Source organism: Actinomadura sp. 9N407 (assembly GCF_044326315.1).
Taxonomy (GTDB): domain Bacteria; phylum Actinomycetota; class Actinomycetes; order Streptosporangiales; family Streptosporangiaceae; genus Spirillospora.
The window spans coordinates 1-54,322 of record NZ_JBIRAW010000047.1; the positions used below are offsets into that span (position 1 = coordinate 1).

Consider the following 54,322-nt stretch of genomic DNA (forward strand, 5'->3'; position numbering starts at 1 on the left):
CTGGACCGGTGACAGCAGACCGACGTCACCGGTCCGGCCATTCCGGTTCCTCCATCATCCCCGAGCTCATCGCCGCCGGGCACGAGGTCACCGGCCTGGCCCGGTCGGACACGGCCGCGGCAGCGGTATCAGCGCTCGGCGCGAAGGTGCGCCGCAGCGACCTGAAGGATCTCGACGGGCTCATGGAGGCGGCCGCGGACTCCGACGGCGTCATCCACGTCGCGCACAGGCAGGACCTGCTTCCGTTTGGCGGGATGAACGCCGTGTCCGCTGCGGAGTTCCCGGTCATGCTCGCGTACGGCGAGGCACTCGCGGGAACCGGAAAGCCGCTGGTCGCGGCGGGGAGCATCGGCTCGTCCGGGAAGCTGGGCCGCCCGGCCACCGAGAAGGACCCGGCCCTTCCCGTCGGCGATGAGCACAAGGGCACCCTCCGGGTCCGCAACGTGGTGGAAACCGCCGTCATCGACCTCGCCGAGCGGGGAGTGCGGTCCTCGGTCATCGCCACGCAAAGCTACCCGGCGTCCAACCTCATCACCCGCCGGACCCTCGGCTGGGAATCCGCCCAGCCCAGCCTGCTCGCCGATTTGGACAACGGCCACTACTTCCCCGCCGGCTGACGGCAGGGACCCCAATCGCAACGAACCGGCACCTGACCATCACGCGGATCTTCTGAAAGGGACGCTGAGAATATGACCACGGTGGGATTCATCGGAAGCGGAAACATCGGCAGTGCCATCGCACGGCTCGCCATCGAGGCCGGGTACCAGGTCGTGCTCAGTAACTCGCGCGGTCCCGAGACGCTCGCGGACACGGTCGCGGAACTGGGGCCGCGGGCGTCCGCGGCGACGAGCGGGGAGGCCGCGGCGGCCGGTGACATCGTCGTGGTCACCGTGCCGGTCAAGGCCTTCCCTGACATGCCTGCCGCGCCACTGGCCGGGAAGACGGTCATCGACACCTGCAACTACGGCCCCGAACGCGACGGGCCCATCCCCGAACTCGACAGCAAGTCGCTGACCTCAAGCGAACTGCTGCTGCGGTACATCCCGGACGCCATGGTCGTCAAAGCGTTCAACAACATCTTCTTCAAGCACCTGCTGGCACTCACCTGCCCGGAAGGAGCCGCCGACCGCTCGTACCTGCCGATCGCCGGCGACTCCGCGCCGGCCAAGGCAGCGGTGACCGCATTTATCGAATCCATCGGATACAGCGTCGTGGACACGGGACCGCTGGCCGACAGCTGGCGGCAGGCAACGGACACACCGGTCTGGGGCACCCCATACGGGCCACCCTCGAACGAGAAGGGCCGGCCGGCCGGCGGGGACGCCATCCGCGCGGCACTGGCCACCGCAACGCGGTAACCGCAAGCTGGCGCGGGCGCGGTACGGGCCCGCCGCAGGTGCGAAGAGCCCGTTTGCTCAGGTGGGAAGTTCGGTGATGCTGAGGGCGAAGTCCAGGTTCCCCACCCCATGGTTGGCGAAGCCTACTGTGACCACGCCCGCTCCTCAGCGTCGGATACAGCGCTCCCGATGGGACTTCTGACCGGCGCCTTCGCCGGATGACCGGCTGTCCGACGCTGGGTGTTTCAACGTCACATGCCGGTAGAGCGATTGTGGATGGGATCGCCGACCCGGGAACCCGGACGCGGGGAGGGGATCATTCGGTCCGAAGTAGTCCCAGGTGGTGTGGTGCGGGGGTCAGACGGCGACCGCGTCCATGGCCGGGGTGCGCAGGGTGCGGCGGGCGGCTGTGAGGGTGGTGGGTCGCTCGCATTCCAGGACTGGCTCCAGGCGCTGGAGACGGTGCTGCCCGCCGAGGTCCACGACCCGTTCGATGCAGACCCGCGGATCCTGTGCCACACCGTTCTCGATCTACTCACCAAAATGAACCAGTACCGCGCGGGCGGGTGCTGCGATGGGACGCGGAGGTGATGCACGGCCGCCAGGACTGGGACTGGCGTTCGGCGATCCTGGCCGAACGCGTCCGGGAGCACCCGGTCGACCAGGTCATCAGCGTCCTGCGGGACTTCGGTGCGCTGGGACCACACCTGGCGCTCACCGGCTTGGGCCAGGCGGCGCGGGCGGCGCTCGCCCAGCGCGTCCCTCCACCGATCACCCTGGGCCTGCCAGCCGCCGAATTCCTGAACATCCTGGCCGGACTCCCGGACGAGGAAGCGATCCCGAACTGGCCTGGCGCTGGCGAGACGACGCCCCGCTGTCCTGGGAACCGTTCCGTCGGCTGATCAGGACGCCGTGAGAGGCTTCCGGGTGTGGGAACTGCAGAGGGAGCCGATGCCCGGTCCGGTGCGGACCACTCGTCCTGGTACGGGAGGGTTGTTGTCCGTCCAGAGCTGTTGGGGCGGCTGAGCGGCCCGGCCCGGGTGACGCTGGTGTCGGCGCCGGCCGGCAGTGGCAAGACCGTGTTGCTGCGTTCCTGGATCAGCCAGACGAGCTTGGAGGAGTGCGCTGCCTGGGTCGCAGCGGAGCGGGATGTGCGAGATCCGCAGGGATTCTGGCTAGCAGTGCTCGGCGCGCTTCGCCGGACACGCCCAGGGGCAGCGCTGGTGCGGGCGTTGACGGCGGCGCCGGACCTGGACGGGTGGGCGATCATGGAGCGGCTGCTGAAGGACCTGGCGTCGCTGGAAGAGCAGTTGTGGCTGGTGGTTGATGACGTGCATGAGCTGAGTCTCGACACGCTGCGGCAACTGGGGCTGCTGATGATGCGCGCCCCGCGGAGCCTGCGGTTCGTGCTCGCCGCGCGGCATGACGTGCAGCTGGGGCTGCACCGGCTGCGGCTGGAGGGGGACCTGGCCGAGATCCGGGCGGATGATCTGCGGTTCAGCCTGACCGAGACGGAGGAACTGCTCGCCGCGGCCGGGGTCGAGCTGCCCGAGTCGGCCGTGGCGGTGCTGCACGAGCGGACCGAAGGGTGGGCGGCGGGGCTGCGGCTGGCCGCGTTGGCAGCGGCCGGCCACCCCGATCCGTCGCGGTTCGCCGCAGAGTTCTCCGGCACCGAGCGGACGGTGGCGGAGTACCTGATGGCCGAGGTGCTGGACCGGCAGCCCGACCCGGTGCGGTGGCTGCTGCTGCGGACTTCCATCCTGGAGCGGGTCAACGGGGAGCTGGCAGACCTGCTGGCCGGGGGCGAGGGCGGGGAGCGGGTGCTGCAGGACCTGGAACAGGCGAACATGTTCGTCGTGTCACTGGACGCCGCACGTACGGAGTTCCGCTATCACCAGATGTTCGCCGGGCTGTTGCAGATGGAGTTGCGGCGCGCCGCGCCGGGCGAGGTCCCCGATCTGCACCGGGCCGCCGCCAGATGGCTTGCCGGGCACAAATACCCGACGGAGGCGGTCCGGCATGCCCAGGCGGCGCGGGACTGGTCCCTGGCCGCCCGGCTGCTCACCGAGCACTGGTCCTGTCTCTACCTGAACGGGCGGGCCAGTGCCGTGCACGAGTTGCTCGCCGCGTTCCCGACCGGCATGCTGACGACGGATGCCGGGCTGGCGGCGGTGGCCGCAGGCGATGAGCTGGCCCGGGGGTCGCTGGAGACGGCCGAGCGGCTGCTGCGCCTGGCCGAGCGGGGTACGGAGACGGTACTGGACCCCCAGCGCGGCCAGCTGGAGCTCTTGTCAGGGGTCGTCAGGCTGCTGGCAGCCCGCCAGCGCGGGAACCCGCTGGCTGAGGCCGAGGCGGCGCAGCGGCTGCAGGCCATGGCCGAGGCTTTCGGGCCGGCGCAGCCTTACTTGAGTGAGGACCTACGCGCGCTAGCGCTGATCAGCCTTGGCTATGCCCAGAGCTGGACCGGCCACCACGACCAGGCAAAGTACCTGGCGGAGGGGGTCGCGCTGGCGCGCCGGATCGGTCGGCCCTACCTGGAGTTCACGGCACTGGCCCACCAGGCGGCGATCGAGCCTTTACGGTCGTTGGCGCGGGCGGCCGAGTTCAGCAGGCAGGCGATCGAGCTGGCCGATCGGCACGGCTGGTCGGACGAGTCGCCGACAGGTACCGCATGCATGATCCTCGGCGCAGTGCTCGCCTGGCAGGGAAGGCCTGGGGAGGCTGAGCCCTGGATCCAGCGCGCTGAACACATCGTCAGCGCGGAGGCCGACCCCGCGGCCGGGCTGGGGGTCCGTTATGCCCGCGGGTTCTTGGAGCTGGTGCGAGGACGGGACGGCGACGCGTTGACCGCTTTGCGGGACGCCGAGCGGCTTGCCGGGCTGCTGGCCGCGCCGCACCTGCTGGCTCCGCGGGCACGGGCATTGCTGCTGCTCGCCCTGGTGCACCTCGGCGAAACCCAGCGCGCCGAGGAGACCCTGGCCGACCTCGAAGAACAAGAGCGAGAGCACGGGGAGGTGCGCATCGCCACAGCCGAACTGCGGCTCGCCCAGGCCGACCCGCACGGGGCGACCGTCGCGCTCGCGCCGGTCCTGGACGGCTCCGCCCGCGTGAACCCGGCCCGGGCCTTCCTCACCCTGGCCTTCACGCTGGAGGCGGCCGCCCGGGACGCTCTCGGCGACCCGGATGCCGCCGGCCGCGCACTGGAGCGGGCGCTCGACCTCGCCGAGCCCGACACTGCGCTCTCGGCCTTCGTGCTGCATCCGGTTCCCGCCCTCCTGGAGCGCCATGCCCGGCGCGGCACCACGCATGCGGCCCTGATCGGCGAGATCCGGGGCTTGCTCGCCGGGCACGCGCCCGCGCCGCTGCCCGGAGGGAGCCCGTCGCCGCTCGAGCCGCTAAGCGACAGCGAACTGCGCGTGCTGCGCTATCTGCCGACCAACCTGACCGCGCCGGAAATCGCGGGCGAACTGCATGTCTCGGTCAACACTGTCAAGACCCACATGCGCAACCTGTACGCCAAGCTCGCCACCCACCGCCGGGGCGAGACCGTCGCCCGCGCTCGCGACCTGCGCCTGCTCGCACCTCACGCCTTCCGGTCCTAACCTCGGACATGCGCCGATACGATCCCCCAACTCCATGGCCAGGTTGCGGGCCTGCTGCGCCGCCCACGCCCTGGTCGGGTGGCCGGTCACTCCGGCCAGATGCACTCTGGTTCTCGTGACGGACCTGTCCTTGCCGAAAATCTCGTCCGTGCAGGTCAAGCAGCATGTTCGTACTCGTTGAGGGTTCCGACCAGGCGTTGCGTTCTTTGGACGTTCAGCTGGGCGATCTGGTCTGGTTCGGTGATCGGTGGAGGCAGTGGCGTCAACGGGCGGGCGTCGCGATCCCCGAGGTCGCGGTCAACGACGGGTCCGGCGCCCCGATCCGCACACGCTTCCGGACCCGGCCACGACGACGTACTCTCTTCACCGACAAGGTGCTTCTCCAAGCTGGACGATCGAAGGCGTCGCAACCCCGATTCTCCAGTCAGGACAGGCACCTTCGTCGTCTCACGCGCCGCTCACCCGGCCACTCTCGCGGATCCGGGTCTGATCGACGTGAGGGTGGGTCACGGCGATGCCGACCCGATCGCCACGCCTGAAGGACCGCAACAGCCGACACCGGCGCCACCCGAGACCTCGGGTGGCGCCGCGGTTCTACTCAGCAGCCGATCGGTTGAGGAACCGACGCTGCAACCACGAGGTCATGACCCGATTGACCTCGTCGGGCTGATCCTCCATGGTGCCGTGCCAGCTGTCAGCCACTACGTGACGTTCGAGGTCAGGGACGTGCTCGTCCATCCCGTCCGTCATGCTCGCACGAAGGACGAGATCGTTGGCGCCAGAGATCATCAGCGACGGCACTCGGATCGTCTGATCCATGTTGCGAGAGATCTCCCAGTTGCGCGTCAGATTGCGGTACCAGTTGATCGCCGGCGTGAAACCGTGCTGCTTGTAGCCCTCTTCGTATGTGTCGAGATCCGCAGCGGTCAGTACGTCATTCCCAGGCAGGTCGGCCGGGTCGGCCGGAAGCGGGCTCCCGTGATATTCCATGTTGAGGGCCTCAGGGGGAAGGTCGGCCCACTGGTCGACGGTAGGAAGGTCCTTGCGGTATGCCGCCTGCAGCCAGCGCCGGGGCTCGGCGTTCATGGCATCGTCGGCATGGTGGCCGTCTTGGTACATGAGCACGTACATCTTCTCGCTGTAAACCTGGCGCATCTGTGCAATCGGATCGACGCTGGGATCAGCGACAAAGCTGCTGCCGGTCGGCAGCACTCCCGAAACCAGATCGGGGTGCAGCCACGTCATCCAGTGCGGAATGAACGGGGTACTCACGCCTACCACTCCTGCGACGCGGTCGGGGTGGAACAGTGGGAGCTGCCACGCCACCAGTCCACCCCAGTCGTGGCCGACGAAGACGGCGCGCTCGATATCAAGCGCGTCAAGTAGGCCCACCATGTCACCGGTCAGCTTCGTGATGTCGTACTCTTCAACGGCCTCGGGCGCATCACTGTGTCCGTAGCCGCGCTGGTCAGGGGCGACCACGCGAAAGCCCGCGGCCGTGAGCGCAGGCACTTGGTTGTGCCACGAGTAGCCGAGACCAGGGAAGCCGTGCATCAGCACGACTGCGGGTCCCTCGCCGCTCTCGTGAACGGAAAGGTTGATGCCATTGGTCGGAATCCGCCGAGCGGGAAGCATAGAAAATCTCCTGTCTGAAGAACGGATGGTCTGGTTGGAGCCGTCAGGGCTGGTTCAACTGCTCGAAAGTTCGTAGGCGCTGCGCTTGACCCAACATTCAGCGAGCCTGTTCTCCTCGACGCGCCAGATGGCGATGCCTGAGAACTCGACTGGCTGTTGGTCTGGTTCGAGACCGAACATCCCGTTGTTGCGGCCCCGCGTGATCCAGCGAGACACGACGCGATCTCCCGCAGCGTTCGTGATGATCTCCAGGTGTTCGTTCGTTGCTCCGGTGACGACCTCCTGCATCGATGCAAGCCACGCTTTAAATTCAGACCGGCCCTCCACGACCTGCCCGGCAGTCGTCATGCGGTACCCCTCCGGCATCAGCTCGTCGATCGCATCCAGGTCATGCGGCGGGGTCCACACCCTTGTGAAGAAAGTCACGTGCTAAGCGTTCGGCTATTCGCGACGAGCTCACGGACGGACGGCGCGACCTCGGCGGCGAAGCGCCTCATCAGATTCGGATCGTCTGTGACGAGGATGAATAGGCTGAATCCTTCGTCGATCGCGAACGACGCCAGCTGCTCAGCCCAGTTCTGTGATCGGAGCCCGAGCGCTGGTTGGATGTTGAGGTAGCGGCGCACGTCTCCGGGTGACCGCCCAGCGGCGACGGCCGCCTCGTCCACCAGCCGGGTCGCCTCGCTGATGTTCGGCGAGTCCAGACTGTGTAGTGCGGGGAGCCATCCGTCTGCCACCCGCCCGGTGAGTTCGAGCATCCGTGGCTTGGAGGAGCCGATCAAGATAGGGATCGAGTGCGCCGCAGGCGGTCCGCGACGAGCACCAACGGCCTGGTGGTAAAGGCCGTCGACCCGCACACCCCCGCGAGCGTCCGTGTCCCAGATCCCGCGGATGATCTCGATCGCTTCGCCGAGCGCGTCGACGCCCTGACCCGGTGTGAGTCGGGCCATGCCCATGGACTCGATCGCGTCCCAGAAATAGCCCGCGCCGAGCGCGAGTTCAACACGGCCGTGGGACAGCAGATCCAGACTGATGGCAGCCCGCGCTAGGACGGCCGGCGGACGCATGGGAAGGTTGAGCACGTTTGGGGTGAGTCGGATCCGCTCGGTTCGCGCGGCGACGTAGGACATCAGCGTCCACGCGTCTAGCAGCGTCGGCGTGTAGGGATGGTCCTGGAACGACGCCAGCTCGTAGCCGAGCTGCTCCGAAAGCTGAGCCAGTTCGACTGGCTGATGCGGCGCCAGGCTTGTCGGCAGGATGAATGTGCCGAATTCGATGTCGTGGCCGTGATCCATGGCTGCGTTACTTCCCTTCGTTCATGTGCCGGTGTGAGGACGAGCGCGGCCCTGCGCGTTCAGCCGAAGAGAGCCGACGCGGAGGGCGAGGTTTGGTGCTGTGAGGACCTGGCGGGCTTAACCCGTCTGCTCCGCTGCTCCGCCCAGTTGGCCGTCGCTGTGACGCGCGAGGTCGGGTTGGCCGGAGACCAGTTGGCGTTTCAGATGCCTCACGAATCACGATCTACCTCCTGTCGGCCAACATACGGAGGGCACTGAGGCACCCCTCCGGTTCATGTCAGACGTAACCGGAGGGGTGCCTCACCATATTCCCGGGGCAGCTCGTCATTTTTCAGATGCAGGCGCTGAGTTCGAGGACGGTGTCGACCTCCGTTCCGGTGGTGGTGGGGTTCTGGCGGCAGCGTGCGAGGACGCGCGGTCGTCCTTCGGCCAGCACCGCGCCGGCCACCGGCCGGACCGCCGGGCCGGGAAGAAGGTCCTGGTCCGCACCGACGGAGCCGGCGGGACGCACGAATTCGTCCAGTGGCTGACCAAGCGGTGTTTGTCCTACTCGGTCGGGTTCACGCTCCCGGAGAACACCCCGGACCTGCTCGCCCAGATCCCCGAACAGGTCTGGACGGAGGCCTACGACGCCCACGACCAGGTCCGCGACGGCGCCTGGGTCGCCGAGCTGACCGGACTCATGGACCTGACCTCCTGGCCGCCCGGGATGCGCGTAGTCGTCCGCAAAGAACGCCCCCAACCCGGGGCCCAACTGCGGTTCGAGGACGTCGACGGCATGCGGATCACCGCGTTCGCCACGAACACTGCTCCCGGTGGCACGGGCGCCCAGCTCGCTGAGCTCTAGCTGCGGCACCGCCGCAGGGCTCGCTGCGAGGACCGGATCCGCTGCGCGAAAGACACCGGGCTGACCAACCTGCCCCTGGCCTCGTTCGACGCGAACCGGATCTGGTGCGCCATCGTCACGCTCGCCGGAGAGATCACCGCCTGGACGCAGACCCTCGCCCTGACCGACCAGCCCGCCCACCGGTGGGAACCCAAACGCCTACGGCTACGCCTGTTCACCATCCCAGCGGTCCTGGCCCGCCGCGCCCGCACCCTCGTGCTGCACCTCGCCTCACATGCGCCCTGGGCCGGCCTCGCTGCCGACGGCATCCAGCGCCTGCGGGCTCTGGGACCCGCACCCGGCTGACCACATCCGACCGTGGCGACAACCTCGCACCAGCAACTCCGGACCAGTGGAACCCGGTGACCGGCCGACGCCGGCCGCATTGTCACACCCACCTGCAAGAATCACGCCCCAACGACGGCACAGACACCGTCGCGAACCGCCTCAGCCGACCGATGAAAGATCCGGGCTAAGCGACCCTTTCCCGACAATCACGCACGGTGAATCTGACTGCGAAGAGTTTGGTCCGCGAACGACAACACAGCGGCGATGGCAGGCGCTACTCCAGAGTGCTTAGGCGGACCATGCCGTCGTAGAGCTGCTGGTTGGTCATCGGCGGCTCCGGCAAAGGATGTGCACGCTCAGCGCGGTACGCGTCGAGCGCAAGGTAGAGATGGCGCCGCCATGCGTTCGGCGCCGTAGAGCTTGTGGCGTCGATGATCCGACCATTCGACCAGATGAGGTTGACGATGTCGGCCTGGGTTAGGTCAGGGCGTACTTGACCCGAGTCCTGGGCGCGCGCGAGCACTTCGCCAATCTGCCGACACATCTGGTCGTGGATCTGCTCCGTCTCACTGCTATTGGTGAAGCGGCGGGAAAGAAAGTCGTTGAATCCTCGGTTGCCGGCCTGAAGACCGAACAGGTTCTCCAGGTAGTAGACGAACCCCTCCCACGGGTCGTCCATCTCCATCGCCCGCTTCGCACCGCCGAGAAAGTCTTCTATGCGTGGCCTGAACGCGACCATAAGCAGGTCCAGGCGCGTCGGAAAGTGGCGGTACAGGGTGCCGATGGCCACGCCCGCGTCTCGCGCGATCTTCTCCAGAGAGGCGTCCACGCCATGAACAGCAAACTCGCCCTGCGCCGCGGCCACGAGTTTTTGCCGACGCTCTTGCGCATCCCGCCTCCGTGGAAGGCGGCTCTGCTCGACCTCAGGGAGTACCACGCCCTCAGTTTACCGCTGAAGTTGAGGGCTGCCTCCGCTTCCGCCCTGGGGAGAGCCTTGGGCATCCTTCCTGGGCTACTCCTACAGCAGCGGACTGGGTGCCACCTACGACGCCATGTTCCCCGAGCGGGCCGACCGCGTCGTGCTGGACGGCAACATTGGTGACACGCATCTGAGCCAGGACGTCATCCGCCTGCGGGGTCCGGGGATTGAGGAGACGTTCCCCGACTTCGCGAAGTGGACGGCCAAGCGGCACGGCAGCTACGGGCTGGGCCGCACGCCGGCCCAGGTGCGTGCCACCTACTTCGAGCTGGCCGAGCGGCTCGATCATGCGCCGATGATCGGGGTGGACGGCGTGATCATTCGGATGGCTAACTTCGAGTACCTCTACAGCCCGGGGCAGTATGTCGCCGACGAAGTCGGCGGCACAGGCCGTAGTGAGGACAAAGATCGCGGCACTCGAGAGTGAAGTCCTCCATAGAACCAGGAGACGCCGTCGGGGCGGCTGCCCGAGACGGCCACCGACGACCCCGATCAGGCGCTGCGGGTGACGCTGCTGAAGGGGCTCGCGCAGCTTCCGCCGCAGGACCGTGCCGTGCTGGTGCTGCGGTACTGGGAGGACATGAACGTGGAGGACGTGGCCTCCGGGCTGCTCTATCGGGGGGTGCCGCCGCGCGAGCGGCGGCGGGCCGTTCATCGCGGGCCAGTGGGACCGATGACCCGGCGGGCCCTGGCGGTCAGGTAGCCGGCAGGCGCCAGGTGGAGCGGACGACGGCCTCGTCCACGAGCGGGCGTGCCGGTCGACGCGGACGCCGTTGCCGCACGCGACCGCCCCCACTGGACCGTCCAGCCGAGCCAGTGTCCTGAGCGGGAACTACTCCCTGTTGTGGTGACGGTCAGGGGTGAAGCCGTGCAGGAGGGCCTGGACGATCTGTTGTGGCTCCGGTTGCGGTAGGTCGATGAGGCCGCGGTAGACGACCAGGCCGACAAGCATGTCGGCGAACAGCCACGGGTCGGTGTCGGCGGACATCTCGCCCCGGGCGATGGCGCGGTCGAAGATCGCCCAGTCGCGCTTGCGCTTGTCCCGCATGGCGGTACGGATGACTTCGCCGACCGCTGGGTCCCGGCCCGCCTCGCCGAAGATCTCTTTGGTCGTGCGGGCGAGGTCGGGTGAGTGCCAGCCGGCGAGCGTCTGGTCGACGATCACGGTCAGGTCGCCCTCCAGTGTGCCGGTGTCGGGAGTCTCCGGTACCTGGGCGTCCAGGGCCAAGGCGAGCGCGTCGAGCAGCACGTCGCGCTTGGTGGGGTAGCGGCGGAAGACGCTGGCCCTGCCCACCCCGGCGGCCGCCGCCACCTCGTCCATGGTGAACCGCGTCCCCTTGCTCGCCAGCAAGGTCACCGCGGCCTGCCTGATGCGTGCATCCACGTCGGGATCGGGCTTGCGTCCGCGCGCCATAATTGTGATACTCCGGATATCAGAAACTGTCGGTCTCAGAAATAGGTGTGAACATGAGAGTACTCGTCGTCGGCGCCGGTGTCGCCGGACTGACCGCCGCGCGCGGACTGACCATGGCCGGGCACCAGGTCGAGGTGTACGAGGCGGCGCCACAGCTGCGCGCCGAGGGCGGCTCGATCTCGATCTGGCCGTCATCGACCGGCATCCTGCGCGGGTTCGGAGTCGACCTCGACGGTGCGGGTCGGCGCCTGGAGGCCATGGAGAGCCGGTCGGTGCGCGGCCGCGGGCTCGCCACCATCGACCTCACCGCCGTCGAGCGCCGATTCGGCGGCAATCCCTCCCTGCACATCGCGCGGCACGAGCTCGTCGAGCGCATCGCCGATGGCGTGCTCGTCCACTACGACCATGAAGTCCGCGCAGTCGACCCCGACCGCGCGGAGATCACCCTCACCGACGGGAGCACCGTGCGCGGTGACGTTCTCATCGGCGCCGACGGACGCAAGTCGATCGTCGGGCGGACGTTGCGGGGCGAGAACCCGAGCAAGCTCAACGGATGGGTCACCTGGCAGGCGTTCACCACGCGGCCCACCGAGTTCACCGACAGCGACCGCTCGATGATGGTCTCCAACGGGCGGGCGCTCGGCAGCATGGCCTCGGCCGGGCACGGACGGATGCTGTGGTGGTTCGACCTGCGCGCCAAGCCGGGCAGCCCGTTCTGGGAGGGCGCCCCCGGCCTGGCGGATCGGCTGCGTGAGCGGTTCGGTCATTGGCCCGAGCCGTTCCCGACGCTGCTTCAGGACGCCGAGACACTCACCTTCTACCCCCATCAGATCCACCGCGTGCCCGCGGTCTGGGGACGCGGGCCCACCACGCTCATGGGGGACGCGGCGCACACGATGCCACCGGCGATGGCGATGGGATCCACCCAGGCGCTGGAAGACGCCTGGGCTCTGACCCGCTCCATCGACGACCTGCGCGGCTACGAGCGCGCCCGGACCAAGATCGTGAGGCGGGTCGCCAGGGCGGTGGGCGGCGAGATGCCCGCGCGGCAAGGACCGCTGATGGGGCTCTTCACCGACGCGTTCACGACCCGGAACTACGTGTCCTGGCTCCGCAAGAGCAGCGGCTACCTCCAGCAGGAAGGCTGGTCGTCATCGCTGCAGCACCGCCCTGGCAGCGCCTCGCCGGCGAACGGCTCCGCGCGGGCCGAAGCTCAATGAGCGCGGCATGACGGCGCCGATGCCCTCGGCCTGTTCACCGGGAGCGCCCGGACGCTCCGGGCGACCCGCCCGGAACCTCACCGGGGCCCGAACTGCGCGTCCGCCAGAACGAGCTGGTCGAGGTCTGGCACGACCATCACCCCCCAACCAACCCGAATAGCAGCTATCGGGCGCGATGACCGTCTCCAGGCAGATGGTTTTCACCACCTGCCCGCGCGAGGCGCCGACGAGCCGCAGCAGGGCGAACTCCCTGGCCCGTTCGGCGGTGCCCATGACGCATGTGTTGACGATCGAGATCGCGGAGAACGCGACGAGCAGGCCGAGGACGATGTAGACGTTCGTGGTGGACTGCGCGAGCCCGCTGCGGGTCAGCCGCGCGTAGCCGGCGGCGTCCTGGGCCTGGACGGTGGGCGCGGTGGCGGCCAGACGGCGCAGGTCCGCGCCGGCGCGGGTGCGGACGAGCACCGCGTCGTCCAGGTCCTCATGCAGGTGGCCCGCCAGCGCCGAGCGGTCGAGCAGGAAGTCGCCGAGCCCGAGCGAGCGGTCGTAGATCGCGACCACCCGCAGCTCGACGGGCGCGCCGTCGCCGAGCCGGCCGCGCACGCGGCCGCCCCAGCGCGACGACCCCCGTGCTCGTCCTTGCCCGCATGATCCCAAAGGATCACATATCGCCGCGACGACCTTGACCACCCGGGATATCCTGCTGGTGATCAATGACCAATGAGTCAGCGCCGATGGTGGTCGGTGGGTGCGCTGGCGTGTTCGCCGTGCCGCGAACGCGTCGCACCCTAGGGACGTCGCGTGCCGTGGCACGGCCCGACGCACCAGGAGCGAGTCATGACCGACCACCGTCCCCACGTCGCCGACGTCGTTGTCGTCGGCGCCGGAATGTCCGGGTTGAGCTGCGCCGACTCACTGCTGCGGCAGGGCGTGGACGTGCTCGTACTCGAAGCCCGCGACCACGTCGGCGGGCGCACCCGCCTTGTCGAGGCCGACGGCGAGATCCTCGACCTGGGGGGCCAGTTCATCGGTCCCGGGCAGGATCGTGTTCATGCCCTGGCCGAGGACCTCGGGATCGAGGTGTTCGCCACCCACATGGCAGGCGACCACCTGGTCGAGACCTCCTCTGGCCGCATCCGGCACTGGCGGGGGACCGTTCCCCGGCTGAGCATGCCGCAATTGCTGGACCTCGCTCAGGCGCAGGCGCGGTTCGAGCGCCTGGCCCGGACGATCGACCCCGCCGCCCCGTGGAGCAGCCCGAACGCCGCGGTGCTCGACGACCAGACCCTGGCCACATGGATCGGCCGCACCCTGCGCACGCGAGGCGGGCGCCGGTTGTTCTCGCTGGCCACTCGGCTGATGTGGGCCTGTGAGCCGAGCGAGCTGTCACTGCTGCACGCCCTGTTCTACGCCCGGTCGGCGGGCAGCCTGCAGGCGGTCATGGCGACCGAGGGCGGCGCCCAGCAGGACCGGCTGGACCAGGGCGCCGGCGAGTTGGCGCGGCGCCTGGCCGCCAGGCTCGGCGACCGCGTTCGCCTCAGCTCGCCGGTCCGGCGGATCGCCCAGAACGACGATGGGGTCCTGATCCGCACCGCGGCCGGCGACACCGTGCGCGCTGCCCGTGTCGTCGTCGCGATCCCGCCCGTCCTGGCCGGACGCATCGGCTACGACCCGCCGCTGCCCGCCGGCCGGGACGGCCTGACGCAGCGGCTGGCGATGGGCAGCGCGATCAAATGCCTGATCGTCTATCCGGAGCCGTTCTGGCGCTCGTCCGGCCTGAGCGGGCAGGCGCTGAGTCTGCGCGGTCCCTTGAGCGGCGTCACGGACAGCAGTCCGCGCTCGGCGAACCGCGGTGTACTGGTCGGCATCCTCGAAGGCGCCGTCGCCCGGGAGATGGCCGCCCTGCCGGAACATGAGCGCAAGAACGCCGTCCTGGACCAGCTCGCCCGCCTGTTCGGCCCCCGCGCCGCCCGGCCGCGCACCTACCTGGAGCAGGACTGGAGCGCCGAGCCCTTCACCCGAGGCGCGTACGCGGCGCTCTTCCCACCCGGCGCGTGGACCCAGTACGGCCCCGCGCTCCGCACCCCCGTGGGCCGTATCCACTGGGCAGGAAGCGAGACCGCGACCCGCTGGTACGGCTACATCGACGGGGCGGTGCGCTCCGGCCAGGCCGCCGCTGACGAGGTGCTCATGTCCTGAGCGGCAGCTCGGAGTACGGGAACCGGCTGTTCAGCCGCGAGGCCGCACCGCCCGGCGCCGACGACTGGCTGAGCACCTTGCTGCGCGAGTTCGTGGCGCTGCTGCGAGGCGATGAACGCTTCCGTGCGCTGGCCTCCACCACGGTCCTGGTCGCGCCGCAAGCTCTCGATGACAGCAGCCGCAAGCACGAGGCACTTGACGGGTGGCGCGATCAGATCGCCGCGTCCCTACGTGGTCACGCCGACTTGCCGGTGCCACCAGAGACGACCGCAGGGCTGGTGCTGGTGCTGATCCAAGGGTTCACCGTGACCGCGGCGACCCGACCCGAAGACCTTCCGCGTCCCGAACACCTCGACGCCGCGATCGCGGCACTGGTGAGGGGATTGCTCTCCTAGAAAGACGTACGCAATTGGCAGCACACGACTCCGTCTCGCTCGCGCGAGGCACGACTCCCACGCACGCGCTGATCGTCGGATCGGCAGCGGTATTCACCGACATGCTCGTCCACGGGCTTGCCGTGCCCGTCCTCCCGCTGCTTCCCGCGGTGGTCGAGGCCGGACCGGCGGCCACCGGAGTGCTGTTCTCCTCCTACGCGGTGACGATGATCATCGCCACCCTGTTCGCCGGGCGCATCGTCGACCGGCACGGCCCCAAGCTCCCGCTGCTCATCGGGCTGGTCGGTCTGGGCGCGGCGACACTGCTGTTCGCCGCAGGCGGCCCGTACTGGCTGCTGCTAGTGGCCCGAATCGCCCAGGGCATCGCCGGTGGCATGTCCTGGGTGGCGGCGCTGTCACTGATCGCCGCGACCACCAGCTTCGACAAGCGAGGACAGGCCATGGGCATCGCCATCTCCTCGCTCACTCTGGGTGTGCTGCTGGGGCCGCCTCTGGCGGGCTTCCTCGCCGAGCGCCTCGGCACCGCGGCCCCGTTCCTCTTCGCCGCTGCCATCGCGCTCCTCGACGGGGTCCTGCGCATCGTCCTGGTCAAGGACTCTCCCCGAGTCACCGACGACACCGCCGGGCCCTTTGCCGTACTGCGCGTCCCGGGATCGATATCGATCGTGATCGCCGTCGCGGTCGGTGCAGCCGTTCTCTCCGGCATCGAGCCGGTCCTGCCGGTGCATTTGGGAGCCGGCTCGCTGGCGATCGGACTGCTCTTCGGTCTCGCCGCCCTGGCGGCGATCATCGCCAACCCCATCGTGGGCCGTTACGTGACCACCGCGCCGCCTCGGTTCCTGATCGGCGCCGGTGTCGTCGCCGTCGCCGCGGCCCTCTTCGCGATCGGGTTCGCAGCCGAGCCATGGCAGACCGGCGTCGGCATGATCCTGCTCGGAGTCTCCTCCGCGCTCCTGCTGGCACCGGCGACGACCATGATCGGCGAACAAGGTCTCCGTTCCACGCCGCCGACTCTGGGCGGCTCCTACTCGCTGTACAACCTGGCCTACGCCGCAGGCCTCGCCGTCGGCCCGTTGCTCACGGGCTTCGCGGTTCAGCAGGCCGGATTCACCGCCGCGATGATCATCGCCGCCGTCGTCCTTGCCCTGCTCGGCACGGCATCTCTGATCCGATTGCCCGCTACCGCACCTGCCGACCGCACCTGACCGCGTGGGCCGTCGTCTGCCTCACCGTCGGCGTCCTGACCGGCACGGCCCTGAAGACCAGGCCGTCGGCCGCCCGGGCCGTCACCCGCATCAGCGGTGCCATGATGATCGCCATCGGCGCCCTCATCCTTTGTGGAACGCCTGGCCGGACGAGGATGCCGCTCCGCTCCGCCCCCGACACGGATCGAAGGAGAGCACGTACGTGGAAGACCGGACACAGCAGGAACAGGCGAGCCCCGCGGTGCGGAAGCGCGTCCAGGACAGCTTCGACCGCCAGGGCCTCATGGCACACCTCGGTGCGCGTCTCGCCCACATCGGCCCCGGCCGCGTCCGCGTCGTGCTCCCGGCTCGCCCCGAGGTCACCCAGCAGCACGGCTACGTCCACGCGGGCGCCACGAGTGCCATCGCCGACACCGCCGGCGGCTACGCCGCGCTCACGCTGTTCGACGAGGACAGCGATGTCCTCACCGTCGAGTACAAGATCAACCTGCTCGCCCCCGCCGCCGGCGATCATCTGGAGGCGATCGGCACCGTCCTGAAATCCGGACGGACCCTGACCGTCTGCCAGTTGGAGGTGTACGGCGTCTGGGAGGGCGGCGAACGCACGTTCGTGGCCAACGGCCAGCAGACCTTGATCCGCATGGCCAGGCCCGCGCAGTGAGCCCGCGGCCCTGCGACCACGTCGGCGGCGACGCCCGCCTGTAGGCGGGCTGGGCCTCGGGCGCGTTACTCCGGTTGGCCTGCCATGTCGCCGGGGTGGGTACGGAGGACGGCTTGGGCGGCGAGGAGTGTGGTGGTCAGGGTCAGGGCGAGGGCCGCGGCGATGACCGTGGCGAGGATCCAGGGGGAGCCGCTCGGGATCACCGTGCCGAGGACGCTGAGGCTCAGGGGGGCCAGTGTCAGCGCCGCGACCATGGTGCCGAGCGCGATGCCCGCCAGGGCGATCAGGACGGCCTCGATCGTCATCATGTGGAGGACCTGGCGGCGGGTGGCTCCGACGAGGCGCAGCAGCATGAACTCGCGCCGGCGTTCGGAGGTCGCCAGGATCTGGGTGTTGACCAGGGAGATCAGCGCGTAGCCGACGACCACGCTGAGCACCAGGTAGGCCATCCACCCCTGGGTGTTGTCCTGGCCGCCGGTGAGGGTGGCATGTGCGGTCGTACGGAGGCCGGGGTGCTGTGCGGCGAGGGTCTTGGCCAGGCCGGCGCGGTCGGTTCCGGGGGTGGCGGTCACCATGATCTGCGGTACGAGGCCGGAGTCGGTGTGGCCGATGAGGGTGGCCGCCGGTACGAGCGCGGTCTCGTAGCCGCGGTCGCCGTCGAGGGTGGCGACCAGCTTGAGGCCGGTCCGGCCGCCGTCGCCGAGGCGCATGGGGACCGTGTCGCCGATCTCGTACTTGCCGGCGTATCTCGACGGCAGGGCGACGGTGGCGCCGTGCAGGGCGTCCAGGCTGCCGGTGGTTGCGCGGAACGCGGTGGTCTGTGCCGATCCTTCGGGGGTGATGCCGCGCAGTGACATCTCGGTGGGCTGGGCGGCTTCCGATTCCTCGTCGAGGGGCTCGGCCGGCGCGTCGGGTTCGATGTAGCCGAGGCTGGTGATCTGGGCGGTGGCCGCCGCGACCCCGGGGTGCTTCTTGATCGTGTCGACCATGGTGAGCGGCATGCCGCCGGTGGCCGAGGTGACGACCAGATCCGCCCGCAGGCTCTCCTCGAACGCCTTCTTCGCGCCTTCGGACTGGGTGGTCTGCATGTAGATCAGCCCGATGGCCAGGCCGGTGGCGAGCATGACCGGCATCATCGCGGCCACGAGCCGGGTCGTCCGCGCCTGGACGTTGCGGGTGGCGAGGTGGCCGGCGAGTCCGGACGTGGGGCGCAGCATGGTGGTGAAGGCCCTGATCGGCAGGGGGGCGAGCAGTCCGAAGCCGACCGTCCAGACGAGGGCCGCCGGGGTGGCCACGCCGCCCGCGTCGGGGCCGTCGGAGCCTGCGGTGCCGATGGCCAGGGCGGTGCCGCCGGCCAGGCAGAGCAGGCCGGTGATCAGGCGCACGATGCTGAACCGGCGCCGTACGGAGGTGTCGGCGAGTGCCTCCGTGGGGCGGGTACGGGCCGCGCCGTTCGACACGATGAACGCGGCGCCGATGGCGGTGAGCAGTGCGGTGCCGACTCCGACGATCAGCGGGAAGGGGCCGGAACGGAACGCGATGGCCTCCGGCACCACGCCGGCTCCGGCGAACGAGTCGAGCAGCCACCGGCCGAACCGGGGCCCGGGGTAGCAGGCGAGGGCGGTGGCGATCGCGGCGAGGACCATGGTCTCGCCGAGGATCAGCCGGCGCAGCTGTCCCGGAGTCGTCCCGATCGCCCGGAGCAGGGCCATCTCCCGCTGCCGCTGCTGGATCGACAGGCCCAGGGTGCCGGCCACGGCGAACACGGTGACCAGCATCGACAGGCCGCCGAAGGCCGCGGCGAGCGGGATCAGGTCGGAGCCGTCGGCGAGGATGCCGGGGTTCTCGGCCTGGCCGCGGTCATCGCCGGTGAGGACGGCGATGGGCTTTCCCGCGACCGCCTTCCGGATGGTCGCGGCGATCCGCGCGGTGTCGGTCGTGGTCAGGACGCCGATGGAGTCGATCTTTCCGGGACGGCCGGTGACCTGGCCGGCCTGCGCGTCGGAGAGGAAGACGTCGTTGCCGGCGCCGTCCGCGAGGCCGGTGATCTCGTACGTTCCGGTGGTTCCCCCGGCGAGGAGTTCGATCCGCGCGCCGGGACGCAGCCCGGCCTGCTCGGCGAGGCGCGTACCGAGGACGATCTGGCCGGGCCCGGCCGGCGCCGTACCTTCGGAGAGCCGGTACGGGGCGAGCCGGGCGGAGGACCAGCCGTGGCCGGTGACCTCGGTGCGGGCCAGGGTGGCGGGGAACGACACGTCCGGCAGCGTGGCGGTGACGCCGGGGATCGAGGCGAGTTCGGCGGTCAGCGCCGCGTCCAGGTGAACGCGTTCGGGGAACACCATTTCGCTCGCGGTGCCCAGGTAGCGCTGGTCGCCGGTGACCACGATCGGGGCGGCCGCGAGGCGCTGGGGCGGGGCGTCGTTGCGCAGGCCGGTCTCGAGCAGGCCGCCGCAGCCGACCACGATCAGGGCACCGAAGAACAGCGCGATGAACGAGGCGATGAAGCCGCCCTTGTGGAAGCGCAGGGTGCGCAGCGCGAGGCCGATCATCGGTTCCCTCCCTGCGCGGCCGGCGTGCGGCTCCAGGCGCCGAGGTTGGTCATCCGGTCGGCGACGAGACCGGCGGTGGGCCGGTCCAGCGAGTCGACGAGCCGGCCGTCGGCGAGGAACAGGACGCGGTCGGCGTGCGCGGCGGCCACCGGGTCGTGGGTGACCATCACGATCGTCTGCTCCGCCTGCTGGACCGCCTCGCGCAGCAGCGCCAGGACGTCGCGCGCGGTGGAGGTGTCGAGGGCACCGGTCGGTTCGTCGCCGAAGATCACGGCGGGCCGGGCGATCAGCGCCCGCGCGATGGCGACGCGCTGCTGCTGGCCGCCGGACAGCTCACCGGGACGGCTGCCCTGCCGTCCTTCGAGGCCGACCCGTTCCAGGACCTCGCGGACCGCCGCCTTGTCGGCGCGGCGTCCCGCGAGCCGCAGCGGCAGGGTCACGTTGTCCAGGACGGTCAGCGCGGGGAGCAGGTTGAACGCCTGGAAGATGAAACCGATCCGCTCCCGGCGGAGCTTGGTCAGCGCCCGTTCGCCCAGCGGGCCGAGGTCCGCGCCGTCAAGGTGGACGGTCCCCGACGTCGGCCGGTCGAGCCCGGCGGCGCACTGCAGGAAGGTGCTCTTGCCCGAACCGGACGGGCCCATTACCGCTGTGAACGTGCCGCGTTCCAAGCCGATGCTCACATCGTCAAGCGCGGTCACCGTGTTCCTGGACGTGCCATAGATCTTGCGTACGGATTCGAGCCGTACGACTTCCCGGGCATCAGAGCTGTTCATGCCCATGATCTTGTTAGCCGGGGCACCCCTGCCGACAGCCTCGGCCGGTTGAACCCGGCGTCCACCGATCGGTGGACACCCGGCCCGACCGGCGTCCAGCCGAAGCCCCTGCACCCGCGGCCGTCACCCCTGGGGCGGCGGGACCGTTGACGTTCCGTGGCCGTGCGAAGAGTGGGCAGACGCCAACTGTCAGGTAGGCCGAGAGTTCATGGGGCGGCCTTCCCCAGATCGATGTCGTCCTTGAGCTTGTTGCCCACGCTGTAGCCGAGGTGTCCGTCGCGCTGCATACGGCCGACGACGATGCCCGGAGCTATCCCGATCTCCATCGCGAAGAGCCGCACCTCGTCGAGTGACGCGAGTGACGACAGACGCGAGGCCTTCCTGGGCGGAATCAGAAGATCCCGCGCGAAACCGTCAGCCTCCAGCTCGGAGGGATCCTCGCGGTTCTGACTGTTCTCGATCCAGACGTCCTTCTTGCTGTGCTTGATGACGTGACCGAGCTCGTGGAAGAAGGTGAACCACAGCTGGTCGTTCTTCTTGTACCGGCCGCTGAGCATGACCATGGCCTTGTCCGGCGACAGCCACTTGGTCGCCCCGCAGGCGCGAGCTCCGGTGATCTCCGGGATCACCACGACCGCGATGCCGTTGGCCGCGCAGATGTCCCTGACAAGTCTGAAGAAGATCTCCGAAGGCTGCACGGTCAACTGCCTGAGCCGGGGCAGTGCGGCTTCGATGCCGGCCTTGCTGTAGGGCTCGCAGTGGACGTCCTGGGCCGCGAGCTCGCCCAGCCGTAGCCATGCGGCGACTGCGCCCGGCTCGGCCTTGAACGCCTTGGTCTGCCGGAAGTCCGCGGCAGGCGACTCGTACAGTTCCCGATAGGTTTCCAGATGCGCGACACCGAAGAACGTCAAGACCTGCTGGACGCGGCTGCCAGGGTCTTTGGGGGTGCTCGGTAGCACGCCTCGCTTGACGAGTTCCTTCACCGGGATCTCGTTCTGGACCCACGCCGCGAGTTCGGCGAAGTCCTGTCGCTGCCGCAGGCGGGTGACGGTGGTCTGGTAGTCGGCCTCCAGGCGATTCCACATCCGTGCCGACATGCCGGTCACCAGCTCCAGTCGGGCGGCCACGTCAGGGGAAAGGGGCACCAGCCCCTGGACGAGCTGGTTGACGTGCTTGGGAGTGAGGCCGAGGCGAGTTGCCAACTGCCGCTGCGTCATGCCCAGGTCGTCCAGAAACTCACGGATGGTCTCACCTGGCGGCACCGCGTAGTCCGGCTCGGCGGCCGGATACATTTCCTGGGTCGTCGCCATCGTCCTCACTCCTTCCCCAGTCCGGTCTGGTCAGCCACGGTGGTAGTCGATGATCTCAATGACCAGTGCGGCCGGGTCATCCGGGATGTCCTGCTCCTTTCTCTCCTCGGCGGTCATCAGCCGGAACACCAGGCGCATGCCTCCGTGGAGGCAGAAGGCGTAGCAGCCCTTGTACTCGCGTTCGAGCGGGTGGCACCGGCCTGGAGCATGCATGAGATCGTCAAGGCTCTGTGCCGCATCGAGGGCCCTGAGCCGCATCGCGATCTTCTTGGCGCAATCGGCACCGAACTTCTTGCGAAGGTCACGGTCGGATGCGCAGAGGTCACGTAGGGCAGGGTCGGCATACCGCACCTCCAATCGCGTTCCCCCCTCTGAGTATTAACCAATCAGGTAAACGCTGTCCCCCCGCGCCGGGAAAACTCTGCCACAGAACGGTCAAGATCACTTACTGGTGAGGGTGAAACGAGGGCCTTGTGCTGGGGTGATGCGCTCAAAACGCGACAAAGGGCCACTTCCGCTGGCCGAGACCGGTCATCGATTGCTAGCTACCTGTTACGTAATTGTCACTTTATGCAACAGGTCGGCCCTGCTCGCTTGCGGCCTTCAGGTACGCCCTTACGACCGCTGAAGCGCAGGGTGCGCAGCGCGAGGCCGATCATCGGCGCACGCTCTACGCGACCGGGCTCAGCCGAGGATGCCGCGGTCGTACGCGGTGGCCACGGCGGCGGCACGGTCCTTGACGCCGAGCTTGGCGTACAGGTGGGTGAGGTGGGTCTTGACGGTGGCCTCGCTGATGAAGAGCTCGGCGGCGATCTCGCGGTTGGACGTGCCGCGCGCGACGAGCCCGAGAACCTCGCGCTCGCGGGTGCTCAGGGTCTCGTTCCGGGGTCCCCGTACGCGCGAGACCAGGCGGGACGCGATGGCGGGCGACAGGACGGTACGGCCTTCGGCGGCGGCGCGGACGGCGTTGAACAGTTCCTCGCGCGGGGCGTCCTTGAGGAGGTAGCCGGTGGCGCCCGCCTCGATCGCGGGGATCGTGTCGGAGTCGGTGTCGTACGTGGTGAGCACGAGGACCTTGCAGGGCAGGCCGCGGCGGCCCAGCTCGGTGATGGCCTCGACTCCGCCGCCGCCCGGCATCCGGAGGTCCATCAGGATCACGTCCGGGAGCAGGTCGGCCGCCAGGGTGACGGCCTCGCGGCCGTCGGCGGCCTCGGCGAGGACGTCGAAGCCGGGGGTGGCGGCGAACATCCCGCGCAGGCCGTCCCGGACGACGGGGTGATCGTCGACGATCAGCAGGGTGATGTCAGGCATGGCGGATCAACGGTACGCGGGCGGAGACGGCGGTGCCCTGGCCGGGTTCGGACTCGATCTCCAGGGTGCCGGCGACGCGTTCGGCGCGCTCGCGCATGCCGGTCAGGCCGAAGCCCCGGGTGGGACGGCTGAAGCCGCGGCCGTCGTCGCGAATGTCCAGGGTCACTTCGTCGTCCATGTAGGAGAGGGTGACGCCGATGCGGCCGGCGCCGGCGTGCCGGGTGGCGTTGGCGAGGGCCTCCTGCGCGATGCGCAGCACCGCGGCCTCGATCTCGTCGTGCAGGGGTTCGGCCGTGCCGGTGATCGTGAGCTGGGCCCTGTCGCCGACGACCTTCTTGAGGGCGTCGGGCAGGCTGTCGTGCTCCAGGTGGCTGGGCGCGAGGTCCTGTACGGAGCGGCGGGCCTCGCGGAGGCTCTCGCGGGCGAGTTCGGTGGCCCGGCGGACGTGCGCGCTGTCCTCGGCGGCCTGGAGTTGGGTGATGACGCCCGCCAGGCCCTGGGCGATGGTGTCGTGGATCTCGGCGGCGAGCCTGCGGCGCTCGTCGTTGACCCCCGCCTCGCGGGCCTGGACGAGCAGTTGGGCGTGCAGGCCGGCGTTCTCGGCAAGGGCCTGCTCCAGCCGGGCGTTGGTGCGTTCGAGTTCGGCGATGGTCTCCGCGCGCTCCTCGGACAGCTCCATCTCGCGGAACGTGAGCGTGCCCATGATGTAGAGAAGCCCGCAGTTGAGCAGGAGCAGGGCGCCGAAGCCCGCCCACTGGACCGGGCCGGACGGCGGTAGCCCGCCGGACTGCGCGCCCGCCATGGTGATCGCGGTGATGAAGGCCCCGGGCAGGTACCAGCGACGCGAGAGGTGCTGTTGCCCGTCGAAGTAGCCGATCACGGCGTAGATGCAGAAGAACGGGTTGAGCCAGGTGAGGACGAACGCCAGCGTGGTGCGGGTCCAGTAGTAGACGTGCCCCGTGAGCGGGAGGAGTTGCAGGACCAGGGCGGCCACGACGAGCGGGACGGCCGCTCGCTGCTGGGTGGGAGTCATCATCACCGTGTCGCGGGTGATGACGACGAGGACGAGGCTCAGGGCCAGCAGGCCGTACGGCCCCCAGCGGAAGAACCGGTCCCATTGCTCCTCGATCGTCCTCACGGTGACAGTTTGCGTCATTGCCAGCGGAACCAGCGCGCGGCGGCCGCGATCAGGAGTACGGACCAGACCGCGGTGACGCCGAGATGCGTCCAGTCGGGCCAGCCGCCGTCGGCCGCCTGGGCGAGGGCCTGGGAGGCGGCACCGAACGGGAAGAACTCGACGATGTGCCGCAGCGTGTCGGGCATGGCCTGGACGGGCACCCAGACGCCCGCGACGAACATCATCGGGAAGAAGACGATCGTGCCGACCACGGTGGTGGCCTTGACGGTCGGGGCCACCGCGGCGATCGCCGCACCCAGCGCGAGCGCGCTGAGGGCGCCGAGGAGCAGCGCCAGCAGGTAACCGGGCAGGTGGCCGGGCAGTGCCACGTCGAAGGCGAGCCGGCCGATGGCGATGACCAGCAGCGCCGAGCCCAGGGCGGCGGCGAAGTGCAGGACGATCTGCGCGGCCAGCAGCGCGTGGGGCCGTACCGGGGTGGTGGACATGCGGCGCAGGATGCCGCGCTCGCGGTAGCCGGACAGCACGGGCGGCAGCGCCTGGAGCCCGGACATGATCATGGCGAGCAGCACGTTGACCGGGACGTACAGGTCGAGCACCCGCTTCCCGCCGAGATCGGCGGACGGCTCCCGGAACGAGGGGATCAGGCCGAAGATGACGAGCAGGATCGCGGGGAAGGCCACGATCCAGAACAGGCTGAACGGCTCGCGGCCGAAGAGGCGGAGTTCTGCCTTGAGGACGGCGGTGGACGCGGACACGTCAGTTCTCCCGTGCTTCGGTGAGTTCGAGGAAGGCGTCGTCCAGCGTGGAGTCGGTGACCCGCAGCTGGTGGGCGGTGATCTGGTGGCGGGCGAGCAGCGAGATGACCGCGTTGACGGTGGTGTCGGTGCCGTGGATGGTGAGGCGGCCGTTCCGGCGCTCGATCGTGGCCGCCTCGGGCAGTTCGGCCAGCTCGCCGTCGTCCAGCGGCCGGGACGGGTCGAACGAGATCACGGTGCCGCCGCCCGCGCTGCGGCGGATCAGCCCGGCGGGGGTGTCGAGGGCGGCGACGCGGCCCTCCTTGAACACCGCGAGCCGGTCGCAGAGCCGCTGGGCCTCCTCCATGAAATGGGTGACGAGCAGGACGGTGACACCGGAGTCGCGGACCTCCTCGATCAGCCGCCAGGTGTCGCGGCGGGCGCGCGGGTCCAGGCCGGTGGTCAGCTCGTCCAGGACGACGACCTTGGGCTTGCCGATGAGCGCGAGGGCGATGAAGAGGCGCTGCTTCTGGCCGCCGGACAGCTTGCCGAAGCGGGTGGTGAGCTTCTCCTCCAGGCCGAGACGTGCGACCAGTTCCCGCCAGTCGACCGGGTCGGGGTAGAAGGCGCTGTAGAGCTCCAGGGCCTCCCGTACGGTCAGCTTCTCCTGGAGTTCGCTCTCCTGGAGCTGCACGCCGAGGATGTGGGTGACCTTGTCGCGATCGGCGATGGGGTCGAGGCCGGCGACGCGGACGGTGCCGGTGTCGGGGACGCGGAGCCCTTCCACGCATTCGACGGTGGTCGTCTTCCCCGCGCCGTTCGGGCCGAGGATTCCGAAGATCTCGCCCTCCTCGACCGCGAACGCGACCCCGTCCACGACGGGGCGGCCCCCGTAGGCCTTGGTCAGGCCGTTGACTTCGATGATCGGCATGCATCGATGATCACTTCGGGCGGGGTTCCGGCACATCGCCCGAGGCGCTCGTCATCGCATCAGCCGATCGGTTGATGGCGCCGTACGACCACGGCGGCCGCACCGAGCGCCACCGGGAGGAGCAGGAAGGCGCCGCAGGACAGCAGGACGGCGCCGGTGAACGCGGTGGCCGTACGGGCGAGCGCGCGCTGGGGCAGCAGCCGTACGGCGGAGGCGACGCCAACGACCGTGACGGCGGCGAGGCAGGCGGCGGTGGCGCGCATCAGCGCGTCCAGGCCGAGACCGGTGACGACGACAGAGGCCCACAGCAGCGCGGTCAGGGTGGCCAGGAGCAGCAGGCTGCGCCGCTGGGTCGCGAACCATGCCGGAAGCGCCCCGTCCCGTCCCATGGCGGCGCCCAGGCGCGAGCCGCCGGCGATGTAGGTGTTGATCGCGACGAAGCTCAGCACGAGGGCCGCGACGGCGGTGACCGCGCGGGCCGCGGGGCCGAAACCCGTCTCCATGAGCAGGGCGAGCGGTACGGGAGAGGTGGCGGCGCGGTCGCCGAGCACGCCGGTGACGGTGACGGCCAGCGCGAGGTAGAGCGTTCCGACGATCAGCAGGGTGAGGACCGTCGCCCTGGGCAGCAGGCGCCGGGGGTCGGCGAACTCGGCGGACAGATGGCTGGCGGCCTCCCAGCCGGCGAACGCGAAGAACAGCACGCCCGCCGCGTGGACGACACCGAGGCCGCCCTGCGGGGCGAAGGGCGTGAAGCTCGCCGTCTGGACGTGCGGCGCGGCGGCGGTGATCGCGACGACCAGCAGGACCGTCAGCCCGCCGACCAGGACCAGCTGGATCCGCCCCGACAGGCGCAGCCCGTGGTGGTTGGCCGCGAAACCGCCTGCCAGCAGCGCGAAGGCGATGGCGGCGGCGCCGTACCGGCCGAGGCCCAGGGCGTCGGCGACGTAGTCCCCGCCGATGAGCGCGCCCGCCAGCACCCCGAGCGGGACGGCCGCGTAGAACCACCAGCCCACCGCCGCCGAGACGCGCGGCCCGAACGCGCGCGCCGCGAACGTGGCGACGCCGCCGCCGTCCGGGAAGCGCGCGCCGAGCGCGGCGAACGTGAGCGCGACCGGGACGCTCAGGGCCAGCAGCGCCGCCCACGCCACGATCGCGGCCGGTCCGGCGGCCGCGGCGGCCAGATGGGGAAGGGCCAGCACGCCGGGCCCGAGGACGGCGCCGGTGAACAGCGCCGTCCCCTGGCCCAGGCCCAGCCGGTGCTCGGGAACGGTCGGTTTCGAGGTCGTGACGGTCATACGTACGAAAGCTAGGCATTCGTACGCCGGGGACCGCTCCCGATCGACCGTTTGATCAGAACCGGCGCGATAATCCGCTCATGGACGAACTAGATACGGAGATCGTGCGGCTTCTCCAAACGGATGCCCGGCAGTCCAACCGCGAACTGGCCCGGCAGCTCGGCGTGGCGCCGTCCACCTGCCTGGAACGGGTCCGCGCCCTGTCCCGGCGCGGCGTCATCCGCGGCTACCACGCCGACATCAACCTCGCCGACCTCAACCGCGGCGTCCAGGGCCTGGTCTCGCTCCAGATCAGGCCGCTGAACCGGACGGTGATCAACACGTTCAAGGACGACGTGTCCACGATGCCGGAGGTGCTCAGCGTGTTCGTGGTGGCGGGCGGCGACGATCTCGTCCTGCACGTGGCCGTCCAGGACCTCGACCATCTGCACGCCTTCCTGCTCGACCGGCTCAGCAAGCGCAAGGAGATCGCCGGCTTCCGCACCTCGGTGATCTTCCAGCACGTGCACAACACCGCCCCCTCGCGGCTGGAGGGCTAGGGCGAGTCTTGCCAGATGCGGCTGTCGAGGTCGGTGCCGCGGATGACCTGGACGCGCCACGGTTTCAGGCGCAGCACCTGGAACTTCGGATCGTCCGGGCCCTTCCAGAAGGAGCCGGGATCGTACCCGGCGCCGGGTGGGGAGCCCTTGACGTACAGGTCCCACACGTGGCGCTTGATGTCGGGCTCATCGGTCCATTCGGCGACGGTGTCGACGGACACCGCGTTCTGGCGCGGGTTCCAGTAGGAGAACGTGGTGTGCGGGTTGGCGGCCAGATGCGCCGCCTTCACCGGGGTCTTGTACGTGGCGAGCCATCCCAGCGGGCGGCCGTCCTCGATCTCCCAGACCGGGATCAGGACGCGTGCGCGCGGACGGCCCTTGGGGTCCACGGTCGTCATCGTCGCGTAGTTGATGCTGCCGACATAGGACTCGAACGCGGCGCGGATCTCGGTGAAGTCCTGGACCTTCGTGGTCATCGGAGTGCTCCCGTCAGTTCCGGCGTGGTCTCGGTGGGGGTCTTGCTCGTACGGCGCGTACGGAAGCCGGACGCGATGGCGAGCGCGCCGAGGGTGGAGGCGACGACCGGGACGAGCAGTGCCGTCCGGATGGAGTCGTAGCCGTCGCCGGGCGCGGCGACCTTGACGGCCGTCACGGCGGAGATCCCGAACGCGGCGCCGAACTGGAACGCCGTGTTGAGCAGGCCGCCGGCCAGGCCCTGCTCGTGCTCGGCGATCCCGTCGGTGGCGGCGATCGTGATCGGGCCGTACGCCAGCGCGAACGACAGCCCGATCAGCAGCATGGTCGGGAACATCGCCGCGTAGACGGTGTCCTGGCCGATCGGAAGGAAGAGGAGGTAGCCGGCCGCGGCCAGGGCGAAGCCACCGAAGATCACCCGGCTCGTCCCGTACCGCTGGACCAGGCGCGGGGTGACGGTCGGGGCCACGATCACGTCGATGCCCAGGACCAGCAGCGCCAGGCCGGTCTGCACGGTCGTCCAGCCGCGCAGTTCCTGCAGGTAGAGGGTGGCGAGGAACTGGAACCCGAAGAAGCCCGCGGTCAGCATGAAGGCACCGGCGTTCGCCCGTACGAGCCCGCCCGAACGCAGCACGCCGAGCCGGACCAGCGGCGCGGACGATCGGCGCTCGATGACCACGAAGGCCGCGAGGAGGGCGAGCCCGGCGGTGAACGCGGCGGCCGTCAGGAGCGGGCCCCGGTCAGGGTGCTCCAGCCGTACGACGCCGTAGACCAGCAGCAGCATCGCGCCGGTGACGCTGATCGTCCCGGCGAGGTCGAAGCTCCGCGCGGAACGTTCCGGAACGCCGCCGTCCTTGATCAGCGGGATCGCGGCCAGCAGGATCAGCAGCGCCAGCACGACCGGGGCGAAGAAGACCAGCCGCCAGTTGATCGCGGTCAGCAGGCCGCCGATGACCAGGCCGAGGGTGAAGCCGGCCGCGCCGGTGGCACCGTAGATGATCAGTGCCTTCTCGCGCTGCGCGCCCGCGGCGAAGCCGGTGGTGATCAGCGACAGTCCGGCGGGGGTCATGAACGCGGCGGCCACGCCGGTGATGAACCGCGCGGTCAGCAGCATCCAGCCCTCGGTGGCGAAGCCGCCCAGGCCCGAGAAGACCAGGAAGACCGTCAGCCAGAACAGGAACATCCGGCGCCGTCCCAGCAGGTCGGCGGCGCGTCCGCCGAGCAGCATGAAGCCGCCGTAGCCGAGCACGTAGGCGCTCACCACCCCGCTGAGCATCCCGGTGGACAGCCCGAGGTCGGCCCGGATGGACGGCAGCGCCACGTTCAGCATGGCGATGTCGATGCCCTCCAGGAAGATCGCACCGCACAGGACGAGCAGGACGCCCCGGGCGCGCCCGTCCATCCGGGCCAGGCCGCCGGGCGGGGAGGGGGATGTGGACATCGGGGGCGTCTCCTCTCGGCCCACCGGTTCCGTATGGGCCTGTCAGTTCCTTCTTGTAACTGACTGCATCATGGGGCACCATCGGTGAGCATGGAAGACGGAACATTCGAGTCACCCGGTAACCGCGGGGATACCGTGGCCGGGTTCGATGTCAAGAACTGGGACGTCCGGGAGGACTGCGAGGTCCGGCAGATCCTCGACCGGGTCGCCGACAAGTGGTCGCTGCTGGTCATCGCGCTGCTCGACCAGCGCCGCCTTCGCTTCACGGAGCTGCGCCGGGAGATCGACGGGATCTCCCAGCGCATGCTCTCCCGTACGCTGCGCCACCTCGAGCGCGACGGGCTGGTGAAGCGGACGGTCCATCCGGTGGTGCCGCCGCGGGTGGACTACGAGCTCACCCCGCTCGGCGCGAGCCTGCACTCCACCATCAAGGCCCTGGTCACCTGGACCGAGGAGCACCAGCCCCAGATCGCGGCGGCCCGTACCGACTACGACGTCCGCGTCGCGGCCGAGACCGGCTCGGACACCGGCGCTGAGGCCACCGGCGTGGAGGCCACCGGGGCAGGGGCTCCGGCGCGCTCCGGCTGAACGGGCTCCGGCTCCGGCGCCGCCGGCTTGTCGCGGCGCGGCAGCAACAGGGCCGGGAGCAGGGACAGCGCCATCAGCGCGACGGCCCACACGTAGGTGTGCTGGAACGCCTCGGCCAGTCCGGGAGCGATCGCGGCGCGGGCGTCCGCGCTGAGCCGCTGCAGCGCCTGGAGACCGCCCTCGGCCGCCAGCGGGACGCGCGAGGCCATCGCCCCCGACAGCAGGACCGACGCGATCGCCATGCCCACCGCGCCCATCGTGGTGTTGATCAGGTTGATGGTCGTGCTGGCCGCCGGTGCCTGGTCCTTGGACATCCGCCGGGTCGCGGCCGTCATCAGCGGCATCATCGTCGAGCCGCCGCCCGCGCCCATCAGCAGCAGCGCGCCGGCCAGGCCCCAGTACGAGCCGTCCGCGCTCAGCTGGTACGCGAACAGCCCGAACCCGGAGGCGCCGATCGTGATGCTCACCGGCACGGTACGTCCGGGAGTGAACTTGTCGGCCAGCCAGCCGGCGAACTGCATCATCGTCCCGGACGCCAGCGCCATCGGGATGCCGAGGACGCCCGCCATCGTCGCGGTCTCGCCCCGCACCACCTGGAAGTACAGCGGCAGCAGCAGCATCGAGCCGAAGTAGCCGGTCGCGAACAGCGCCATCGTGCCGGTCGCGGCGGCGAACGAGCGGTCCCGGAACGGCCGCAGGTCCAGCAGCGGATCGCGGACGGTCAGCGCCCGTCCGACGAAAGCCGCGATCAGCGCGAGGCCACCCAGGATCGGGACCAGCACCGCGGCCGAGCCGAACTCGCCGCGCTCCCCACCGGCGGTCACGCCGTAGATCAGGGCGGCCAGGCCGGGCGAGAGCATCAGCATGCCCGGCACGTCCAGCCGCTTGGGGCTCCGGGCGGCGTCGGCCGGGAACATCCGGGACGCCAGCACCAGCACCAGGGCCCCGATCGGCAGGTTGATGAAGAACATCCACCGCCACGAGACCGCGTCGATCAGCCAGCCGCCCAGCACCGGCCCCGCCAGCGGGCCGACCAGGATGGCCAGGCCCAGCGTGCTCATCAGCCGGCCCAGCCGGTCGGGTTCGGCGGCGCGGATCAGGATCGTCATGCCGACCGGCATGATCAGCCCGCCCGCCAGGCCCTGCAGCACCCGGAACGCGATCAGCGTCTCGATGTTCCAGGCCAGCCCGGCCAGCAGCGAGCCCGCCGCGAACAGCGCGATCGCCGACAGGTACAGCCGCTTGGCACCGAACCGGCCGATCGCCCAGGCCGAGACGGGGATGACCGCGCCCAGCGCGAGCGAGTACCCCGTGGCCACCCACTGGATCGTCGCCAGCGGGGCGTCGAAGTCACCGGCCAGGCTGGCCAGGGCGACGTTCACCACGGTCATGTCGAGTGTGGCCATGATCCCGCCCAGCACGAGCACCAGAGCGATCGTCATGGCACTCCGAGCGGGCGGGGTACCGGTCTCCTCTGCCTTCATGGTCTTTCTCCTTAGAGGGAGCCTGCGGCCAGGGGCGCCTGCGCCGCGGGTGTGTCAGATGCCGTACGGGCGCACCGTGCGGGCGGCCCGCAGCGCCTGCCCCCACCAGCTGAGCTGGTCGAGCATGGTCTTGGCCGCGGAGTTGGCGGCCGCGGGGTCCAGGTGCCGGCCGTCCTCGCCGAACTGGCCCCAGGGGTTGTGGAAGCTGACCGTGTCGCGGACGGTCACCGCGTGCAGCTCGGCGAAGACCGGCCGCAGGTGCTCCACCGCCCGCTGGCCGCCGGCCATCCCGCCGTACGAGACGAACGCGACGGGCTTGGCCTGCCACTGCGTGAAGTGGCAGTCGATGAAGTTCTTCAGCGTGCCGGGGAAGCTGTGGTTGTACTCGGGCGTGATGACGACGAACGCGTCGGCCCGGTCCAGCGTCTCCGTGGCGGCGGCGAGGTCCGCGTCCGCGCCCAGGCTCGACGGCACGTCGAAGGCGACGAGGTCGATGACGTCCGGCCGGACGCCGTCGTGCTGCGCGGCCTGCTCGACGAACCAGTCCGCCACGGTCGGCGCGAACCGCCCGTTCCGGGTGCTGCCGACGATGACGGCCACGCGCAGATGGTTCTCGTTCATGTCCTTGCTCCCTTGTCGATCGCTTGACGGCAACGTTAGAAATTCCGCCACCGGCGGGCATCCGTCACGTGACCGGCATCGATGACCGGCTGCGCACCAGCCTCGAACCTCAACAAAGGTTGATGTCAAGTCGAATCTCAGGAGGGGGCTCGGATCCCGGCTACTTCACGGGATTCGCGATCAGCCTTCCGCGGCGAGCTGCCATGAGGGCTCGCATCGTTCCAGTGCTCGGGGGCGTGCGGGGAAGTCCGCCCACACCTCGGTGCCGTTCCATGCCTGGTCGACGCCCCAGCCGAGCGACAGGGCCTCCACCAGCCGGAGTCCCCGGCCGTCCTCGCCGCACCCCTCGGCGACGTGCGGCTTGCCGTTCGCGCCGCCGTCATCGATCACCTTGAGCCGGAGCACCTCGCGCCCCGTCTCTCGCCCCACTTCGAGGACGACCGCGACCTTCCCGTCGCGGCCCGAGGCGGTGTGCTCGCACGCGTTCGCGATCAGCTCGTCCACGCAGAGCTCGATGTCGCCCAGCACGTCGCGTTCCAGGCCGAGATGCGTGCCCGCCATCAGCCGGACGAACGCGCGGGCCTCGGGAGCCGAGCGGGTGACGCCCGGCAGGCTGATCGTCCCCAGCGTTCTCACGCCTCCGACCTCCCGGTGACCGGCGGTGTGCGGAACCGGCTATCACGTCGCGTCATCGGCTCACTCCCTCCGGTAAGCAGGATGAAGTGCCAGGTGAGCGCGCACAATCGCCGCACGCGACAAGGTGCGGGCGGAAATTTGGGATCTGGACAAAGTTCGCAATCCCAACGAACATCCAGGATCGGATCCGTCCGGGCGGAGGGTCGCGGGAACAACGGGCCCCGGGACGTGGTTACATGAGATGGCCGGTGTGCTTGGGTGTCCCCGGGCCTCACCTATAGCCTTCGCGGAATACCGTTCGGCTGGAGCCGCGTTGTGCATCTCGCCGAGAGGCGACCCCACACATCGGTACAGACCACGACCCCGTCAGGCCCAGCGCCTGGCGGGGTCTGGTCGTCTTCCCCGTGCAAGATCGCCTTCCGCGCGCTGATCGCCTTCCGCGCGATGGCAGACTTCCGGGCATGAGTCTCGCGGCGCATCTGGAGAAGCTCGGCCTGCCGCTGGTCGAGGAGCAGCTGAAGCATCCGACCGTGGCCGGCATCGCCCGCGGCGATCTGGACGAGGCGGTCTTCCGCTCCTGGCTGGAACAGGACTACCTCTACCTGCTCGACTACGTGCGCGTCTTCTCCCGGCTGGCCTGGCAGGCCCCGGCGGCGCATCTGGGCGACCTCGTCGACCTCGCGCACGCGACGTACCACGAGGAGATGGCGCTGCACCGGTCGCTGTCGGCCGAGTTCGGCGCCGATTTCGACAAGGCCGTGAAGGGTCCCGCGTGCGCCGCGTACACCCGCTTCCTGCTCGACAGCGCCGCCTCGTACGGCGAGGGCCTGGCCGCGCTCTACCCCTGCATGTGGGGGTATTCGACGCTCGGCGCGCGGCTCGCCGAGAACCCGCCCACCGAACCGCGCTACCGGCGCTGGGTCGACACCTACTCCGATCCCGCCTTCGCCGAGCTGACCCGCCGGATCGCCCAGATGATCGACGAGGCGGCCCCGGACCGCGCGACGGCCGAGCGGCTCTTCCTAGAAGGCATGCGCCACGAGGTCGCCTTCTGGACCGTCCCGCTCTGATCAGCGGCCTGCCGTCTGGAGGCTGGGGTAGTCGGTGTAGCCCTCGGCTCCGCCGCCGTACACCTGGTGCAGGACGCTTGGGCTGAGCGAGGCGCCGGAGGCGAAGCGGGCGGGCAGGTCGGGGTTGGAGATGAACAGCCGGCCGTACGAGAAGAGGTCCGCCAGGCCCGCCGACAGGACCTCCTCGCCCGCGCGCTGCGAGCTGGGCTCCGGGCCGTTGAAGTTGGCGATCAGGGCGCCGGGCCAGAGCGGCCGCAGGTCGGCCAGCGCCTCGTACGCGCCGCGTTCGAGCACGTGCAGGTAGGCGAGGCCGAGCGGGGCCAGGGTCTGGACGAGGGTCCGGTACGTGGACCTCGGGTCCGACTCGGCGATCTCGTTCTCGGGGTTGCCGGGGGAGATCCGCAGGCCCGTGCGTTCCGGGCCGACCTCGGCCGCCACGGCCTCGACGACCTCGATCGCGAAGCGCGGCAGGTCGCCGAACCGGTCGGTACGGCGGTTGGTGCCGTCGGCCAGGAACTGCTGGATCAGGTAGCCGTTCGCGCCGTGGATCTCGACCCCGTCGAACCCGGCCCTGATCGCGTTGCGGGCGGCGGTGGCGAACGCGGCGATCGTCTCCTCGGCCTCGGCGGTCGTCAGGGCTCGCGGCGTGACGTGGTCGACCATGCCGTCGCGGGTGAAGATCTGCTCGGACGAGATCCGTACCGGCGAGGGCGCCACCGGGAGCCGGCCGCCCAGCGTGACCGGGTGCGTCATGCGCCCGACATGCCAGAGCTGGGCGAAGACCCGTCCGCCGGCGGCGTGCACGGCCCCGGTCACCGCACGCCAGCCCTCCGCCTGCTCATCGGTGACCAGGCCGGGGATGCCGGGGCCGCCCTTGCCGAGTTCGGTGGTCCAGATCCCCTCGGTGACGATCAGGCCGGCACTGGCGCGCTGGGCGTAGTACTCGCTGGTCAGCGGGTTCGGTACGGCGGTGACGTCGTCGGCTCTGCCGCGCGTCATGGGCGCCATCACGATCCGGTTGGGCAGCTTCAGGTGGTCACTCTCGTACGGGCGCAGGAGCGGGCTGTCGGCGTTCGGCATGGCGGTGCCTTTCTGGGACGGGCGATGACCGGCGGGCGAGGCGGCGTCGCACGGCATGGGCGGCGCCTGTCGCGGAGGGACGGTGATCAGCGGGCGAGGGCGGTCACTTCGACCTCGATCAGCCAGTCGGGCTGGGCCAGGCCCTTGACCTCCAGGAGCGTGTCGGCCGGGTAGGGCTCGCTCAGGAACTCCCCGCGCAACCGGATGACGCCGTCGAGATGCGCGGCCATGTCGGTGACGAAGATCCCGACCTTGACGACGTCGTCCAGCCCAGCGCCCGCCTCGGCCAGGACGCGCCGTACGTTCGCGAACGCCTGCCGGCCCTGCTCGAGGAAGTCGGCCGAGACGGTCCGGCCCTGCTCGTCGATCCCGGCCTGGCCGGACACGTAGATCACGCCGTTGGCCTCGATCGCCTGGGAGATCCGGTACGGCTCGTACCAGTCGGGGGTGGTCGCGATGCGGCGCATGGTCGCCTCCTGAAAGTGGATGTATGTACCTGCATTATTTGTAGGTGCATGCAGATGTTGGCAGTGCATATAGTCTGCTGTCAACCAGGGAGGGCGTTATGGCGACGGACACGGAGGTCTGGGGACAGATCGTGACGCTGCACGCGCGGGTCGTCCACGAACTGGCCCCGGTGATGCAGCGGCGGCACGGCATCGGCCTGTCCGCGTACTGGGCGCTCTGCCGGCTCGCGGAGGCCGAGGACGGCGAGCTGCGGATGCAGGAACTGGCCGATCTCATCGGCCTCGACCAGAGCTCGGTCAGCCGGCTGGTGGCGCGGCTGGCGGTGGACGGCCTCACCGAGCGCACGCACTGCCCCAAGGACCGCCGCGGCGTCTACACGGTGATCACCGAGGAGGGGCGGGCCGTCCAGGCGAAGGCCCGCGCCACGTACGAGGCCACCCTCACCGAGGCCCTCGACGCCGCCGCCGCCGACGAACGCCTCGGTCCGGCCATCGCCTCCCTGCGCGGCTGACCCCCGTTCTGCCGGGGACCGGGCGGCCGGGCGGGCCGAGCGATCTTGTTTTTCAGTTCATTACCCAATGTGATGAATTGGCTACGACTTCGGGGATAGAGTCCCTCCGTGGTGACGACGCGCGTGCGACTGCTGTGGCCGGTGTTACTGGCCGCGCTCATGCTCCTGGCCGGGCTCACCGGAACGAGCCGCGGCCCCGAAGCGGTGCTGCGCGCGGTGAGCGGCTGGGAGCCGGAACGCGGCGAGCCGGGCACGACCCGTTCCGAGACCGGAGCGGGCCGCAGCGACCCCTGCCCCGCCACCTGGCCCCGCTTTCTGGGCCGGACGCTGGAATGCTCCGACACCTGATCGCCGAAACGGCGCCCCACGCTCGCGCGCGGGACGCCGTTGACGGGACGGAGGATCAGCGGGTTGCCGGTACGGCCTCCTTCGGCTTCACCGGGGCGGGAGCCGCGCCGGCGCCGGCCGCGGTGAGCGGCTTGAAGCGGCGCAGGCGCAGGCTGTTGCCGACGACGAAGACCGAGGAGAAGGCCATCGCCCCTCCGGCGATCATGGGGTTGAGCAGGCCGGTCGCGGCCAGCGGCAGGGCACCGACGTTGTAGGCGAAGGCCCAGAACAGGTTGCCCTTGATCGTACGGAGCGTGCGGCGCGACAGCCGGATGGCGTCGGCCGCGGCCCGCAGGTCACCGCTGACCAGGGTCAGGTCGGAGGCCTCGATCGCCACGTCGGTACCGGTGCCCATCGCCAGGCCCAGATCGGCCTGGGCGAGCGCGGCGGCGTCGTTGACGCCGTCGCCGACCATCGCGACCGTACGGCCCTCGTCCTGCAGCCGCTTGATCACCTCGACCTTGCCGGCGGGCAGGACCTCGGCGATGACCTCCTCGATCCCGACCGAGTCGGCGACCGTGCGGGCCACCGCCTCGCTGTCGCCGGTGAGCAGCACGGGCCGCAGGCCCAGCTTGCGCAGCCGGGCGATCGCCTCGGCCGAGGTCGGCTTGACCTGGTCGGCGACCGTGATCACGGCCTTGGCCTCGCCGTCCACCCCGACCGCGACCGCGGTGTGGCCGCGGGCCTGGGCGTCGGTCATGGCCCGTTCCAGCTCGGGCGTCAGGTGCTGCGACCACTCGGCCAGCAGCTGCGGACGGCCGACCAGCACGCCGCGCCCGTCCACCAGACCCTGGACGCCGAGCCCCTCGACATTGGCGAAGTCCTCGACCGTGCCCAGCTCACCGGCCCGCTCGACCGCTCCGGCCGCGATGGCCTGGGCGATCGGGTGCTCGGAGGCGTTCTCCAGTGCCCCGGCCAGCTTCAGCACCTCGGCGGCGTCCACGCCCTCGGCGGTGATGACGTCGATCATGGCCATCTTGCCGGTGGTGACGGTACCGGTCTTGTCCAGCACGACGGTGTCGATGGCGTGCGTGGACTCCAGCACCTCCGGGCCCTTGATCAGGATGCCCAGCTGGGCGCCGCGCCCCGTACCGACCATGAGCGCGGTCGGCGTGGCCAGCCCCAGCGCGCACGGGCAGGCGATGATCAGTACCGCGACCGCGGCGGTGAACGCGGCGGCCAGGCCGTTGCCGGTTCCGATCCAGAAGCCCAGCGTGCCGACGGCGATCGCGATCACGATCGGGACGAAGATCCCGGAGATCCGGTCGGCCAGCCGCTGCACCTTGGCCTTGCCGTTCTGGGCGTCCTCCACCAGCCGCGCCATCTGCGCCAGCTGGGTGTCGGACCCGACCCGCGTGGCGCGGATCAGCAGCCGCCCGCCGGCGTTCACGGTGGCACCGGTGACGGTGTCGCCCGGGGCGACCTCCACCGGGACCGACTCGCCGGTCAGCAGCGAGGCGTCGACCGCGGACGAGCCCTCCTCGACGACCCCGTCGGTGGCGATCTTCTCGCCGGGACGGACGATGAACACATCGCCGGCCGCCAGGTCCTCGACCGCGATCCGCTCCTCGCGGCCGTCCCGAAGGACCGACACCTCCTTGGCGCCCAGCTCCAGCAGGGACCGCAGCGCGGCCCCGGCCCGGCGCTTGGAGCGCTGCTCGAAGTACCGTCCGGCCAGGATGAACGCGATCACTCCGGCGGCGGCCTCCAGGTAGATGTTCATCGAACCGTCGGTCCGGGTCATCGAGAACTCGAACCCGTGCTTCATTCCCGGCTCGCCGGCCGTACCGAAGAACAGCGCCCACAGCGACCAGCCGAACGCGGCCAGCGTGCCCACCGACACCAGCGTGTCCATGGTCGCGGCGCCGTGCCGCAGGTTGGTCCAGGCGGCCTTGTGGAACGGCCACCCCGCGTACACCACCACCGGCGCCGCCAGCGTCAGCGACAGCCACTGCCACGACTCGAACTGCCAGGCCGGGACCATCGCCATCGCGATCACCGGTACGGCCAGCACGATCGAGGTGATCAGCCGCTGCCGCAGCGATGTCAGCCCGTCGTCCTCGGCGGTCGCGCCGTCCCCGCCGCTCTCGCTCTCGGGCGGCGCGGGGGGCTCGGCGGTGTAGCCGGCCTTCTCGACCTGCGCGATCAGTTCCTCGAGGGCGATTCCCTCGGGGTACTCGACCCGCGCCTTCTCGGTCGCGTAGTTGACCGTCGCGGTCACACCTTCGAGCTTGTTCAGCCGCTTCTCGACCCGGGCCGCGCACGAAGCGCACGTCATCCCGCCGATAGCCAGCTCGATCCGCTCGGACGTGGCGTCCGTGCTCATCGCTTCCTCCTCCGTCAGTGCCGCAGGTCAGTGGTCGTGGTCGTCGTCGTGCCCGGGCTCGGCGCCCGGCTCGGCCGGTGCGGGAACGGTGCCCGTCCCCGCGGTCGCGGTGAACTCGGCCGTACGGACCTTGCCCTCATGCTGGAAGTCCAGGTAGAGGCGGTACGCACCCGAGCTGGGCACCTCGGCGAAGAAGGTGACCCCGGGGCCCGGCTTGGTCTTGCCGTCGCCCGGCTCTCCATCCGGGTGAACGTGCAGGTAGGCCATGTCCCGATCGCGCAGGGCGACCAGGTGCCCGTACGCCTCGAGGTACGGCTCCAGATCCGTGACCGGCTTGCCGTCCTTGCTCACCGACAGGGTCAGCTTGCTCGACTTGCCCGGCACGAGCGCCCCGTCCAGCCGGACCTCGTACCCGTCGACCTTCGCGACCTGTACGGGCTTCGGCAGCGGCTCGGGGTCGTAGTCGCCGGGGGCCGTGACGTCCGTCCCCAGCGTGAGCTGTTCCTTCGTGTCGTTCGGCTGGACGTCGGTGTAGAACCGGTAGGCGCCCGCCTCGGGCAGCGTCAGCGGGACCGTCCAGACCCCGCCACCGGCCTCGGTCGGGTGCAGGTGCTGGAAGCCGGACAGGTCGCGCCGCGCCACGATCAGGTGCAGCTTCTTGCCGTGCAGCGGCTGGTACCTGGTGACCGGCTTGCCGTCCGGCCCGTTCACGGTGAACCGGAAGTCGGTCTTCTTGCCCTTCTTCACCACAGTGGTCTCGGGGCTGAGTGTGTAGCCGTCCTGGGAGACCTGAAGGCCACCTGGAATCGGCGCCTCCTTGGCCGCCTCCTGCTTTCCGGTATCGCCGCCGTGGCCGTGGCCCTGCTCCGCCTGGGCGGTGGCGCCGGTGGGGCCGGCGATGTTGCCGACACCCACGGCGCTACCGAAGACGGCGGCCAGGCCCAGGGCGAACCCGCCCAGCTTGGTCGCGGTGTTCATCTCATGCCTTCAGTTCGTATCCGGCCTCTTCGACGGCGGCCCGGACCTGGGCGTCGTCGAGAGGGGCCGCGCTGGTCACGGTCACCTGGCCGGTCGCGAGGTCCACGTCCACGGCGGACACCCCCGTGACCTGGCCGACCTCCTCCTTGACGGAGTTGACGCAGTGCCCGCAGGTCATCCCGGCGACGGTGTAGGTGGCGGTGCTCATGTTCGCTCCTCTGGGTGATCTTTACCCCTGGGGGGTATCCGACGCCTTCATGCTGGCACAAGGTCGCGAACGCTGCAACCCCTACCCCCTAGGGGTTATTTCGCGACGCCGATCACACCCCGTGGCGAACGCCCTCCGCGAGCGGTTCCGGGCGTTCGTTGCCGAGAAGTTATCCACATGCACCGCAGAGTGGCCGTGGACGATCTTCATAGACTTTTGTCCGGTTATATGCACTTCCGTCCAGCGAAAGTGTCGAACACCCGGCGTCCAGCGCCGTCGCCCACAGGGTTTTCCACAGCTTTCCACAGGGGTGTGGAAAGCCCGTACGCGACACCCAGAACGCGCTGGAACCCGGCGTCCGTCAGGGCCCGAGAGCGGGCAGCACCGCCCGATAAGAGGACAGGATCAGCTCGTCGACGAGGGCTGGTGGCGGCCGCCGGTCCAGCAAATGACGCCGGACGGCACCGTAGGGGACGTCCACCACGGCGAAGACCAGCCGTTCGCGGTCGACGCGATGTGCCTCGGCGAAGGCGTCCAACGAGGTCGACACTCGGGCATTGGCGTCGTCCAGGTCCTCGCCGAGCTCGTCGGGCCACCGTACGGCCACGTCCTCGCGACGGCGCAGGAGCAGCATCGCCGCCTCAGCGGGACGCGAGCGGCACCAGCGCGGCGTATGCAGCGCGGCTGTCTCGCCGTCTCCGGCCTCCAGAGCCGCCACGAACCCCTGCTGGAATCCCCGTACGGCGCGCAGCCACAAGGTGGCGATCAGCAGGTCCCGGGAGCCGAACCGGTGGTAGATGGAGCCGGTCGGAGCGCCGAGCCGGCCGGCGATCGCGGTCATCGTCGCGGCACCGGGCCCGCTCTCGGCGGCGATCTCCAGCGCGGCATCGAGCACCTGGCCCTGCGTGAACTTGGCGGGTCTTCCCATCGAGAACCTTCCACTGGTATTAGTGGGTACATTCTAGAATAGGTTCGCTAATAGGAGGGGCCATGCGTACCGCGTCCGAGGTCGTCCAAGGCTTCTACACCGCCGCCCAAGCCGCCGACGGCGCCGCGATCCTGGCGCTGCTCCATCCGGACTTCGAGGCCCGTACCGCTCCCGGTATGCCCTGCGGAGCCGGCGGCGCCTTCCGAGGCCCGCAGGAGTCACTCATCCGCGTCTGGGGCGCGGTCTTCGCCGACTTCGACACCGCCCCGTACGACGAGACCTGGCAGCGGACCACCGACGACACCGTCGTCGTGACCGGGCACTATCGCGGTACGGCCCGTGCGACCGGCCGCGCGTACGAGGCGGAGTTCGTCCACCTGTGGCGGGTCGCCGACGGGCGGATCTCCTGGCTGCACCAGTACACCGACACCGCCCGCTGGCACGAGGCCCTGACCCCGGCAGCCTCCTGACCCCGGCGACCCCCGGAACCAGGTACCACCCGCCTGATCGAGGCAGGCGCACCGCTCCTGCTGACGGGTCGCCGAGCTTCCGGTTCCCACCGTGCGGGCGTTTCTCAGCCTGAGGAATCGACGGCGAGCAGGGTGGTGGCCGTCTGCACGAAGAGGACGCCGTCCCCGGGCAGGAGGCGAGGCGGTTCCTCGGTGACGCCTTCGCCCCACTCGCGCTCGACCGACTCCCCGGGCGGCTCGTCCGCCGTGAACGTCCAGGCGTCCGCCCCGGTCATGGCGTCGCAGGCGAGCACGGACCCGTCCCGAGTGAGGGTGTGGACGAGCCCGTCCGAGACGACCGGCGCCCCCACCGGCAAGCCGCTGATCGGGCGCGTCCACACCACTTCCGACCGGGTGACGTCGACCGCGTGGAGTTCGACCCGTTCGACGGGCTCATCGGCCTCGAACGCGGTGATGTACTCCCCGGCCCCGCCGGCCTGAGCCGTCACGACGAACACCAGGTCTCCCATCGCGGCCACGGCACAGCACGGGACACCCATCCGGGCAGGCCCAACCACCTGGGAGAACGCGATCTCACCGGAGTCCGGCCGGTATCCCACCAGCTCGCAGCGGCACCATTCCTCCTCGTCCTCCCACGAGGAGGGCCTGCCGGCCGTCACCCATGCCAGGCCGTGCGCGATGACCGGATGGAACGGGGGAATCGAGAACGGGTCGTCCTCATCGGCACCGGATTCCACCGACCAGATGGTTCGCCCGGTGGAGGCGTCGAAGCCGTGCAGCCCGCCGGCGGCGGAGTTGCCCTCCCATACGTCCGCGGCGACGATCACGTCGCCGGCCACGGCCACCGGCGCGTGGAGCACCTCCTTGCCGGTACTGAAGAGCAGGGACGCGGTCGCCAGATCCGCCGCGCCCAGCACCGAACCGTCCTGGAACAGCAGGAACTCGCCCGCCGCCTGGACCGGCCTCCCGCCGACATCGCCGAACGCCTCGTCCGCGATCCGCCCGGTCAGCCGGTCGTGCGGCCACAGGTCGCCACCGCTGTCCACGAACACGCACCGTTCGGTCGCGACGATTCCGGCCGCCGCCTCATCGTGCCGATGACGCCAGAGTTCGTTCCCGGACGCGGCGTCCAGCGCGTACAGCACGCCCTCGGCGTCCGTGACCAGCACCATGTCACCGGCGGCCACCGGGCCCAGTGTCAGAGCCGTGCCCGCATCGAACCGCCATCGCACCTGCGGCTTCGTCATCCGCCGTCCTCCCGTGCGCTCGGCAGGTCGTCGAGCCAGCGAGTGAGGCGGTTCCCCTCGCGGGTCATGATTTCCGGGTCGCGCAGCGCGTTGGCCAGCAGTGACATGCCCTGGTACGCCCCGACGAACGTGATCGCGAGGTCGTCGGGGTCGGGCAGGCCCAGCTCGCGGAACTGGCGTTCCACCCAATCCAGCAGCAACCGGATGACCTTGCCGACCTCCAGGTCGAGGCCTCCGTCGTCCCGCTTGTCGAGTTCGACCGCCAGGGAACCGGTGGGGCAGCCGTAGCGGGCTGCGGTCTCGCGCTGCCCAACCCACGCGCCGACCATGGCCTTGAGGCGGTCGAGGGGGTCGGGGAGCTTGTCGAGTTCGCCGGTGAATTCGGCGAGGCCGCCGGCGTGCTCGGCCAGTGCGGCCTGGACCAGCTCGTCCTTGGTCTTGAAGTAGTAGTACACGTTCCCGACGGGGACGTCGGCGGCCTGGGCGATGTCGGCGATGGTGGTGCGCTCCACGCCCTGCCGATGCAGGACCTGCGCGGCCGCGGCCATCAAGCGCCGCCGCTTGTCGGCTCCCCGGGCTCGGGGCTTGGGTGAGTTGGTCACCTGACTGACTATAGACACGGTGCCACCGGATCATGCTAGGGTCCTTTTAAGTCAGCCAACTAACTAACAAGGGATTCGACATGATCGTTGTGACCGGAGCGACCGGAAACGTCGGACGTACGCTGGTGCGGCTGCTGAACGAGGCGGGCGAGCCGGTGACGGCCGTGTCGCGGAAGATCACGGAGACCGACGTACCCGACGGCGTACGGACCGTCGCCGCCGACCTGGCCGACCCCGCCAGCCTGCGGCCCGCCCTCCAGGGCGCCGACGCGCTGTTCCTGCTCATCTCCGGCGACTTCTCGGTCGCCGCCGCCGACCCGGCCGGCACCATCGGCGCCGTCCTCGAAGACGCCAAGGCCGAAGGAGTCGCACGGACCGTCCTGCTGTCCTCCCAAGGGGTCGTGACCAGGCCGGATTCGGCTTCGCACGGGCAGATGGGAGCGGCCATCGAGGACGCCGTACGGCGGTCGGGCCTGGACTGGACGATCCTGCGGCCCGGCGGCTTCGCCTCCAACGCGTTCGCCTGGGCCGAGCCCGTCCGTACCCAGCGGATCGCCCCCGCACCGTTCGGAGATGTCGGCCTGCCGCTCGTCGACCCGGCCGACATCGCCGAGGTCGCCCACACCGTCCTGCGCGAAGACGGCCACGCCGGGCAGATCTACACGCTGACCGGGCCCGCCCTCAGCACGCCCCGGCAGCGAGCCGAAGTGATCGCCGGCGCGCTCGGCGAGCCGGTCCGCTTCGTCGAGCAGACCCACGACGAGGCCCGCGCGCAGATGCTGCGGTTCATGCCCGAACCGGTGGCCGACACCACCCTGGCCATCATCGGCAAGCCGTCCCCCGCCGAGCAGCGCATCAGCCCCGACATCGAGCGCGTCACCGGCCGCGCGCCCCGTACCTTCGCCGACTGGGCCGAGCGCAACATCGCCGCCTTCCGCTAACCCGTGTTTCAAAGTCCCGGTCACGGTGCTCGCCTGGCGGCTGTGTTTCTCAAGACCCGGCCCAGGTACTCGCCTGGCGGCTCGTACCTGTCCGGTTCTTGTGCGAGCGCGGCATCGCTTCGCGATCTGGCCGGTGAGGCTCGCCTTCGGCATCGCCTCGCCGGCCAGGTAACGCGTTCGCGCGGTGGCCGAGCCACTTTGAGACAGGCCTTAGCCCACCCTCCTTCGCCGTCCCGCCCGCCTCCGTTGACTCGTGGCGTGTTCGCCTCTGGCCATCTCGGTTCAGGCGAACACGCCACGAGTCAACACCGGGGCGGGCGTGCCCTGGAGGCCGGTCCCGGTCGTGTAGCGACACCGCGCCGGGTGCCACGGCGGTGCGTGTAAATAATCTTTGACACTGTGTCCGGTGCGCTTTACATTGGGCAATGTCAGCTTTGTTTTACATGGGGAGCGGGCATGGCCTTCGAGGAAAAGCGCGCCTGGGTGATGATCGTGGTCTCCGTCGGCGCGTACATGATCTACCTGGCGACCGTCCTGGGCCGGGCCGGCGACGGCCCGCTCGCCGACGCCGCCTACGCGGTGGCTCTGCTGTCGACCATCGGTGGCGCCATCGTCGCCGCGATCGTGGCCAACATCGCGATGGCCATCGCGGGCGGCGACGGCGCCGACCGCACCGATGAGCGCGACCGTGAGATCAACCAGGTCAGTGAGCACATCGGGAAGTCGTTCGTCGTCATCGGCGCGCTCGCCGCGATGCTCATGGCCATCGCCGAACTGCACCACTTCTGGATCGCCAACGCCGTCTACCTGGCGTTCGCGCTGTCCTCGGTGCTCAGCTCGGTCGCCAAGATCATGGCGTACCGCAAGGGCGGATTCCAGACGTGGTGAGGCCGACGCAGGTCACCAACGCGATCCGGGCCCTGCGGTTCGCGCACGGCGAGATGACCCAGGCCGAACTGGCCGACCGGATCGGCGTCACCCGCCAGACCATCATCGCGATCGAGCAGGGGCGTTACTCCCCCTCGCTGGAGATGGCCTTCCGCATCGCCCGGGTGTTCCGGGTCGGACTCGACGACGTCTTCCAGTACCCCGACACCGAAGGAGACCCTTCATGAAGGCGATCGTCCAGGACGAGTACGGCCCGCCGCACGTGCTGAGCGTCGGCGAGGTCCCGATCCCGACGCCCGGCGCCGGCGATGTGCTGATCCGGGTACGCGCGGCCGGTGTCGACTACGGCGTGTGGCACCTTATGACCGGGCTGCCGCTCATCGGCCGCCTGGCCTTCGGCCTCCGCCGGCCCCGCAATCGCGTACCGGGCATGGACGTGGCCGGCGTCGTGGAGTCCGTCGGCGCCAAGGTGACCGCGTTTCGCCCCGGCGACGAGGTGTACGGCGCCGCGACCGGCGCGTACGCGCAGTTCGCACTCGCCCGTCCGGGCAAGCTTGCCCGCAAGCCCGCCAACCTGAGCTTTACCGAAGCGGCGGCCGTACCCGTGTCAGGGGTGACCGCGTCACGGGCCGTCGGCCAGGTCACCGCCGGCGAGAAAGTGCTGGTCATCGGCGCCGGCGGCGGAGTGGGCAGCTTCGCGACGCAACTCGCGGCCGCCGGCGGCGCCCACGTCACCGCTGTGTGCAGTACGGCCAAGGCCGACCTCGTCCGATCGCTGGGCGCCCAAGCCGTCATCGACTACACGCGCGAGCCGCTCACCGGGACGTACGACCTGATCATCGACATCGCGGGCATCCGGCCACTGCCACTGCTGCGCGGGCTGCTCACCGAGCGCGGCCGGCTCGCCCTCGTCGGCGGCGAGGGCGGCGGCCGGTGGTTCGGCGGGCTCGGCCGGTCGCTGGCCGCCCGGGTGATCACCCCGTTCACGCGCCAGCGCCTGGACGCCCTGATCGCGCTGACTCGCACCGCCGACCTGGACGCGCTGCGCGACCTCATCGAGGCCGGCGCCGTGCGACCGGCCGTCGGGCGCACGTACTCCCTGGCGGAGACCTCCACCGCAGTGGCCGACCTGGCGGCGGGCAACGCGCCCGGAAAGCTCGTCATCACGGTCGATTGACCCGGGGCGCCGGGATGATCGAGAACACATCATGCCCGCGCCGCTGAGTACCTCCATCGCAGCGTGCCTCCAGGGTTCGCGTTGCACTGGACGTCCTTGCCGGGCGGCCTAGGATTCCGGGGTGACCGAGCACCTGGAAGGCGAGATCGAGGCTCTGTACGAGGTGTTCGGACGGGTTCCCCGGCCACTGCGCGTGGAGGGATGCGCGCACTGCGTGGCGGCCGATGAGGATCGGCCGCTGCTCGCAGGGCCGGTGCGCGACCTAGAACCGGACGTTCTGCAGCGGTACGCGACCGAGGCCCTGCTGTTGTGGGGCGACGTTCCCGAGCTCCGTTACTTCCTTCCCCGGCTGCTGGAGATCGGTGCCGGGGACGGATTCGAGTTCGGCTTTCCCGATCCCGAGATCGTATTCGGCAAACTCGGCCTTGCCCGGTGGACGGAGTGGGACGACGACGAGCGCGCCGCCATCAGCGCCCTTTTGACCCGGTGGTGGGAGCTCACGGTCGTCGATGGCGACCCGTGGCCGAGCGCCGGGACGGTCTTGTGCAGCCTCGGGCGTACCGGGGTCGATCTCGTCCCGTTCCTCGACAGATGGGAGCGGCTGGAGTCGACCGGGGCGATCCGCAACCTGCACGAGTTCGTCATGGAAGAGATGACGTGGCCCTCCTCCGGGCCCAAACTGCGGAACCCCTTCTGGGAGAAGGAGAGCGCGGCCTATCAGGAGACTGTGGCTTGGCTGACCGACGGGCGCGCGCTCGCGGCCGTTGAAAGGGCGTTCCAGAACGAGTCACAGGACGAACCGCTGACCCTGCTGGACGAGATCCACTCGGTTCTCGGACCGCAGACCACCGCCGTTCGTGCTGAATGATCACGCCCAGGCCATGATGCAGGCTGGGCCTGCCCTTCCGGCCGGACCAGGGTTACCTCGACGGGACGGACGGCCTCAGACTCCGGCCGTCACGGCCCGTACCTCCCGGGCAGCCGGAAGGCTCCGCGCCTTTTCAGGCAGGGCTTGCAGGATCTGCCCGGCAATGCGGCGCCGGGCCGGACTGATCGGATGATCATGCAGGGTCGTCAATGCCTGGTCGAGGCCCGCGTCTACTTCGCGGGCCTTGATCAATCCCATGGCCCGGATGGTCTGGAGGTTCGCGACGGGCCCGACCGTCCCGGAGGGGTAGAGAGCCAGCGCGTCACTGACGGCTCGTTCGGCACGAGGGTTTCTGGTGAGGGTGAAGATGTACGCCTCGTTCCAGCGGAGACGGGCTTCGCCCCAACCGAACGTGGACGGATCGTCCCGCATGCTCTCTGGCAGTCCCTCGAACACCTCCGACACCATGTTCATGGTCTCGTGCGCCGTACTGGCGTCCCCGCTTTCGGCCGCCAGGCTCGCGTGCACCGAGTAGGCGCGCGGGAGACCAGGACACGGCACCCCGTCAGCGATCCGCATCGCCGCGGTCGTCGCGGAACGGATGTCGGCAGGCGGAAGACCCGCCCAGAACGCCTCTTCGGCCTCGCGGGCCCGTACCCACACACGGAGATCGCGGTCGCCCGACGCGTCGGCGGCGCGGTGTGCCGTCCGCCATGCAAGGCGGGCACCGCGCCTGTTGCCGACATCACCGATCTCGATGGCGAGCAAGGCGGAAAGACCGGCGCTCACGCGGAGCAGTTCGGTCCGTGACCCTGCGCCTTCCCGGTTGAGCAGTTCCCCCACCGCGACGATGTCGGCGGTCAGGTCGTTGATCAATGTGCCGACCGGCTGCCGGCTGATCAGGCATCCGTACTCGCGGACGGCACGTTCCCACTCGCTGATGTCGACCGATTGACCGAGGGCGCGTTCCACGCCGGACAGGACCTCTTCGAGGGCGCCGGGCGGGATCGTCGTCCCGGCACCCAGCGCGGCGAGCATCTGAAGAGCGGCACGGCGCTTCACGTCGTCGTCCCCATCGTCGGGAATAGGGCTCGGATTCACGGTACCCATCGGGGCCGTGGTCGCATCATCGACGGAAGCCTCTTCCGCCTCGGGAGCGAAGAGTTCCGGTTCGGCCCTGCCCAGAACCTCGCAGTACGCGTGGCGGTATTTGTGGCTGGGGATGTGATCGCCCCGCTCCCACTGCTTGATCATGTCCGCGAGTACGCCGACATGGGGGAAGGCGGGAAGCCCCAGCAGGTCCGCCGCCGTACGCAGAAGCCGTGCCATCTCGTTCCGCGGCCAGTACGGGGGAGCCTTGCGCGCGGCTTGCAATCGTGCACCGACGATCTTGCTTGTGTCGACCTTGTTCATGGCGGACATGGTGCGTCCCCTCGCCAGGGAGACAGGGGATCTCCCCCTTCTCACCCCTACATCACCTCTACTTCACCCGTGATTCTCCCCTGGAAGTGCTGTGTGTGACGGGGATTTACTGAGAGTCACGGAACGGATATGCGTTCCTGCCCCTGAAAACAAGGCGGCCCCGGCCGGTGCGCTAACACCAATGGCCGGGGCCTGATCCGACGCAGGAGGTCGGACTTATGGACGATCGTAGGACCGAGGCCGATCCGCTCGCAGTGCTGGACGCGTTCTTGTCCGCATGCGGGTTCAGCACTGAGCGCCGAGCGAGCGGGCTGCGGGTGGTGAATCCGCAGGTGATGGGGTGTTGCTCGCTGGTGGCCGACACCATCGGCTGCCGGGCACGGGACGAGGACCAGCGGGTGTGGTTCTGGACGTCGTGGGGCGAGCCGATCGCTCCGGCCGACCGGATCTCCGATGCCGCGCTGGCCGTCATGGCGTACCTCGGTGAAAGGGCGCATGCCCCGGAGGCCGGGCGATGACCGCCGTCGCGCCGTGGGTGGCGGTCGAGTTGGAGCCGGAACGAGTGGCGGCGGAACTGGCGCGAAGGTTCCCCGGGGTATGCGCGTGGAGAGGCGAGTACACCGGGTCCTGGTGGGCGCTGAGCCGGGACCGGTACGGGCGTGACGGCCTGATCGAGGCTGACAGCCCTGCCGAACTCGGCCGCCTGCTGGAACGGATCCACTGGATGCGAGTCGTGCCCCGCGAAGCCCGTACCGCACCGCGGACCGGCCCGGCAGCTCAGGCGATCCCTCTGCTTCCCCGAGCTCCGCGCGTTCCCGCAGCTACTCGGCCGGCGCCGCGCCGCCAGAACGAGCAACCACGCAGACGCCTGCCGCGACGGCGCCGCTCGCTGCTGCGATGGCTGCTCGCCCTGTGACCGGCTCGCCACCCTTCCGTTCTCTGAACGGAGCGCCTGCTCGGGAGGCGGCTCGGGGTCAGGCGTGTCTTGGGCGGTAGTGCAGGGACGTGATGCCCGAGGCGTAGGGCTTGGCTTCGGTGAGTTGCAGGTCCAGCCGGCCCAGGTCGTCGGGGAAGAGTTTCAGGCCTTTGCCGATGGCGACCGGGATCACGCGGAGTTGAAGCTCGTCGAGCAGGCCCGCCTGGATCAGCGAGCGTGCGAGAGACAGGCTGCCCCAGAGCATGATGTCCTTGCCAGGTTGCCTCTTGAGTTCGGCGACCTTGTCCGCCGCGTTGCCGCGGACGACTTGTGCCTCTTGCCAGTCCCCCCATGGGGCCTTGTCCAGGGTGGAGGAGAAGACCAGCTTGGGGAGGGCGTTCACCATCTTGGCGACGGTCTCGTCGGCGGTGGGCCAATACTGCACGAACATCTCGTAGGTCGCGGCGCCGAGAAGTATGGTGTCGACGTTCTCCAGCAGTTGGAGGTTGTCCCTGTCCACCTCGCTGTAGTCGGTGACGGACTCGAAGAAGTCGAGTTCCCCACCGGCCCCCGCCACGTAACCGTCGACTGTGATGAGTTCTTGAACGATCAGTTTGCGCATGGCTGGTGAGACCAGGCGCGTCGAGCAAACTCATCGGTCATCAGGGTGGCAGGATTTCGATATCCGCCTGGCCGCGACGGCAGGTACACCTTCCGGCTCGACTCGAAAGTGCCTCATCGTGAAGATCGCCGACGCAGTACTGCAGTTTCCTGACGTGCGCCCTCTGCCGGGACTCGATCAGGCATGGACGTTCCCGGGAGCGTACAACCGGTTCCAGAGAGCGATCGCCCTGGCACCGGACGGCCGTAGCGCATTCCAGGTTCTCTGCACCAAGGGGTATTCGGACGAGGCGGCCGCCGCGATCCTGCGTTTCGCCCGCCTCCATGAGGCGGAGCTGTGGCAGGCGGCGCCGTTCGCCGCCGTCCCGGGATTCCGTCTCTCGGGGAAGCCTTTCGACTGCCTCGCCAGCGTTCTCCCGGCCGTTACCGACTCCCATGCCGAGGACTGGGAGCAGAACGTCTTCGACGTGTTCCCTGCCTGGCGATGTGAATTCTCGCTGGACGAGAGCGAGATCGAGGCCCGGTACCGGTGGCGGAAGGAGCTGGATCCCCTGAATCTCGAGCGGCAGCGTCAGCCGTTCCTGCGGATGCGCTACGAGAACCCGCGGACCGGCCTGCGGGCCGGTGAGAGCGGTCATCGCATGCTCGCTCCCGCGGCACGGCTGGAGCGCGAGATGAGGGTCATCGACGAGATCGGCAGCGGTTGGGTCGAGGCGGAGAACCGCCGCGGCCAGATCCGACGCGTCGAGTGGGGCGAGGGCATCGCGGAACTGGTCGACCCGGTGACTCGCCATCGCGAACGATTCCAGGCCGCCGACGCAGCCGGGTTCGTCGAGCGGTTCCTGGAGCAAGGAATGGATTGACCGGCTGGTTCCACCACCGGAACCGCCTCGCCGGCCACCCGCTGGAATGACCGGGCCTTGCGGACAAGGGCACTGTTCACGATCATTCCTCCATGACATGGCAACCAGAACTCGCTGACGACGAGGTTCTGCGGCGCCGCCGCGTGCTGGCGGCGGACGTCCGGGACGAGCTGAGCGCCGCCGGGCTGCCCGTCGCGGCGGAGAGCAGCACGCTCGGCACCGGTGTGCTGGTGGAGATCGATCCGCTCGACGATGAGAGCGGCGGCGGTGTGGTCGTCGACTGGAAGACGCATTTCATGCTGCGCTCCGCCGCCATGGACGCGCTGAGCGAGGGGCGCCGGGACGACGCGGCCATCCGCTATTCGGGCACCGTCTCGAAGATCATGAGCGACGCGGTCGCGGACATCCTGGAGACGGCGGGCTACACGTTGCTGCGGGACTACAACGACATGTCCCCGTACTCGATTCTGGTCACGGGGCAGGAGCGCAGGCCGTCCTGGCGAGACTGGCTGCACGCGCAGATTGACCGCCGGCAGCAGGCGCTCCACGAAACGGCCGTCCAGGAAGGGCGGACCAACGCCTGAGACCGTCCGGAGATGGCGGGGCGGCTCCGGACGACCCGCGCCTGCTGACACCACCCGTCACTCCCGGCAACCACAAGATCACGACCTTGGGTTGCCGTGTGCGGGCTCTATTGCTGCCTGGCCGCCGTACGGTTCGGTACGGCGTAGACGCCGAGGGCGACCAGGACGGCGAGGCCGATCGTGATCCCCTCCGAGGTGGTGACCTGGCTGTCGGTCACGGCGGCCTGGACGGCGTAGAGGACGGGCCCGGCGCCCGCGATGACGCCCTTCCAGTACTTGCTGATCTTCACGGCGGCTCCTGGGGGTGGTTCCATCAAGGAGTGTTTCCTCAGGTGGCGGAGCTAGTACCGGCCGTGACAGGAGCATGGCGTTCGGGCAAGCCCGTGAGCTGGGGATTCGGTTGTCAGTGGTTTCGCGGATACTTGAGGCATGCCTGAGTTGCCTGAGGTCGAGTCGCTGGCCGGGTTCCTGCGGGAGCACGCGGTCGGCCATGTGGTCGCGCGCGTGGACGTTCTCGCGATCTCCGCGCTGAAGACGTACGACCCGCCGATCACGTCGCTGGGCGGGCTGACGGTGACCGGGGTCGGACGGTACGGGAAGTTCATCGATGTCGATGTGGACGGGCTCCACCTGGTGATGCATCTCGCGCGGGCCGGGTGGCTGCGGTGGCGGGAGGAGATGCCCGTCAAGCCGGCCAGGCCGGGAGGCAAGAATCCGCTGGCGCTGCGCGTGCATCTGGACAACGGCTCCGGGTTCGATCTGACCGAGGCGGGCACCAAGAAGGGCCTGGCCGTCTATGTCGTACGAGACCCGGAAGAGGTGCCCGGGGTGGCGACCCTCGGACCCGATCCGCTGGCGGGGGCGTTCACCAAGGAGACCCTGGCCGGGATCGTCGGGGGGCGGCGGACGCAGATCAAGGGGCTGCTGCGGGATCAGAAGGTGATCGCGGGGATCGGCAACGCCTACTCGGACGAGGTTCTGCACGTCGCGCGGATGTCGCCGTTCAAGATCTCCTCATCGCTGACCGAGGAGGAGATCGAGGGCCTGTACGAGGCGATCGTGGGCACGCTGCGGGACGCCGTGGAGCGGGCCCGCGGGGTCGCCGCCCAGGATCTCAAGGGGGAGAAGAAGAGCGGGCTGCGGGTGCACGGGCGTGCCGGTCAGCCGTGCCCCGTTTGCGGGGACACGGTCAGGGAGGTGTCGTTCGCCGACTCCTCGCTGCAGTATTGCCCGACCTGCCAGACCGGCGGGAAGCCGCTGGCGGACCGGCGGATGTCACGGCTTCTCAAGTAGCGAGCGCCGAGGTGGTCAGCGGGCAGTAGTGGTCAGCGGATCGAGGTGGTCAGCGGACCTTGGGGACGTCGCCGAAGAGCGGGGCCACCTTGGACCAGCGGTTGAGTTCGCAGCCGTCGGCCCGGGTGAACCGGGTGTTGATCCGTTCGTTCTGCCAGGTGCCCTTGACGGTGGCCACCTCGGGACCGCCGTAGATCTTGGTGCACATCTGGTCGGGCGGGACGGGCTTGAAGGGTTCCTTGACCTTGCCGAGTGCGGCGCAGGCCTGCTGCGCCTTGGGGTGGTCGCCGTTCGCCGGGTCGCAGCTCAGCTTCCACGTCTTGGCCGGTGCCTGGGCGGACGCCTTGACCTCGATCGTCAGGGAGTCCTGGCCCGAGGGCTGGACGGACGTGGTGGCGGAGGGCTTGTCGGCGGACGGGCCGTTGGCCTGTTCGTCGCCACAGGCGGCCAATGACAGGATCATGGCTAGGCCGGGCGTCGTGAAAAGGAGCGTCCGATACCGCATGCGTGATTCGACGCGGGGGGGTTCCGCGCGGTTCCATGGAGGCGTGATGAATTTCGGGGACGATGTCCCGGCGGTGGACGCGAAAGACGTTCCACAGGACGCGTACCTGCTGGATGTGCGGGAGCAGGAGGAGTGGGACGCGGGGCACGCGCCCCACGCGGTGCACATTCCGATGGGCCGGCTGAGCGACCGGGCCGGCGAGGTGCCCCGTGACCAGGAGGTCTACGTGATCTGCCGGTCCGGGGTGCGCTCGGCGCAGGTGACGGTGGCGCTCAACCAGGCGGGCTGGCTGGCCAGGAACGTCGACGGCGGAATGAAGCGGTGGGTGGAGAGCGGCCGCTCGATGGAGAACGACTCCGGGACGGAGCCGTACGTCGCCTGAACGGGCGCGGGCGCGGGTCGGCTGAACGGGCGCGGGCCGTTTGACGGTTATGATCGGCTTCGACCGATAACCGCGGGAGCTCGGGCCGACCGGGCTGAGAGGGCGATAGGGACACGGCGTCGCCGACCGCATGAACCTGTCCGGGTAATGCCGGCGTAGGGAGTGTGTCCCGTGACGTCCAAGGTCCAGTCGCGCCCTCGTGACGAGGTCCCGTTCACCCTCGATGAGCCCGCCCCGAAGGTGCTGGGCTTCTGGGACCAGAGCGCGTTCTGGGGCAATCTCGGCGTCAGCCTCTTCGCCTTCTCCGGCGCGTACACCGTGCTGGCCCCCGACGAGAACGGCCTGCCGACGCTGTCGATCATGGCCGGGATCGTCGCGATGGCCGTGGGCACGGCGCTGGGCGGGCTCATGCTGGGCCTGGCGGCGGCCCCCGGCGCGCGGACGGGGCAGCCCGCGATGGTGCTGCTGCGCGGGCTGTTCGGCGCCCGGCTCTCGTACGTGCCGACCGTCCTCAACATCGCCCAGCTGATCGGCTGGGGCACGTTCGAGCTGATCGTGATCGCGGACGCGGCGAGCGCGCTGTGGGACGGGATACCCCGGTGGGTGTACGTGGTCGCGGCCGGGATCCTCACGACCGTGCTGACGAT

63 protein-coding genes, 1 pseudogene and 1 riboswitch (1 of these 65 cut by a window edge) are annotated in these 54,322 nt (G+C 69.7%); of the genes and pseudogenes, 30 read left to right on the plus strand and 34 right to left on the minus strand.

The window, feature by feature from the left end; genetic code table 11:
* Both ACH34Q_RS42985 and ACH34Q_RS42990 read left to right on the plus strand, forming a co-directional pair.
* On the plus strand, positions 1-617 hold a 617-nt coding region (locus ACH34Q_RS42985), incomplete at its 5' end, for an NAD(P)H-binding protein (protein ID WP_395988997.1).
* A 72-nt stretch (positions 618-689) separates the two neighbouring features.
* Entirely contained in the window at positions 690-1,358 is a 669-nt protein-coding gene (locus ACH34Q_RS42990; RefSeq protein ID WP_395988998.1) for an NADPH-dependent F420 reductase, read from the plus strand.
* 336 nt (positions 1,359-1,694) lie between these two features.
* Here the strand turns inward: ACH34Q_RS42990 and ACH34Q_RS42995 are convergent, their stop codons facing one another.
* Entirely contained in the window at positions 1,695-1,856 is a 162-nt protein-coding gene (locus ACH34Q_RS42995; RefSeq protein WP_395988999.1) for a hypothetical protein, read from the minus strand.
* Positions 1,857-1,903: 47 nt separating this feature from the next.
* Here ACH34Q_RS42995 and ACH34Q_RS43000 point away from each other — a divergent pair, with 47 nt between their 5' ends.
* A complete protein-coding gene (locus tag ACH34Q_RS43000; RefSeq protein WP_395989000.1) occupies positions 1,904-2,239 on the plus strand; it encodes a hypothetical protein in 336 nt (111 codons plus the stop codon).
* Positions 2,240-2,377: 138 nt separating this feature from the next.
* Positions 2,378-4,939 carry a LuxR C-terminal-related transcriptional regulator gene (locus tag ACH34Q_RS43005; RefSeq protein ID WP_395989001.1) on the plus strand — a complete coding sequence of 854 codons (2,562 nt, stop codon included), beginning with the start codon at positions 2,378-2,380 and terminating at the stop codon, positions 4,937-4,939.
* A 594-nt stretch (positions 4,940-5,533) separates the two neighbouring features.
* Here ACH34Q_RS43005 and ACH34Q_RS43010 read toward each other — a convergent pair.
* The 4 genes from ACH34Q_RS43010 to ACH34Q_RS43025 all read right to left on the minus strand — a co-directional run bounded on the left by ACH34Q_RS43010 (position 5,534) and on the right by ACH34Q_RS43025 (position 8,380).
* Entirely contained in the window at positions 5,534-6,574 is a 1,041-nt protein-coding gene (locus ACH34Q_RS43010) for an alpha/beta fold hydrolase (RefSeq protein ID WP_395989002.1), read from the minus strand.
* Positions 6,575-6,628: 54 nt separating this feature from the next.
* Positions 6,629-7,000: an ester cyclase gene (locus tag ACH34Q_RS43015; RefSeq protein ID WP_395989003.1), complete on the minus strand. Its 372-nt coding sequence runs from the start codon at positions 6,998-7,000 to the stop codon at positions 6,629-6,631.
* Positions 6,997-7,869 carry an LLM class flavin-dependent oxidoreductase gene (locus ACH34Q_RS43020; protein WP_395989004.1) on the minus strand — a complete coding sequence of 291 codons (873 nt, stop codon included), beginning with the start codon at positions 7,867-7,869 and terminating at the stop codon, positions 6,997-6,999. The genes ACH34Q_RS43015 and ACH34Q_RS43020 overlap by 4 nt, the downstream gene beginning before the upstream one ends.
* 331 nt (positions 7,870-8,200) lie before the next feature.
* Entirely contained in the window at positions 8,201-8,380 is a 180-nt protein-coding gene (locus ACH34Q_RS43025) for a hypothetical protein (RefSeq protein WP_395989070.1), read from the minus strand.
* On the opposite strand from ACH34Q_RS43025, the pseudogene ACH34Q_RS43030 reads away from it, so the two are divergent.
* A pseudogene (locus ACH34Q_RS43030) lies at positions 8,330-9,061 on the plus strand (transposase); the annotation flags it as partial. The gene ACH34Q_RS43025 and the pseudogene ACH34Q_RS43030 sit on opposite strands and share 51 nt — an antisense overlap.
* Before the next feature lie 256 nt (positions 9,062-9,317).
* On the opposite strand, the gene ACH34Q_RS43035 reads toward ACH34Q_RS43030, so the two are convergent.
* Entirely contained in the window at positions 9,318-9,980 is a 663-nt protein-coding gene (locus tag ACH34Q_RS43035) for a TetR/AcrR family transcriptional regulator (RefSeq protein WP_395989005.1), read from the minus strand.
* A 115-nt stretch (positions 9,981-10,095) separates the two neighbouring features.
* Here ACH34Q_RS43035 and ACH34Q_RS43040 point away from each other — a divergent pair, with 115 nt between their 5' ends.
* Positions 10,096-10,449, plus strand: coding sequence for a hypothetical protein (locus ACH34Q_RS43040; protein WP_395989006.1), 354 nt, complete (start codon positions 10,096-10,098; stop codon positions 10,447-10,449).
* A 78-nt stretch (positions 10,450-10,527) separates the two neighbouring features.
* Positions 10,528-10,725 carry a sigma factor-like helix-turn-helix DNA-binding protein gene (locus ACH34Q_RS43045; protein WP_395989007.1) on the plus strand — a complete coding sequence of 66 codons (198 nt, stop codon included), beginning with the start codon at positions 10,528-10,530 and terminating at the stop codon, positions 10,723-10,725.
* Positions 10,726-10,854: 129 nt separating this feature from the next.
* On the opposite strand, the gene ACH34Q_RS43050 is transcribed toward ACH34Q_RS43045, so the two are convergent.
* A complete protein-coding gene (locus tag ACH34Q_RS43050; RefSeq protein WP_395989008.1) occupies positions 10,855-11,406 on the minus strand; it encodes a TetR-like C-terminal domain-containing protein in 552 nt (183 codons plus the stop codon).
* Positions 11,407-11,489: 83 nt separating this feature from the next.
* Here ACH34Q_RS43050 and ACH34Q_RS43055 point away from each other — a divergent pair, with 83 nt between their 5' ends.
* Positions 11,490-12,656, plus strand: a complete 1,167-nt coding sequence (locus ACH34Q_RS43055; protein WP_395989009.1) for an FAD-dependent oxidoreductase — start codon at positions 11,490-11,492, stop codon at positions 12,654-12,656.
* On the opposite strand, the gene ACH34Q_RS43060 is transcribed toward ACH34Q_RS43055, so the two are convergent.
* Positions 12,588-13,346: an ABC transporter permease gene (locus ACH34Q_RS43060; protein WP_395989010.1), complete on the minus strand. Its 759-nt coding sequence runs from the start codon at positions 13,344-13,346 to the stop codon at positions 12,588-12,590. The genes ACH34Q_RS43055 and ACH34Q_RS43060 overlap by 69 nt on opposite strands.
* A 147-nt stretch (positions 13,347-13,493) precedes the next feature.
* Here ACH34Q_RS43060 and ACH34Q_RS43065 point away from each other — a divergent pair, with 147 nt between their 5' ends.
* The 4 genes from ACH34Q_RS43065 (at position 13,494) to ACH34Q_RS43080 (ending at position 17,116) form a co-directional block, all read left to right on the plus strand.
* Positions 13,494-14,855 carry a flavin monoamine oxidase family protein gene (locus ACH34Q_RS43065; RefSeq protein ID WP_395989011.1) on the plus strand — a complete coding sequence of 454 codons (1,362 nt, stop codon included), beginning with the start codon at positions 13,494-13,496 and terminating at the stop codon, positions 14,853-14,855.
* Between the two features lie 77 nt (positions 14,856-14,932).
* Positions 14,933-15,250: a hypothetical protein gene (locus ACH34Q_RS43070; RefSeq protein ID WP_395989012.1), complete on the plus strand. Its 318-nt coding sequence runs from the start codon at positions 14,933-14,935 to the stop codon at positions 15,248-15,250.
* A gap of 14 nt (positions 15,251-15,264) precedes the next feature.
* On the plus strand, positions 15,265-16,455 hold the full coding sequence (locus ACH34Q_RS43075; protein WP_395989013.1) for an MFS transporter: 1,191 nt from the start codon (positions 15,265-15,267) through the stop codon (positions 16,453-16,455).
* Between the two features lie 202 nt (positions 16,456-16,657).
* Positions 16,658-17,116 carry a PaaI family thioesterase gene (locus ACH34Q_RS43080; protein ID WP_395989014.1) on the plus strand — a complete coding sequence of 153 codons (459 nt, stop codon included), beginning with the start codon at positions 16,658-16,660 and terminating at the stop codon, positions 17,114-17,116.
* 65 nt (positions 17,117-17,181) lie between these two features.
* Here ACH34Q_RS43080 and ACH34Q_RS43085 read toward each other — a convergent pair whose 3' ends face one another.
* From ACH34Q_RS43085 to ACH34Q_RS43125, 9 genes are all read right to left on the minus strand, one after another.
* Positions 17,182-19,665, minus strand: a complete 2,484-nt coding sequence (locus ACH34Q_RS43085; RefSeq protein WP_395989015.1) for an ABC transporter permease — start codon at positions 19,663-19,665, stop codon at positions 17,182-17,184.
* On the minus strand, positions 19,662-20,438 hold the full coding sequence (locus tag ACH34Q_RS43090) for an ABC transporter ATP-binding protein (RefSeq protein WP_395989016.1): 777 nt from the start codon (positions 20,436-20,438) through the stop codon (positions 19,662-19,664). Before ACH34Q_RS43090 ends, ACH34Q_RS43085 begins: the two co-directional genes overlap by 4 nt.
* A 206-nt stretch (positions 20,439-20,644) precedes the next feature.
* Positions 20,645-21,748, minus strand: a complete 1,104-nt coding sequence (locus ACH34Q_RS43095; RefSeq protein WP_395989017.1) for a HigA family addiction module antitoxin — start codon at positions 21,746-21,748, stop codon at positions 20,645-20,647.
* 30 nt (positions 21,749-21,778) lie between these two features.
* On the minus strand, positions 21,779-22,105 hold the full coding sequence (locus tag ACH34Q_RS43100; protein ID WP_395989018.1) for a type II toxin-antitoxin system RelE/ParE family toxin: 327 nt from the start codon (positions 22,103-22,105) through the stop codon (positions 21,779-21,781).
* Between the two features lie 327 nt (positions 22,106-22,432).
* Positions 22,433-23,059, minus strand: coding sequence for a response regulator (locus tag ACH34Q_RS43105; RefSeq protein ID WP_395989019.1), 627 nt, complete (start codon positions 23,057-23,059; stop codon positions 22,433-22,435).
* A complete protein-coding gene (locus ACH34Q_RS43110) occupies positions 23,052-24,197 on the minus strand; it encodes a sensor histidine kinase (protein WP_395989020.1) in 1,146 nt (381 codons plus the stop codon). Before ACH34Q_RS43110 ends, ACH34Q_RS43105 begins: the two co-directional genes overlap by 8 nt.
* Before the next feature lie 14 nt (positions 24,198-24,211).
* A complete protein-coding gene (locus tag ACH34Q_RS43115; protein WP_395989021.1) occupies positions 24,212-24,952 on the minus strand; it encodes an ABC transporter permease in 741 nt (246 codons plus the stop codon).
* Position 24,953: 1 nt separating this feature from the next.
* The gene (locus ACH34Q_RS43120) at positions 24,954-25,862 is read right to left on the minus strand and encodes an ATP-binding cassette domain-containing protein (protein ID WP_395989023.1); all 909 of its coding nucleotides are present in this window, start codon (positions 25,860-25,862) and stop codon (positions 24,954-24,956) included.
* Positions 25,863-25,921: 59 nt separating this feature from the next.
* Entirely contained in the window at positions 25,922-27,157 is a 1,236-nt protein-coding gene (locus ACH34Q_RS43125) for an APC family permease (protein WP_395989024.1), read from the minus strand.
* 80 nt (positions 27,158-27,237) lie between these two features.
* On the opposite strand from ACH34Q_RS43125, the gene ACH34Q_RS43130 reads away from it, so the two are divergent.
* Positions 27,238-27,696, plus strand: coding sequence for an Lrp/AsnC family transcriptional regulator (locus tag ACH34Q_RS43130; protein WP_395989025.1), 459 nt, complete (start codon positions 27,238-27,240; stop codon positions 27,694-27,696).
* On the opposite strand, the gene ACH34Q_RS43135 is transcribed toward ACH34Q_RS43130, so the two are convergent.
* Positions 27,693-28,172, minus strand: a complete 480-nt coding sequence (locus tag ACH34Q_RS43135) for a pyridoxamine 5'-phosphate oxidase family protein (protein WP_395989027.1) — start codon at positions 28,170-28,172, stop codon at positions 27,693-27,695. The two genes, ACH34Q_RS43130 and ACH34Q_RS43135, sit on opposite strands and share 4 nt — an antisense overlap.
* Positions 28,169-29,611, minus strand: a complete 1,443-nt coding sequence (locus ACH34Q_RS43140; RefSeq protein WP_395989028.1) for an MFS transporter — start codon at positions 29,609-29,611, stop codon at positions 28,169-28,171. Before ACH34Q_RS43140 ends, ACH34Q_RS43135 begins: the two co-directional genes overlap by 4 nt.
* Positions 29,612-29,746: 135 nt before the next feature.
* Between ACH34Q_RS43140 and ACH34Q_RS43145 the strand changes: the two genes are divergently transcribed.
* A complete protein-coding gene (locus ACH34Q_RS43145; protein WP_395989029.1) occupies positions 29,747-30,199 on the plus strand; it encodes a winged helix-turn-helix transcriptional regulator in 453 nt (150 codons plus the stop codon).
* Here ACH34Q_RS43145 and ACH34Q_RS43150 read toward each other — a convergent pair.
* From ACH34Q_RS43150 to ACH34Q_RS43160, 3 genes are all read right to left on the minus strand, one after another.
* Positions 30,100-31,683 (minus strand): DHA2 family efflux MFS transporter permease subunit, encoded by a 1,584-nt coding sequence (locus tag ACH34Q_RS43150; protein WP_395989030.1) that lies wholly within the window; start codon positions 31,681-31,683, stop codon positions 30,100-30,102. The genes ACH34Q_RS43145 and ACH34Q_RS43150 overlap by 100 nt on opposite strands.
* A gap of 54 nt (positions 31,684-31,737) precedes the next feature.
* Positions 31,738-32,304, minus strand: coding sequence for an NADPH-dependent FMN reductase (locus ACH34Q_RS43155; RefSeq protein ID WP_395989031.1), 567 nt, complete (start codon positions 32,302-32,304; stop codon positions 31,738-31,740).
* 180 nt (positions 32,305-32,484) lie between these two features.
* Complete coding sequence (locus tag ACH34Q_RS43160; RefSeq protein WP_395989032.1) at positions 32,485-32,940, minus strand: ATP-binding protein; 456 nt, start codon at positions 32,938-32,940, stop codon at positions 32,485-32,487.
* Between the two features lie 461 nt (positions 32,941-33,401).
* Between ACH34Q_RS43160 and ACH34Q_RS43165 the strand changes: the two genes are divergently transcribed.
* Complete coding sequence (locus ACH34Q_RS43165; RefSeq protein WP_395989033.1) at positions 33,402-34,010, plus strand: TenA family protein; 609 nt, start codon at positions 33,402-33,404, stop codon at positions 34,008-34,010.
* Here the strand turns inward: ACH34Q_RS43165 and ACH34Q_RS43170 are convergent, their stop codons facing one another.
* Both ACH34Q_RS43170 and ACH34Q_RS43175 read right to left on the minus strand, forming a co-directional pair.
* Complete coding sequence (locus tag ACH34Q_RS43170; RefSeq protein WP_395989034.1) at positions 34,011-35,090, minus strand: alkene reductase; 1,080 nt, start codon at positions 35,088-35,090, stop codon at positions 34,011-34,013. It abuts the gene before it with no gap.
* Positions 35,091-35,176: 86 nt separating this feature from the next.
* Entirely contained in the window at positions 35,177-35,557 is a 381-nt protein-coding gene (locus tag ACH34Q_RS43175) for a RidA family protein (protein WP_395989035.1), read from the minus strand.
* A 98-nt stretch (positions 35,558-35,655) separates the two neighbouring features.
* Here ACH34Q_RS43175 and ACH34Q_RS43180 point away from each other — a divergent pair, with 98 nt between their 5' ends.
* Both ACH34Q_RS43180 and ACH34Q_RS43185 read left to right on the plus strand, forming a co-directional pair.
* Positions 35,656-36,069 carry a MarR family winged helix-turn-helix transcriptional regulator gene (locus tag ACH34Q_RS43180; RefSeq protein ID WP_395989036.1) on the plus strand — a complete coding sequence of 138 codons (414 nt, stop codon included), beginning with the start codon at positions 35,656-35,658 and terminating at the stop codon, positions 36,067-36,069.
* Positions 36,070-36,177: 108 nt separating this feature from the next.
* Positions 36,178-36,417 (plus strand): hypothetical protein, encoded by a 240-nt coding sequence (locus ACH34Q_RS43185; RefSeq protein WP_395989037.1) that lies wholly within the window; start codon positions 36,178-36,180, stop codon positions 36,415-36,417.
* Between the two features lie 55 nt (positions 36,418-36,472).
* Here ACH34Q_RS43185 and ACH34Q_RS43190 read toward each other — a convergent pair whose 3' ends face one another.
* The 4 genes from ACH34Q_RS43190 to ACH34Q_RS43205 form a co-directional block, all read right to left on the minus strand.
* A complete protein-coding gene (locus ACH34Q_RS43190; RefSeq protein ID WP_395989038.1) occupies positions 36,473-38,782 on the minus strand; it encodes a heavy metal translocating P-type ATPase in 2,310 nt (769 codons plus the stop codon).
* Between the two features lie 27 nt (positions 38,783-38,809).
* On the minus strand, positions 38,810-39,760 hold the full coding sequence (locus ACH34Q_RS43195; protein WP_395989039.1) for a hypothetical protein: 951 nt from the start codon (positions 39,758-39,760) through the stop codon (positions 38,810-38,812).
* 1 nt (position 39,761) lies between these two features.
* Entirely contained in the window at positions 39,762-39,968 is a 207-nt protein-coding gene (locus ACH34Q_RS43200; RefSeq protein WP_395989040.1) for a heavy-metal-associated domain-containing protein, read from the minus strand.
* A 361-nt stretch (positions 39,969-40,329) separates the two neighbouring features.
* Complete coding sequence (locus ACH34Q_RS43205) at positions 40,330-40,896, minus strand: TetR/AcrR family transcriptional regulator (RefSeq protein WP_395989041.1); 567 nt, start codon at positions 40,894-40,896, stop codon at positions 40,330-40,332.
* Positions 40,897-40,958: 62 nt separating this feature from the next.
* Between ACH34Q_RS43205 and ACH34Q_RS43210 the strand changes: the two genes are divergently transcribed.
* Positions 40,959-41,366: a nuclear transport factor 2 family protein gene (locus tag ACH34Q_RS43210; RefSeq protein WP_395989042.1), complete on the plus strand. Its 408-nt coding sequence runs from the start codon at positions 40,959-40,961 to the stop codon at positions 41,364-41,366.
* A 104-nt stretch (positions 41,367-41,470) separates the two neighbouring features.
* On the opposite strand, the gene ACH34Q_RS43215 is transcribed toward ACH34Q_RS43210, so the two are convergent.
* Together ACH34Q_RS43215 and ACH34Q_RS43220 are read right to left on the minus strand one after the other, a co-directional pair.
* Positions 41,471-42,613 carry a PQQ-binding-like beta-propeller repeat protein gene (locus ACH34Q_RS43215; protein ID WP_395989043.1) on the minus strand — a complete coding sequence of 381 codons (1,143 nt, stop codon included), beginning with the start codon at positions 42,611-42,613 and terminating at the stop codon, positions 41,471-41,473.
* A complete protein-coding gene (locus ACH34Q_RS43220; RefSeq protein ID WP_395989044.1) occupies positions 42,610-43,215 on the minus strand; it encodes a TetR/AcrR family transcriptional regulator in 606 nt (201 codons plus the stop codon). The genes ACH34Q_RS43215 and ACH34Q_RS43220 overlap by 4 nt, the downstream gene beginning before the upstream one ends.
* Positions 43,216-43,295: 80 nt before the next feature.
* On the opposite strand from ACH34Q_RS43220, the gene ACH34Q_RS43225 reads away from it, so the two are divergent.
* From ACH34Q_RS43225 to ACH34Q_RS43245, 5 genes are all read left to right on the plus strand, one after another.
* A complete protein-coding gene (locus ACH34Q_RS43225; RefSeq protein WP_395989045.1) occupies positions 43,296-44,156 on the plus strand; it encodes an NAD(P)H-binding protein in 861 nt (286 codons plus the stop codon).
* Between the two features lie 456 nt (positions 44,157-44,612).
* Complete coding sequence (locus ACH34Q_RS43230; protein WP_395989047.1) at positions 44,613-45,044, plus strand: hypothetical protein; 432 nt, start codon at positions 44,613-44,615, stop codon at positions 45,042-45,044.
* Positions 45,038-45,271 (plus strand): helix-turn-helix transcriptional regulator, encoded by a 234-nt coding sequence (locus tag ACH34Q_RS43235; RefSeq protein WP_395989048.1) that lies wholly within the window; start codon positions 45,038-45,040, stop codon positions 45,269-45,271. Before ACH34Q_RS43230 ends, ACH34Q_RS43235 begins: the two co-directional genes overlap by 7 nt.
* A complete protein-coding gene (locus tag ACH34Q_RS43240) occupies positions 45,268-46,221 on the plus strand; it encodes an NAD(P)-dependent alcohol dehydrogenase (RefSeq protein WP_395989049.1) in 954 nt (317 codons plus the stop codon). The genes ACH34Q_RS43235 and ACH34Q_RS43240 overlap by 4 nt, the downstream gene beginning before the upstream one ends.
* Before the next feature lie 121 nt (positions 46,222-46,342).
* Positions 46,343-47,089: a hypothetical protein gene (locus ACH34Q_RS43245; RefSeq protein WP_395989050.1), complete on the plus strand. Its 747-nt coding sequence runs from the start codon at positions 46,343-46,345 to the stop codon at positions 47,087-47,089.
* Positions 47,090-47,164: 75 nt separating this feature from the next.
* Here ACH34Q_RS43245 and ACH34Q_RS43250 read toward each other — a convergent pair whose 3' ends face one another.
* Positions 47,165-48,502: an XRE family transcriptional regulator gene (locus ACH34Q_RS43250; protein WP_395989051.1), complete on the minus strand. Its 1,338-nt coding sequence runs from the start codon at positions 48,500-48,502 to the stop codon at positions 47,165-47,167.
* 227 nt (positions 48,503-48,729) lie between these two features.
* Here ACH34Q_RS43250 and ACH34Q_RS43255 point away from each other — a divergent pair, with 227 nt between their 5' ends.
* A complete protein-coding gene (locus ACH34Q_RS43255) occupies positions 48,730-49,029 on the plus strand; it encodes a hypothetical protein (protein WP_395989052.1) in 300 nt (99 codons plus the stop codon).
* A complete protein-coding gene (locus ACH34Q_RS43260) occupies positions 49,026-49,427 on the plus strand; it encodes a hypothetical protein (protein WP_395989053.1) in 402 nt (133 codons plus the stop codon). Before ACH34Q_RS43255 ends, ACH34Q_RS43260 begins: the two co-directional genes overlap by 4 nt.
* Before the next feature lie 58 nt (positions 49,428-49,485).
* Here the strand turns inward: ACH34Q_RS43260 and ACH34Q_RS43265 are convergent, their stop codons facing one another.
* On the minus strand, positions 49,486-50,049 hold the full coding sequence (locus ACH34Q_RS43265) for a dihydrofolate reductase family protein (protein ID WP_395989054.1): 564 nt from the start codon (positions 50,047-50,049) through the stop codon (positions 49,486-49,488).
* A 118-nt stretch (positions 50,050-50,167) separates the two neighbouring features.
* Here ACH34Q_RS43265 and ACH34Q_RS43270 point away from each other — a divergent pair, with 118 nt between their 5' ends.
* Positions 50,168-50,911: a hypothetical protein gene (locus ACH34Q_RS43270; RefSeq protein ID WP_395989055.1), complete on the plus strand. Its 744-nt coding sequence runs from the start codon at positions 50,168-50,170 to the stop codon at positions 50,909-50,911.
* A gap of 92 nt (positions 50,912-51,003) precedes the next feature.
* Positions 51,004-51,495, plus strand: coding sequence for a hypothetical protein (locus ACH34Q_RS43275; protein WP_395989056.1), 492 nt, complete (start codon positions 51,004-51,006; stop codon positions 51,493-51,495).
* A gap of 107 nt (positions 51,496-51,602) precedes the next feature.
* Here ACH34Q_RS43275 and ACH34Q_RS43280 read toward each other — a convergent pair whose 3' ends face one another.
* The gene (locus ACH34Q_RS43280; RefSeq protein WP_395989057.1) at positions 51,603-51,785 is read right to left on the minus strand and encodes a hypothetical protein; all 183 of its coding nucleotides are present in this window, start codon (positions 51,783-51,785) and stop codon (positions 51,603-51,605) included.
* Between the two features lie 139 nt (positions 51,786-51,924).
* Between ACH34Q_RS43280 and ACH34Q_RS43285 the strand changes: the two genes are divergently transcribed.
* Positions 51,925-52,788, plus strand: a complete 864-nt coding sequence (locus ACH34Q_RS43285; protein WP_395989058.1) for an Fpg/Nei family DNA glycosylase — start codon at positions 51,925-51,927, stop codon at positions 52,786-52,788.
* Positions 52,789-52,837: 49 nt separating this feature from the next.
* Here ACH34Q_RS43285 and ACH34Q_RS43290 read toward each other — a convergent pair whose 3' ends face one another.
* Positions 52,838-53,251, minus strand: a complete 414-nt coding sequence (locus ACH34Q_RS43290; RefSeq protein WP_395989059.1) for an SSI family serine proteinase inhibitor — start codon at positions 53,249-53,251, stop codon at positions 52,838-52,840.
* A gap of 88 nt (positions 53,252-53,339) precedes the next feature.
* Between ACH34Q_RS43290 and ACH34Q_RS43295 the strand changes: the two genes are divergently transcribed.
* Complete coding sequence (locus ACH34Q_RS43295; protein ID WP_395989060.1) at positions 53,340-53,675, plus strand: rhodanese-like domain-containing protein; 336 nt, start codon at positions 53,340-53,342, stop codon at positions 53,673-53,675.
* A gap of 62 nt (positions 53,676-53,737) precedes the next feature.
* Positions 53,738-53,854: riboswitch (TPP riboswitch) on the plus strand.
* Positions 53,847-54,322 carry the 5' portion of a purine-cytosine permease family protein gene (locus ACH34Q_RS43300; RefSeq protein ID WP_395989061.1) on the plus strand. Its footprint extends 907 nt past the window's final position, so 476 of the gene's 1,383 nt are visible here — the first part of the coding sequence; its start codon is at positions 53,847-53,849; its stop codon lies beyond the right edge, outside the window. It overlaps the preceding riboswitch by 8 nt.

Coding starts and splice junctions, on each gene's coding strand:
- ACH34Q_RS42990 (WP_395988998.1), top strand. CDS start 690: ATGACCACGGTGGGATTCATCGGAAGCGGAAACATCGGCAGTGCCATC.
- ACH34Q_RS43010 (WP_395989002.1), bottom strand. CDS start 6,574: ATGCTTCCCGCTCGGCGGATTCCGACCAATGGCATCAACCTTTCCGTT.
- ACH34Q_RS43020 (WP_395989004.1), bottom strand. CDS start 7,869: ATGGATCACGGCCACGACATCGAATTCGGCACATTCATCCTGCCGACA.
- ACH34Q_RS43040 (WP_395989006.1), top strand. CDS start 10,096: ATGTTCCCCGAGCGGGCCGACCGCGTCGTGCTGGACGGCAACATTGGT.
- ACH34Q_RS43055 (WP_395989009.1), top strand. CDS start 11,490: ATGAGAGTACTCGTCGTCGGCGCCGGTGTCGCCGGACTGACCGCCGCG.
- ACH34Q_RS43065 (WP_395989011.1), top strand. CDS start 13,494: ATGACCGACCACCGTCCCCACGTCGCCGACGTCGTTGTCGTCGGCGCC.
- ACH34Q_RS43085 (WP_395989015.1), bottom strand. CDS start 19,665: ATGATCGGCCTCGCGCTGCGCACCCTGCGCTTCCACAAGGGCGGCTTC.
- ACH34Q_RS43090 (WP_395989016.1), bottom strand. CDS start 20,438: ATGAACAGCTCTGATGCCCGGGAAGTCGTACGGCTCGAATCCGTACGC.
- ACH34Q_RS43095 (WP_395989017.1), bottom strand. CDS start 21,748: ATGGCGACGACCCAGGAAATGTATCCGGCCGCCGAGCCGGACTACGCG.
- ACH34Q_RS43105 (WP_395989019.1), bottom strand. CDS start 23,059: ATGCCTGACATCACCCTGCTGATCGTCGACGATCACCCCGTCGTCCGG.
- ACH34Q_RS43120 (WP_395989023.1), bottom strand. CDS start 25,862: ATGCCGATCATCGAAGTCAACGGCCTGACCAAGGCCTACGGGGGCCGC.
- ACH34Q_RS43125 (WP_395989024.1), bottom strand. CDS start 27,157: ATGACCGTCACGACCTCGAAACCGACCGTTCCCGAGCACCGGCTGGGC.
- ACH34Q_RS43130 (WP_395989025.1), top strand. CDS start 27,238: ATGGACGAACTAGATACGGAGATCGTGCGGCTTCTCCAAACGGATGCC.
- ACH34Q_RS43135 (WP_395989027.1), bottom strand. CDS start 28,172: ATGACCACGAAGGTCCAGGACTTCACCGAGATCCGCGCCGCGTTCGAG.
- ACH34Q_RS43140 (WP_395989028.1), bottom strand. CDS start 29,611: ATGTCCACATCCCCCTCCCCGCCCGGCGGCCTGGCCCGGATGGACGGG.
- ACH34Q_RS43150 (WP_395989030.1), bottom strand. CDS start 31,683: ATGAAGGCAGAGGAGACCGGTACCCCGCCCGCTCGGAGTGCCATGACG.
- ACH34Q_RS43155 (WP_395989031.1), bottom strand. CDS start 32,304: ATGAACGAGAACCATCTGCGCGTGGCCGTCATCGTCGGCAGCACCCGG.
- ACH34Q_RS43165 (WP_395989033.1), top strand. CDS start 33,402: ATGAGTCTCGCGGCGCATCTGGAGAAGCTCGGCCTGCCGCTGGTCGAG.
- ACH34Q_RS43170 (WP_395989034.1), bottom strand. CDS start 35,090: ATGCCGAACGCCGACAGCCCGCTCCTGCGCCCGTACGAGAGTGACCAC.
- ACH34Q_RS43175 (WP_395989035.1), bottom strand. CDS start 35,557: ATGCGCCGCATCGCGACCACCCCCGACTGGTACGAGCCGTACCGGATC.
- ACH34Q_RS43180 (WP_395989036.1), top strand. CDS start 35,656: ATGGCGACGGACACGGAGGTCTGGGGACAGATCGTGACGCTGCACGCG.
- ACH34Q_RS43190 (WP_395989038.1), bottom strand. CDS start 38,782: ATGAGCACGGACGCCACGTCCGAGCGGATCGAGCTGGCTATCGGCGGG.
- ACH34Q_RS43195 (WP_395989039.1), bottom strand. CDS start 39,760: ATGAACACCGCGACCAAGCTGGGCGGGTTCGCCCTGGGCCTGGCCGCC.
- ACH34Q_RS43200 (WP_395989040.1), bottom strand. CDS start 39,968: ATGAGCACCGCCACCTACACCGTCGCCGGGATGACCTGCGGGCACTGC.
- ACH34Q_RS43205 (WP_395989041.1), bottom strand. CDS start 40,896: ATGGGAAGACCCGCCAAGTTCACGCAGGGCCAGGTGCTCGATGCCGCG.
- ACH34Q_RS43210 (WP_395989042.1), top strand. CDS start 40,959: ATGCGTACCGCGTCCGAGGTCGTCCAAGGCTTCTACACCGCCGCCCAA.
- ACH34Q_RS43215 (WP_395989043.1), bottom strand. CDS start 42,613: ATGACGAAGCCGCAGGTGCGATGGCGGTTCGATGCGGGCACGGCTCTG.
- ACH34Q_RS43225 (WP_395989045.1), top strand. CDS start 43,296: ATGATCGTTGTGACCGGAGCGACCGGAAACGTCGGACGTACGCTGGTG.
- ACH34Q_RS43230 (WP_395989047.1), top strand. CDS start 44,613: ATGGCCTTCGAGGAAAAGCGCGCCTGGGTGATGATCGTGGTCTCCGTC.
- ACH34Q_RS43240 (WP_395989049.1), top strand. CDS start 45,268: ATGAAGGCGATCGTCCAGGACGAGTACGGCCCGCCGCACGTGCTGAGC.
- ACH34Q_RS43250 (WP_395989051.1), bottom strand. CDS start 48,502: ATGAACAAGGTCGACACAAGCAAGATCGTCGGTGCACGATTGCAAGCC.
- ACH34Q_RS43255 (WP_395989052.1), top strand. CDS start 48,730: ATGGACGATCGTAGGACCGAGGCCGATCCGCTCGCAGTGCTGGACGCG.
- ACH34Q_RS43260 (WP_395989053.1), top strand. CDS start 49,026: ATGACCGCCGTCGCGCCGTGGGTGGCGGTCGAGTTGGAGCCGGAACGA.
- ACH34Q_RS43265 (WP_395989054.1), bottom strand. CDS start 50,049: ATGCGCAAACTGATCGTTCAAGAACTCATCACAGTCGACGGTTACGTG.
- ACH34Q_RS43275 (WP_395989056.1), top strand. CDS start 51,004: ATGACATGGCAACCAGAACTCGCTGACGACGAGGTTCTGCGGCGCCGC.
- ACH34Q_RS43285 (WP_395989058.1), top strand. CDS start 51,925: ATGCCTGAGTTGCCTGAGGTCGAGTCGCTGGCCGGGTTCCTGCGGGAG.
- ACH34Q_RS43290 (WP_395989059.1), bottom strand. CDS start 53,251: ATGATCCTGTCATTGGCCGCCTGTGGCGACGAACAGGCCAACGGCCCG.
- ACH34Q_RS43295 (WP_395989060.1), top strand. CDS start 53,340: ATGAATTTCGGGGACGATGTCCCGGCGGTGGACGCGAAAGACGTTCCA.